This window comes from Leifsonia sp. NPDC056665 (assembly GCF_042791795.1).
In the GTDB taxonomy this organism is placed as follows: Bacteria; Actinomycetota; Actinomycetes; order Actinomycetales; family Microbacteriaceae; genus Leifsonia.
Window position 1 is genome coordinate 113861 of the sequence record NZ_JBHTXK010000004.1, and the last position, 54417, is coordinate 168277.

At 71.3% G+C, this 54417-nt stretch carries 53 protein-coding genes (2 of these 53 only partly in view); 31 read left to right on the plus strand and 22 right to left on the minus strand.

The genetic code is table 11. The annotated features are described in order from the left end of the window. Positions 1–193: the final stretch of a YbhB/YbcL family Raf kinase inhibitor-like protein gene (locus ACFQ9V_RS06120; protein WP_382458280.1), read on the plus strand. Its footprint begins 371 nt before the window's first position; 193 of the gene's 564 nt are visible here — the last part of the coding sequence; its start codon lies beyond the left edge, outside the window; the stop codon is at positions 191–193. A 57-nt stretch (positions 194–250) separates the two neighbouring features. On the opposite strand, the gene ACFQ9V_RS06125 is transcribed toward ACFQ9V_RS06120, so the two are convergent. Further along, positions 251–3130: an alkaline phosphatase family protein gene (locus ACFQ9V_RS06125; RefSeq protein ID WP_382458281.1), complete on the minus strand. Its 2880-nt coding sequence runs from the start codon at positions 3128–3130 to the stop codon at positions 251–253. 273 nt (positions 3131–3403) lie between these two features. Between ACFQ9V_RS06125 and ACFQ9V_RS06130 the strand changes: the two genes are divergently transcribed. Continuing rightward, a complete protein-coding gene (locus ACFQ9V_RS06130; protein ID WP_382458282.1) occupies positions 3404–3622 on the plus strand; it encodes a hypothetical protein in 219 nt (72 codons plus the stop codon). A 31-nt stretch (positions 3623–3653) separates the two neighbouring features. Here the strand turns inward: ACFQ9V_RS06130 and ACFQ9V_RS06135 are convergent, their stop codons facing one another. Beyond that, positions 3654–4214 (minus strand): hypothetical protein, encoded by a 561-nt coding sequence (locus tag ACFQ9V_RS06135; RefSeq protein ID WP_382458283.1) that lies wholly within the window; start codon positions 4212–4214, stop codon positions 3654–3656. Positions 4215–4417: 203 nt separating this feature from the next. Between ACFQ9V_RS06135 and ACFQ9V_RS06140 the strand changes: the two genes are divergently transcribed. From ACFQ9V_RS06140 to ACFQ9V_RS06150, 3 genes are all read left to right on the plus strand, one after another. Beyond that, positions 4418–7444, plus strand: coding sequence for an FAD-binding and (Fe-S)-binding domain-containing protein (locus tag ACFQ9V_RS06140; RefSeq protein ID WP_382458284.1), 3027 nt, complete (start codon positions 4418–4420; stop codon positions 7442–7444). A gap of 289 nt (positions 7445–7733) precedes the next feature. Beyond that, the gene (locus tag ACFQ9V_RS06145; protein ID WP_382458285.1) at positions 7734–8627 is read left to right on the plus strand and encodes an ABC transporter ATP-binding protein; all 894 of its coding nucleotides are present in this window, start codon (positions 7734–7736) and stop codon (positions 8625–8627) included. Next, positions 8624–9439 carry an ABC transporter permease gene (locus ACFQ9V_RS06150; protein WP_382458286.1) on the plus strand — a complete coding sequence of 272 codons (816 nt, stop codon included), beginning with the start codon at positions 8624–8626 and terminating at the stop codon, positions 9437–9439. Before ACFQ9V_RS06145 ends, ACFQ9V_RS06150 begins: the two co-directional genes overlap by 4 nt. A gap of 7 nt (positions 9440–9446) precedes the next feature. Here the strand turns inward: ACFQ9V_RS06150 and ACFQ9V_RS06155 are convergent, their stop codons facing one another. Continuing rightward, positions 9447–10304 carry a sulfurtransferase gene (locus ACFQ9V_RS06155; RefSeq protein WP_382458287.1) on the minus strand — a complete coding sequence of 286 codons (858 nt, stop codon included), beginning with the start codon at positions 10302–10304 and terminating at the stop codon, positions 9447–9449. A gap of 17 nt (positions 10305–10321) precedes the next feature. Beyond that, a complete protein-coding gene (locus ACFQ9V_RS06160; protein ID WP_382458288.1) occupies positions 10322–10480 on the minus strand; it encodes a DUF1059 domain-containing protein in 159 nt (52 codons plus the stop codon). A 49-nt stretch (positions 10481–10529) separates the two neighbouring features. Here ACFQ9V_RS06160 and ACFQ9V_RS06165 point away from each other — a divergent pair, with 49 nt between their 5' ends. Next, the gene (locus ACFQ9V_RS06165) at positions 10530–11294 is read left to right on the plus strand and encodes a BTAD domain-containing putative transcriptional regulator (RefSeq protein WP_382458289.1); all 765 of its coding nucleotides are present in this window, start codon (positions 10530–10532) and stop codon (positions 11292–11294) included. 46 nt (positions 11295–11340) lie between these two features. On the opposite strand, the gene ACFQ9V_RS06170 is transcribed toward ACFQ9V_RS06165, so the two are convergent. Next, positions 11341–12372 (minus strand): NAD-dependent epimerase/dehydratase family protein, encoded by a 1032-nt coding sequence (locus ACFQ9V_RS06170; protein WP_382458290.1) that lies wholly within the window; start codon positions 12370–12372, stop codon positions 11341–11343. 133 nt (positions 12373–12505) lie between these two features. On the opposite strand from ACFQ9V_RS06170, the gene ACFQ9V_RS06175 reads away from it, so the two are divergent. Next, positions 12506–13372, plus strand: a complete 867-nt coding sequence (locus tag ACFQ9V_RS06175) for a helix-turn-helix domain-containing protein (RefSeq protein ID WP_382458291.1) — start codon at positions 12506–12508, stop codon at positions 13370–13372. 151 nt (positions 13373–13523) lie between these two features. Further along, positions 13524–15392, plus strand: a complete 1869-nt coding sequence (gene nhaA, locus ACFQ9V_RS06180; protein ID WP_382458292.1) for a Na+/H+ antiporter NhaA — start codon at positions 13524–13526, stop codon at positions 15390–15392. 19 nt (positions 15393–15411) lie between these two features. On the opposite strand, the gene ACFQ9V_RS06185 is transcribed toward nhaA, so the two are convergent. After that, positions 15412–15825, minus strand: coding sequence for a tautomerase family protein (locus tag ACFQ9V_RS06185; protein ID WP_382458293.1), 414 nt, complete (start codon positions 15823–15825; stop codon positions 15412–15414). 117 nt (positions 15826–15942) lie between these two features. Between ACFQ9V_RS06185 and iolC the strand changes: the two genes are divergently transcribed. The 7 genes from iolC (at position 15943) to ACFQ9V_RS06220 (ending at position 24343) form a co-directional block, all read left to right on the plus strand. Further along, positions 15943–16911 carry a 5-dehydro-2-deoxygluconokinase gene (iolC, locus tag ACFQ9V_RS06190; protein ID WP_382458294.1) on the plus strand — a complete coding sequence of 323 codons (969 nt, stop codon included), beginning with the start codon at positions 15943–15945 and terminating at the stop codon, positions 16909–16911. After that, the gene (locus ACFQ9V_RS06195) at positions 16898–17818 is read left to right on the plus strand and encodes a class I fructose-bisphosphate aldolase (protein ID WP_382458295.1); all 921 of its coding nucleotides are present in this window, start codon (positions 16898–16900) and stop codon (positions 17816–17818) included. The genes iolC and ACFQ9V_RS06195 overlap by 14 nt, the downstream gene beginning before the upstream one ends. Before the next feature lie 43 nt (positions 17819–17861). Further along, entirely contained in the window at positions 17862–19412 is a 1551-nt protein-coding gene (locus tag ACFQ9V_RS06200; RefSeq protein ID WP_382458296.1) for a CoA-acylating methylmalonate-semialdehyde dehydrogenase, read from the plus strand. Positions 19413–19423: 11 nt separating this feature from the next. Further along, a complete protein-coding gene (gene iolB, locus ACFQ9V_RS06205; RefSeq protein WP_382458297.1) occupies positions 19424–20326 on the plus strand; it encodes a 5-deoxy-glucuronate isomerase in 903 nt (300 codons plus the stop codon). Continuing rightward, positions 20323–22260 carry a 3D-(3,5/4)-trihydroxycyclohexane-1,2-dione acylhydrolase (decyclizing) gene (iolD, locus tag ACFQ9V_RS06210; RefSeq protein WP_382458298.1) on the plus strand — a complete coding sequence of 646 codons (1938 nt, stop codon included), beginning with the start codon at positions 20323–20325 and terminating at the stop codon, positions 22258–22260. The genes iolB and iolD overlap by 4 nt, the downstream gene beginning before the upstream one ends. Before the next feature lie 49 nt (positions 22261–22309). After that, positions 22310–23254 carry a sugar phosphate isomerase/epimerase family protein gene (locus ACFQ9V_RS06215; RefSeq protein ID WP_382458299.1) on the plus strand — a complete coding sequence of 315 codons (945 nt, stop codon included), beginning with the start codon at positions 22310–22312 and terminating at the stop codon, positions 23252–23254. Between the two features lie 63 nt (positions 23255–23317). Then, the gene (locus ACFQ9V_RS06220; protein WP_382458300.1) at positions 23318–24343 is read left to right on the plus strand and encodes a Gfo/Idh/MocA family protein; all 1026 of its coding nucleotides are present in this window, start codon (positions 23318–23320) and stop codon (positions 24341–24343) included. Positions 24344–24428: 85 nt separating this feature from the next. Here the strand turns inward: ACFQ9V_RS06220 and ACFQ9V_RS06225 are convergent, their stop codons facing one another. Next, positions 24429–25187, minus strand: a complete 759-nt coding sequence (locus tag ACFQ9V_RS06225; protein WP_382458301.1) for a GntR family transcriptional regulator — start codon at positions 25185–25187, stop codon at positions 24429–24431. An 82-nt stretch (positions 25188–25269) separates the two neighbouring features. After that, positions 25270–25899 carry a LysE family translocator gene (locus ACFQ9V_RS06230; RefSeq protein ID WP_382458302.1) on the minus strand — a complete coding sequence of 210 codons (630 nt, stop codon included), beginning with the start codon at positions 25897–25899 and terminating at the stop codon, positions 25270–25272. Positions 25900–25931: 32 nt separating this feature from the next. Here ACFQ9V_RS06230 and ACFQ9V_RS06235 point away from each other — a divergent pair, with 32 nt between their 5' ends. From ACFQ9V_RS06235 to ACFQ9V_RS06245, 3 genes are all read left to right on the plus strand, one after another. Beyond that, the gene (locus ACFQ9V_RS06235) at positions 25932–26552 is read left to right on the plus strand and encodes a class I SAM-dependent methyltransferase (RefSeq protein ID WP_382458303.1); all 621 of its coding nucleotides are present in this window, start codon (positions 25932–25934) and stop codon (positions 26550–26552) included. 143 nt (positions 26553–26695) lie between these two features. Then, a complete protein-coding gene (locus ACFQ9V_RS06240; RefSeq protein ID WP_382458426.1) occupies positions 26696–28357 on the plus strand; it encodes an MDR family MFS transporter in 1662 nt (553 codons plus the stop codon). A 23-nt stretch (positions 28358–28380) separates the two neighbouring features. Continuing rightward, complete coding sequence (locus ACFQ9V_RS06245; protein ID WP_382458304.1) at positions 28381–28872, plus strand: MarR family winged helix-turn-helix transcriptional regulator; 492 nt, start codon at positions 28381–28383, stop codon at positions 28870–28872. Positions 28873–28937: 65 nt separating this feature from the next. Here ACFQ9V_RS06245 and ACFQ9V_RS06250 read toward each other — a convergent pair whose 3' ends face one another. From ACFQ9V_RS06250 to ACFQ9V_RS06260, 3 genes are read right to left on the minus strand one after another with little or no spacing between them, the layout of a single operon-like run. Next, the gene (locus ACFQ9V_RS06250) at positions 28938–29933 is read right to left on the minus strand and encodes a sensor histidine kinase (protein WP_382458305.1); all 996 of its coding nucleotides are present in this window, start codon (positions 29931–29933) and stop codon (positions 28938–28940) included. Between the two features lie 10 nt (positions 29934–29943). After that, positions 29944–30609 carry a response regulator transcription factor gene (locus ACFQ9V_RS06255; protein WP_382458306.1) on the minus strand — a complete coding sequence of 222 codons (666 nt, stop codon included), beginning with the start codon at positions 30607–30609 and terminating at the stop codon, positions 29944–29946. 10 nt (positions 30610–30619) lie between these two features. Further along, complete coding sequence (locus ACFQ9V_RS06260) at positions 30620–31402, minus strand: phosphatase PAP2 family protein (protein WP_382458307.1); 783 nt, start codon at positions 31400–31402, stop codon at positions 30620–30622. Positions 31403–31525: 123 nt separating this feature from the next. Between ACFQ9V_RS06260 and ACFQ9V_RS06265 the strand changes: the two genes are divergently transcribed. Further along, a complete protein-coding gene (locus tag ACFQ9V_RS06265) occupies positions 31526–32305 on the plus strand; it encodes a hypothetical protein (protein ID WP_382458308.1) in 780 nt (259 codons plus the stop codon). A gap of 51 nt (positions 32306–32356) precedes the next feature. After that, entirely contained in the window at positions 32357–33166 is an 810-nt protein-coding gene (locus ACFQ9V_RS06270) for a hypothetical protein (RefSeq protein WP_382458309.1), read from the plus strand. A 74-nt stretch (positions 33167–33240) separates the two neighbouring features. Here the strand turns inward: ACFQ9V_RS06270 and ACFQ9V_RS06275 are convergent, their stop codons facing one another. Both ACFQ9V_RS06275 and ACFQ9V_RS06280 read right to left on the minus strand, forming a co-directional pair. Continuing rightward, on the minus strand, positions 33241–34638 hold the full coding sequence (locus tag ACFQ9V_RS06275) for an APC family permease (RefSeq protein WP_382458310.1): 1398 nt from the start codon (positions 34636–34638) through the stop codon (positions 33241–33243). Between the two features lie 172 nt (positions 34639–34810). Further along, on the minus strand, positions 34811–35818 hold the full coding sequence (locus tag ACFQ9V_RS06280) for a PHP domain-containing protein (protein ID WP_382458311.1): 1008 nt from the start codon (positions 35816–35818) through the stop codon (positions 34811–34813). An 84-nt stretch (positions 35819–35902) separates the two neighbouring features. Between ACFQ9V_RS06280 and acs the strand changes: the two genes are divergently transcribed. Further along, positions 35903–37885 carry an acetate--CoA ligase gene (gene acs / locus ACFQ9V_RS06285; RefSeq protein ID WP_382458312.1) on the plus strand — a complete coding sequence of 661 codons (1983 nt, stop codon included), beginning with the start codon at positions 35903–35905 and terminating at the stop codon, positions 37883–37885. 16 nt (positions 37886–37901) lie between these two features. Here the strand turns inward: acs and ACFQ9V_RS06290 are convergent, their stop codons facing one another. Continuing rightward, positions 37902–38663 carry a FadR/GntR family transcriptional regulator gene (locus tag ACFQ9V_RS06290; RefSeq protein ID WP_382458313.1) on the minus strand — a complete coding sequence of 254 codons (762 nt, stop codon included), beginning with the start codon at positions 38661–38663 and terminating at the stop codon, positions 37902–37904. A 119-nt stretch (positions 38664–38782) separates the two neighbouring features. Between ACFQ9V_RS06290 and ACFQ9V_RS06295 the strand changes: the two genes are divergently transcribed. From ACFQ9V_RS06295 to ACFQ9V_RS06305, 3 genes are read left to right on the plus strand one after another with little or no spacing between them, the layout of a single operon-like run. Further along, positions 38783–39688, plus strand: coding sequence for a carbon-nitrogen hydrolase family protein (locus ACFQ9V_RS06295; RefSeq protein WP_382458314.1), 906 nt, complete (start codon positions 38783–38785; stop codon positions 39686–39688). Between the two features lie 11 nt (positions 39689–39699). Next, positions 39700–41148: an APC family permease gene (locus ACFQ9V_RS06300; RefSeq protein WP_382458315.1), complete on the plus strand. Its 1449-nt coding sequence runs from the start codon at positions 39700–39702 to the stop codon at positions 41146–41148. Between the two features lie 2 nt (positions 41149–41150). Beyond that, positions 41151–41936 carry a carbon-nitrogen hydrolase family protein gene (locus tag ACFQ9V_RS06305; protein ID WP_382458316.1) on the plus strand — a complete coding sequence of 262 codons (786 nt, stop codon included), beginning with the start codon at positions 41151–41153 and terminating at the stop codon, positions 41934–41936. A 23-nt stretch (positions 41937–41959) separates the two neighbouring features. Here ACFQ9V_RS06305 and glgX read toward each other — a convergent pair whose 3' ends face one another. The 5 genes from glgX to treY form a co-directional block, all read right to left on the minus strand. Continuing rightward, entirely contained in the window at positions 41960–44002 is a 2043-nt protein-coding gene (gene glgX / locus ACFQ9V_RS06310; protein WP_382458317.1) for a glycogen debranching protein GlgX, read from the minus strand. Between the two features lie 157 nt (positions 44003–44159). Then, complete coding sequence (locus tag ACFQ9V_RS06315; RefSeq protein ID WP_382458318.1) at positions 44160–44567, minus strand: PIN domain-containing protein; 408 nt, start codon at positions 44565–44567, stop codon at positions 44160–44162. Beyond that, positions 44564–44794: a type II toxin-antitoxin system VapB family antitoxin gene (locus ACFQ9V_RS06320; RefSeq protein ID WP_382458319.1), complete on the minus strand. Its 231-nt coding sequence runs from the start codon at positions 44792–44794 to the stop codon at positions 44564–44566. Before ACFQ9V_RS06320 ends, ACFQ9V_RS06315 begins: the two co-directional genes overlap by 4 nt. Before the next feature lie 65 nt (positions 44795–44859). Then, complete coding sequence (treZ, locus tag ACFQ9V_RS06325; RefSeq protein ID WP_382458320.1) at positions 44860–46593, minus strand: malto-oligosyltrehalose trehalohydrolase; 1734 nt, start codon at positions 46591–46593, stop codon at positions 44860–44862. Beyond that, positions 46590–48902, minus strand: coding sequence for a malto-oligosyltrehalose synthase (gene treY / locus ACFQ9V_RS06330; protein WP_382458321.1), 2313 nt, complete (start codon positions 48900–48902; stop codon positions 46590–46592). The genes treZ and treY overlap by 4 nt, the downstream gene beginning before the upstream one ends. 184 nt (positions 48903–49086) lie before the next feature. Here treY and ACFQ9V_RS06335 point away from each other — a divergent pair, with 184 nt between their 5' ends. Then, positions 49087–49260 carry a CsbD family protein gene (locus tag ACFQ9V_RS06335; protein WP_382458322.1) on the plus strand — a complete coding sequence of 58 codons (174 nt, stop codon included), beginning with the start codon at positions 49087–49089 and terminating at the stop codon, positions 49258–49260. A gap of 53 nt (positions 49261–49313) precedes the next feature. On the opposite strand, the gene ACFQ9V_RS06340 is transcribed toward ACFQ9V_RS06335, so the two are convergent. Beyond that, positions 49314–49709, minus strand: a complete 396-nt coding sequence (locus ACFQ9V_RS06340; protein ID WP_382458323.1) for a RidA family protein — start codon at positions 49707–49709, stop codon at positions 49314–49316. 163 nt (positions 49710–49872) lie between these two features. Here ACFQ9V_RS06340 and ACFQ9V_RS06345 point away from each other — a divergent pair, with 163 nt between their 5' ends. From ACFQ9V_RS06345 to ACFQ9V_RS06355, 3 genes are all read left to right on the plus strand, one after another. Beyond that, on the plus strand, positions 49873–50052 hold the full coding sequence (locus ACFQ9V_RS06345) for a hypothetical protein (RefSeq protein WP_382458324.1): 180 nt from the start codon (positions 49873–49875) through the stop codon (positions 50050–50052). Positions 50053–50160: 108 nt separating this feature from the next. Continuing rightward, entirely contained in the window at positions 50161–50697 is a 537-nt protein-coding gene (locus ACFQ9V_RS06350) for a DUF6611 family protein (protein ID WP_382458325.1), read from the plus strand. 10 nt (positions 50698–50707) lie between these two features. Continuing rightward, the gene (locus ACFQ9V_RS06355) at positions 50708–50980 is read left to right on the plus strand and encodes a hypothetical protein (RefSeq protein ID WP_382458326.1); all 273 of its coding nucleotides are present in this window, start codon (positions 50708–50710) and stop codon (positions 50978–50980) included. Positions 50981–51026: 46 nt separating this feature from the next. Here ACFQ9V_RS06355 and ACFQ9V_RS06360 read toward each other — a convergent pair whose 3' ends face one another. Then, complete coding sequence (locus tag ACFQ9V_RS06360; RefSeq protein WP_382458327.1) at positions 51027–51971, minus strand: NADP-dependent oxidoreductase; 945 nt, start codon at positions 51969–51971, stop codon at positions 51027–51029. Positions 51972–52043: 72 nt separating this feature from the next. After that, positions 52044–52994, minus strand: a complete 951-nt coding sequence (locus ACFQ9V_RS06365) for a helix-turn-helix domain-containing protein (RefSeq protein WP_382458328.1) — start codon at positions 52992–52994, stop codon at positions 52044–52046. An 86-nt stretch (positions 52995–53080) separates the two neighbouring features. On the opposite strand from ACFQ9V_RS06365, the gene ACFQ9V_RS06370 reads away from it, so the two are divergent. The 3 genes from ACFQ9V_RS06370 to ACFQ9V_RS06380 form a co-directional block, all read left to right on the plus strand. Then, the gene (locus ACFQ9V_RS06370; RefSeq protein ID WP_370055875.1) at positions 53081–53302 is read left to right on the plus strand and encodes a hypothetical protein; all 222 of its coding nucleotides are present in this window, start codon (positions 53081–53083) and stop codon (positions 53300–53302) included. 49 nt (positions 53303–53351) lie between these two features. Next, positions 53352–53996, plus strand: a complete 645-nt coding sequence (locus ACFQ9V_RS06375; RefSeq protein ID WP_382458329.1) for an HAD-IA family hydrolase — start codon at positions 53352–53354, stop codon at positions 53994–53996. Between the two features lie 82 nt (positions 53997–54078). Further along, positions 54079–54417 carry the 5' portion of an ArsR/SmtB family transcription factor gene (locus ACFQ9V_RS06380; protein WP_382458330.1) on the plus strand. It continues 27 nt past the right edge of the window, so 339 of the gene's 366 nt are visible here — the first part of the coding sequence; it begins with the start codon at positions 54079–54081; the stop codon falls past the right edge of the window.

Genomic DNA, 54417 nt, shown 5'->3' on the forward strand with positions numbered 1-54417 from the left:
GCTCGGCTCCCGCGGCTGGCACGGGCCGATGCCGGTGCCGTCGCACGGGCCGCACGCCTACGTCTTCCAGCTCTTCGCGGTGGATCGCCGGCTCGACCTCCCCGCCTCGTTCGGGCTGGAGGACGTCGTGCGCGCGATGAGCGGTCACGTCATCGCCCGCGCCCGGCTGGACGGCACGTACGAGAACCCGTAAACACGCGAACGCGAACGCCCCCGCCCGCGAGGGGCAGGGGCGTCCGCGCTTCGACGGCTACTGGTCGTCGTGGTTGGTCGAGCCTGGAGCGATTCCCGGCACGTCGTTCGGACCGTAGATCTTCGCATCACCCGGGTAGGGCGACGTCCAGTGCTTGGTCTGGTACCAGGTGTAGCGGTTCATCAGCAGCGGGTTGTCGTAGTCCGGGATGGCCGGGTGGCCCGCCGTTCCTGTGAAGTGCTGCTTCCCCGACCACTTCTGCCACTCGGCCGCGACCGACTTCTCGGACGCGGGCACGGCGGTGTCCTTCTCTGCTTGGGCGTTCACCGCGGCGGCCGCGGCTCCGGTCTGGCCGAGGGTGTCGTAGCCGCAGGCGGGCTTGGTCGCCACGCCCTCGGTCAGCGGGATCTGGTTGGGGACCGCGGTGTACGGCGTCAGGTCCGGCTTGTTGCTGAACGCGTCCACCATCGGGGTCGCCGCGGCGATCTTCTGGTTCAGCGGCTGGGCGCCGAGGATCTGCTCGATCGTGCGCACCATGCTGATCTGCGAGTAGTAGGTGCTCACCGTCTTGCCGTGCGCGGCATACGGGCTGATGACCTGGATGGGCGCACGGTGGCCGTCGACGTGGTCGGCCGAGTCCTGGCTGTCGTCCTCCGCCACGAAGATCGCGGAGTCCTTCCAGTACGGCGAGTGCGAGATCTCGTCGACGATCTTGCCCAGGGCGAGGTCGTTGTCGGCGACCATCGCCTTCGGGTCGGCGGTGCCTCCGGTGTGGTCGCTCGAGAGCCACACCATGTTGAAGTTGGACGGCCCGTTCTTCTCGAAGTCCTGCTTCCAGGTCTCGTACCGGTAGATGTCGGGCACCGCGAGGTCGAACGGCGCCGCGTTCGGGTCGGAGATCGCGTTCAGCGACGGGATGACAGAGCCCGCGTTCCACTTGATGGACGGGTCGAAGAGCTGCGCGGACGAACCGCCGCCCATGACGCTCGTGGCGGCGCAGTAGTACTGCTGCCAGGTCGCGCCGGCCGGCTTGCCCTCGCCGTACTCGAACTCGCCGAAGTTCTTCGCGCTCTTCCCGGCGGACTGCACCGAGTTCCAGAGGAAGCCGCTGCGCTGGTGGCCCAGCACATCCTCCTCCGTGTCGTAGGAGCGGGTGTACTCACCGGCACTGGTCTGGGTGTAGGCGGTGTTGTCGCCCTGCATGAGCCAGTTGTGGCCCTCGGCCGAGTTCGTCCCGATGTCGTACGTGTTGTCGTACAGGCCGAACTGGGAGGCGAGGGCGTGCTGGTTCGGCGTCACCGTCTGGCCGAACTGGGTCAGCGACGGGTCGCCGTTGCCCTGCTTCATGTCGCCGTAGAGCTGGTCGTAGCCGCGGTTCTCCTTGACGACGAGGAACACGTGCTTGATCGCCGACGGGTCTCCCAGGCGTTTCGGGATGGCCACCGACGCGTTGTCGCTCTGGTCGCCCTGCGCCTGCTTGAGGGAGTTCTCGGTCCAGCCGTTCTGGGCGAACACCTGAGCGGTCGCCTTGCGGATCGCCTGGTCGCTCGGCAGCGCGAACTTGGTGAGCGACGCCGTGGTCGAGTGCGTGCCGTGCCCGGTCACCACCGCGACGCCCGCACCCTTGTTGACGGTGATCCCCGGCCCCCGCGCGTCGATCCCGCGCGTGTTCGTGACGACGATCGAGCCGTTCACCGCCGCGACGTTCTCGGGGTAGTAGTCGGTCGGCAGGAGGCCGATGAGGCTCGCGGGGTCGCGCGGGTCGGCGGGGTTGACCTTGTAGACGGCGATCGCGTTGGCATTGCCGAGGGACACCAGCAGGTGGTCGCCCTGCAGGGTGACGGCGGTCGGCTGGTAGCCGGTCTTGGACGACGCCCACGGCTGGGTCGCGATCGTCTGGACGACGGCCCCGGAGCGCGTGTCAATCACCGAGACCGTGTCGCTGTTCGTGTTGGCGACGTACAGCGTCGTGCCGCTGAGGTGCATCGCGGTCGGGTGGAGCTGGACCGGGATGGAGGCGACCGCAGCCGACGGGTTCGCCGTGTCGATGACGCTGACCGTGCCGGTCGTCGACGTGCCGAGGGTGGTGTCGGCGGGCACCTGCGTGCCGTACGACCCCATCGTGGTCTCGCCGGGGAGGGCGTAGCGGCCGCCCTCGTTGGAGACGTAGAGCGTGCTCCCGGCGAACGTCAGCTGACGCGGGGCGATGCCGACCGCGACGGTCTGCTTGACGGTGCCGGTGGCGGGGTCGAGCGCGACGACCGTGTTCTGGCCGTTGACCGCGGCGTAGAGGGTCGAGCCGTCCGGCGAGAAGGTCATCCCGGCGGTCAGCGCCTCCTGGCCCGCGGCGGAGTTCGGGATGGGGATCGTGGTGCCGGCGCCGAGCGACCCGTCCGCGTTGAACGGGTACCGCACGATGCCCGTCGCGACCGGCGCGAACAGGAACTTCCCGTCCGGCGAGAACACCGGGCCCTCCTGGCCGACCGTGCCGTCCGAGATCTTGAGGTACTTCATCGAGCCGTAGCCGGCGTTCGTGGCCGCGGTCGCGAACGAGGTCGCCGAGAGCGTGCCCGCCGCCGCGACCGGCTTGTAGCCATTGAGGTCGAAGACCTGGAGGTCGACGGAGCGGTCGGCGCTGGTGCCGACGAGGAAGCGGCCGTCGGGGCTGACGGTCGACCCCATGAGCTTGCCGAACGGCGTCATCAGGCGCGTTCCGGCCGGCCGGAGCGTCTGGTCGGACGAGATCTGCTCGCCGCCGGCGTAGTTCACGCCGACCTGCTGGTTCCCGAAGGCGAGGGTGGAGGCGGTGGCGATGCCGCCGCCGAGGACGACGAGCGCGCAGGTCGCCGCTGTGACCGCGAGGACGCGCTGCCGCGGCGTGAGGGAGGAGAAACGGCGCCTGCCGGATTTCTGGCGCCGGGGGGTGTTGCGAGGCATGGGACGAGGCCTTTCCCGAGAGTGGATGAGGTGAGAAGGCGAGAGACCTCATAGCGAGGTCACAGACAAGACACTGGTGTGCCCCTCGTCGGGGGGTCAACCAAACGGTTCATGAATGCGGGGTGACGGCGGACGCGCGGGGTCGGGCGTGTCGGCGGCGGCATCCCAGGCGGCGGGCGCGAGGCGCAGGTGAACGCCGGGTGGGCGGTGGGCGCGTCGTCTGTCAGGACTCTCAGCTGCCCGCGCCGCCCCCGGCGGTGGGACGATGGCGGCATGGACAATCTGGAGACCGCCGAGGACGCCATCCGCCGAGCGCGCGCGAGTCTCGCGAAGGCCGCGACGGCGGGAGGCGCTGCCCCCGCCGCCTGGGCCGAGTCGCTGCGGCTCGCGCTCGACGCGATCGAGAGCGCCGTCGCCGAGCTCAGCGAGCTGCGCGATCCGCCGCTGGAGAGCTCAGGGGAGACCGGGCCGGACGCCTCTTATATCCGCTGACGCCTCCTGCATCCGCTGAGCGGACGCGGGTTCATCCGCCGAGCGCGGCGACGACCGTCTGCGCGTCGCCCCAGTACTGCGCGTAGTAGCCGGGGTCCGCATTGACCTGCACCGCGTGCGCGGCCTCCGTGGGCGTCATCGACTGCCAGCCGGGGAGGCGGGCCAGCTTGCGGAAGAAGTTCGTCGCCGCCGTGTACGGGTCCATCCGGTCGGCGAGGGTGCCCCACGCGCCGTTGTCCCGCTGCTGGAAGAGCCCGCGGCTGTCGGGGCCCGCCGCGTCGCCGTAGTCGAGGTTGCGGAGGCCGGACTCGCCGATCGCGGTCATGACCCCGATGGTCTCGCCGTACTGCCCGACGCCCTGGTCGCGCGCGGCCTGGAGGATCGTCGCGGCCATCGCGAGCTCCGGCGCGCAGTATCCGGCGACCGGTCCCTTCGGCACCGCGCGGCCGGCCACCGTGGTCGCTGTGGCGTCGGCGCACGGCGCGGGCAGGGCGGCGACGATCGCGGGCGCTGACACGAGCCGGGAGGCCGCGAACAGACCGCCGGCGACGATGAGGGTGGCCACGAGGAGGGCGACGACCGCCTTGCGCATCCCGCTCCTCCCGTCCGCTCGGCTCGCGCGGACGTCCCACGCGGACCACCACCCTAGGAGCGCGCGCTTTGCGCCCCCTGAGCGCCTCCTGACCAACCTCTGGACGCTTCGCGCGCCTGGCGAATCCGTTCTCCCTCTTGCGCTCGGCGGCCCCAAGGCATTCCATCCGAGGAGAGGCGTCGGACGACAGGAAGGGCACCATCATGTCGAGCACCATCACCTCCGGCGGTATCGACGTCCGCACGCTGGCCGGCGCGCTCGCCGACCGGGTCGACGGGGAGGTGCGCTTCGACGACGGCAGCCGCGCCGCCTACTCGACCGACGCCTCCAACTACCGGCAGGTGCCGATCGGCGTCGTCATCCCGCGCACCGTGGAGGCCGCGGTGGAGGCCATCGCCGTCTGCCGCGAGTTCGCCGCCCCCGTCTTCAGCCGCGGCGGCGGCACGAGCCTCGCGGGCGAGTGCACCAACCACGGCGTGGTCATCGACTGGAGCAAGTACTGCAACCGGGTGCTCTCCCTCGACGCAGACGCGCGCGTGGCCGTGGTCGAGCCCGGCATCGTGCTCGACGACCTCAACGCGCTGCTGGCCCCGCACGGCCTCCAGTTCGGCCCGAAGCCGGCGACGCACTCGCACTGCACGCTCGGCGGCATGATCGGCAACAACTCGTGCGGCTCCAGTGCGCAGGCCTACGGCAAGACGGACGACAACGTGCGCCGGCTGGAGGTGCTGACCTACGAGGGAGACCGGTTCTGGGCGGGGCCGACCCCCACGGCTGAATTCGAGCGCATCCAGCTCGAAGGCGGCCGGGTCGCCGAGCTCTACACAGCGATGCGCGACCTCGCCGAGGAGGACGGCGACCTGATCCGCGAGCGCTACCCGCGGATCCCGCGCCGGGTCTCCGGCTACAACCTCGACTCGTTGCTGCCGGAGGCGGGCTTCGACGTGGGCCGGGCGCTGGTCGGCTCGGAGTCCACCCTGGTCACGGTGCTGCACGCCGAGCTCGACCTGGTGCCGCTGCCGCCGGCGCGCACCTTCCTGGTGCTCGGCTTCCCGAGCATCGAGGACGCCGCCGACGCCGCCCCGACGATCGCCGGGCACGACCCGCTGACCATCGAGGGCATCGACAGCGTGCTGGTGAACGATCAGAAGACCAAACGGCAGAACGTGGAGGCGCTGCAGCTGCTCCCCGAGGGCGGCGGCTGGCTGGTGTGCGAGTTCGGCGGCGACAGCAAGGAGGAGTCCGACGCGAAGGCGCAGCGGACGGTCGCAGCGCTGCGCGAGCGGGACGTCGTGCCCGATGACCGGCTCTTCGACGATCCCGCGCACCAGAAGGAGATCCTGGAGGTGCGCGAGGCCGGCCTCGGCGCCACCGCGTGGATGCCCGGCCGGCCCGACACCTGGGAGGGCTGGGAGGACGCCGCCGTCCCGCCGGAGCGGCTGGGCGACTACCTGCGCGACTTCGGCGGCCTCCTCCACGAGTTCGGCTACGAGAACGTCTCCCGCTACGGCCACTTCGGGCAGGGCTGCGTGCACTGCCGCATCCCGTTCGACCTGGTCACCGAGGAAGGGATCGCGCACTACCGCGCGTTCATCGGTCGCGGCGCCGAGCTGGTCGCGCAGTACGGCGGGTCGCTCTCCGGCGAGCACGGCGACGGGCAGGCGCGCGGTGCACTGCTGCCGATCATGTTCGGCGAGGAGGTCGTCCGGCTATTCGAGCGGTTCAAGGCGCTCTTCGACCCGCACGACCGGATGAACCCGGGCAAGGTCGTGCACCCCTACCTGCCCACCGAGAACCTCCGGCTCGGCGCCGGCTACGGCCCGAAGGTCGACGTGGAGCTGCACTTCTCGTACCCGAAGGACCGCGGGCAGTTCGACCGCGCCGCGCTGCGCTGCGTGGGCGTCGGCAACTGCCGCAGCCACAGCGGCAACGTCATGTGCCCGTCGTTCCGCGCCACGAACGAGGAGGAGCACTCCACCCGCGGCCGGTCGCGGCTGCTCTTCGAGATGCTGGAGGGGCAGTACCGGGAGAGCCCGATCGCCGACGGCTGGCGCTCCACGGAGGTGAAGGACGCGCTCGACCTGTGCCTGTCGTGCAAGGGCTGCAAGACCGACTGCCCGGTGAACGTCGACATGGCGACCTACAAGGCCGAGTTCCTGTCGCACCACTACGCGGGGAGGCTGCGCCCGGCCGCCCACTACACGATGGGCTGGCTGCCGGTCTGGGCGCGGCTGGCGAGCGTCGCGCCGTCCCTCGTGAACCGGCTCGCCCGCCTCCCGGGCGTGGCGCGCGTCGCGAAGCGCCTCGGCGGCGTGGAGCCCGACCGTCCGGTGCCGCTGTTCGCGCCGCAGCGCTTCACCGACTGGTTCGCCGCGCGGCCGCCAGCGCCTCCCGCGCCGCTCGGCGACGTGCTGATCTGGCCGGACACCTTCACCGACAACTTCCACCCGTCGATCGGGCGCGCGGCGGTCGCCGTGCTGGAGGACGCCGGCTACCGCGTCGTCCTGCCGCCGGGGCACCTCTGCTGCGGGCTGACCTGGATCTCGACCGGTCAGCTCGCGACGGCCGGGAGGATGCTCGCGCACACGGCGGCGGCGCTCACCGGGGCGCTGGGCGACGACATCCCGCTGGTCGGGCTGGAGCCGAGCTGCCTGGCGGTGTTCCGCTCCGACGCGCCGGAGCTGCTCCCGGACGACCCGAACGTCGCCGTCGTCGCCGAGCGGGCGACCTCCTTCGCCGAGCTACTGCAGCGGACGCCCGAGTGGTCGCCCCCGCACGTCGGCGGCAGCGCGGTCGTGCAGCCGCACTGCCACCAGCACGCGGTCGGCGGCTTCGGGGCGGACCAGGCCATCCTCGACGCGGCCGGCATCGAGACCACCACCGTGGAGGGCTGCTGCGGCCTGGCGGGCAACTTCGGCTTCGAGGCGGGCCACCTCGACGTGTCGGCGGCGGCCGCGGAGCACGCGCTGCTGCCGGCCCTCCGGGAGGCGGACGCCGACACGCTCGTGATCGCCGACGGCTTCAGCTGCCGCACGCAGGTGGAGCAGCTCGCCGACACGCTCGGCCCGGGTCAGCGGCCGCTGCATCTCGCCGAGGTGCTCGCGCTGCAGCTCGGCGCGCGCCGGGGCGTTCCCGTGCGCGTCGACCGTCCGGGCCGCGCCGCCGAGCGCATCCGGCCAGCCGCGGTCGAGCGCGCGCTCTCCTCCGACCGGGTGCGGCAGCGCTCGTGAGCAGTGGCCGGCCGCCCCCACGCCGAGGCCGGAGCGGGGACGAGGTCCCGAAACGCTCGTCCCCGCCGCTTGGTCACCCCGGCACCGCCAGTGATATCGGGGAGGTCGGCGTTATGCGCAAGTGTGATCCGATACACGCAGAAAGTCGATGCCTGACCCGCGGGTTCGCTAACCCCTCTGCCGAAGGGCACGTAAATGCCCCTAAAAGTGCCGCGGGTTTTAGGGGCGTTTACGTGCCCCTCGACAGAGGACTGCTGCGGACGGCGGTACGGGGCGGCATGATGGGCGCATGAATGTGCGTCCTCCCGCCGTGGTCGTGTGCGGCCTCCGCAAGTCGTACGGCTCCTTCGAGGCCCTGCGCGGCGTCGACTTCGAGATCGCCGACGGGGAGACGTTCGCGCTGCTCGGGCCGAACGGCGCCGGCAAGAGCACGACCATCGAGATCCTGGAGGGCTACCGCGACCGGTCGGGCGGAGAGGCGAGTGTGCTCGGGGCCGATCCAGGCAAGGCCGGCACCGCGTGGAAGGCGCGGCTCGGGATCGTGTTGCAGTCCGGGGCCGAGGCCGCGAACGTGACCGTGCGCGAGCAGCTCACGCAATTCGCGCGCTACTACCCGCACAGCCGCGACGTCGAGGAGGTCATCGCCGCCGTCGGGCTGGAGGAGAAGGCGAAGGTCCGCATCCGCAACCTGTCCGGAGGTCAGCGCCGGCGGCTGGATGTCGCGCTCGGCGTCATCGGGCGCCCAGAACTGCTCTTCCTCGACGAGCCGACGACCGGGTTCGACCCGGAGGCCCGGCGGCAGTTCTGGGAGCTGGTGCGCACGCTGAAACGGGAGGGCACCACCATCCTGCTCACCACCCACTACCTGGATGAGGCCGCGCAGCTCAGCGACCGGGCCGCCGTGATCGCGCACGGCGCGCTGCTCGACATCGGCGCGGTGGATGCGATCGGCGGGTCGGCGGCGAAGATCCCGATCGTCCGCTGGCGGGACTCCACCGGTGCGCCGCACGAAGAGCGCACCGACGCACCGGGCGCGCTGGTCGCCCGCCTCGCAGCGGAGGCCGGCGGGGAGCCCCGCGACCTGGAGGTCATCCGCCCGAGCCTGGAGGACATCTACCTCGCTCTGGTGCGCGAGGCGGACGAGCGGGCCGGTACGACCACCGGCCAGGAGGTGGCCGCATGACCTCGGTCGCGCTGGGCTGGTCCCGGATCCGCTACGAGGTGGTCGTGTACTTCCGCCAGGCGGACACCATCTTCTTCACCTTCCTGTTCCCGGTGGTCATGCTCGGGATCTTCTCGGTCGCGTTCCAGGGCCTCGGCAAGGTCGGCGCCGCCCCCGACGGCAGCGGTGGCATCACGCAGGCCGCCTACTACCTGCCCGGGATGATCGCCGCCGGCATCCTCCTCAGCGGCGTGCAGAACCTCGCCGTCGACATCGCCGTGGAGAAGAGCGACGGGACGCTGAAGCGCCTGGGCGGCACCCCGCTGCCGGTCGTCTCGTATTTCCTGGGCAAGATGGGCCAGGTCATCGCGACGAGCATCCTGCAGATCGCGTTGCTGCTGCTCGTCGCCCGGGTGCTGTTCGGGGTGGCACTTCCGACGGACCCGCAAGCGTGGTTGCGGTTCGCGTGGATCTACGTGCTCGGGATCGTCACCTCGGCCGTGCTGGGGATCGCGCTCTCGGCGGTGCCGCGCACGGGCAAGAGCGCGACGGCGGTCATCATCCCGATCGTGCTGGTGCTGCAGTTCATCTCCGGCGTCTACCTGGCCTTCAACCTGCTGCCGACCTGGCTGCAGAACATCGCCAGCCTGTTCCCGCTCAAGTGGATCGCGCAGGGCATGCGGAGCGTGTTCCTCCCGGCGAGCTTCGAGGCCGCCGAGCCGAGCGGGAGCTGGCAGCTCGGCTGGATCGCGGTGGTGCTGCTGATCTGGCTGGTGGCGGGGCTGGTCGCGTGCCGGCTGTCCTTCCGGTGGATCCGGAAGGACGGTCAGTGACGCTGCCTCACGCGATCGGCGTGTCCGGGTCGTGCCCCCACTCCGCCCACGAGCCGTCGTACACCCGCGCGTTCGCGTGCCCGAGCAGGTAGCGCAGAGCGAACCACTCCGCAGAGCCGCGGTTGCCGATCGTGCAGTAGGTGATGACGTCCGCGCCGGGGTCGACCGCGGCGAACATGCCCGCCAGGGTGTCGCGGTCGCGGAACCGGCCGCGCTCGTCGAACACGCCGGACGCGTCCACGTTCACCGCCGACGGGATGCGGCCCGCGCGACCTCCGGGCTCCGGTGTCCCGGACGGCCAGAAGCGCTCGCCGGTGTACTCGGCGGCGCTCCGGGCGTCCACGATCGTGCTCCCTGCGCGGCGGATCGCCGCGCGCACGTCGGCGGCGGTGGCCCGGATCGCGCCGTCCGGTTCGGGCAGCGGATAGCGGGAGGGCGCCACGTCCGGCGTCCCGGTCGTCCAGGGCCGGCCGGCCTCCTGCCAGACCGCGCGGGAGGTGTCGAGGATGCGCACCTCCGCGTGCCGGTAGAGCTTCATCAGCCAGAACCCGAGCGACGGCGCGTACCCGTAGAAGACGACGGTCGTCTCCGGGGTGATGCCGGACCGCTCGAAGAGGGCGCGGATCGCATCATCGGCGACCGGCCGGTAGTCCGGGCCCTTGAGGTCGGCGTACGGGTTCCAGAGCACGGCGCCGGGGAGGTGGCCCGACATGTAGGCGGTGGCGTTCACGTCCACCTCGATGACGCGGACGCTGGGGTCCGCGAGGTGGGATTCGAGCCAGTCCGGCCGAACAAGAGGGACGGGGTCGAGAGGAGCGTCGGCGCGCACGTCGCGCTCGGCTCGGGTAGTGGTGGTGGAGCTCATGGTGGCCTCCTTGCGGCTCACTCCAACTGGATCCAGCCGAGCAGGTCCTCCCGCGCGACTGCCTGGAAGAGGGCAGGATGGTCGGACTGCATGTGGGCGCTGATGTCGTCGACGACCTCTGCGTCCGTCTCGCCGCGGGCGATGTAGCCGCATTCGCACCGGATGATCCTGGTCATCTCGTCCTCCCTCATAGTTCTACGCACGGCCCGTTGGCAGAATGTTGGCATGACGTTGGCGTCCGGTGGGGTCCGGGTTCAGCTCTGCGGGACATTGCACCTCGAAGTGGCCGCTGAGCGGCTGGAGGACGGCCTCCCCGGCCGCCAGGGACGGCTGCTGTTCGCGTACCTCGTGCTCAACCGGCACCGCCCGTGCACCCGCGACGAGCTGGCCGAGGCGGTCTGGCCCGGCGCGGTCGCCGTCCACGGCGCCGGACTGAACCCGCTGGTGTCCAAGCTGAGGCGGCTGCTCGGCGCCGACGCGCTGGAGGGGCGGTCGGCGCTGCGGCTGGAGCTGGGCGACGACGCCCACGTCGACGTGGAGTGGGCGGAGCAGGCCGTCCACCGCGCCGAGTCGCAGGTCGCCCTCGGGCACTGGGCGGCGGCCTGGGGTCCCGCGATCGGCGCGATGCTGGTGGCCCAGCGGGAGTTCCTGCCCGGCGAGGACGCCGGCTGGATCGAGGAGGAGCGTCGCGCGCTCGCCGACATCCTCGTGCGCGCGCTGGACGCCTACGCGGTCGCGACCCTGGAGATGGGCGGCACCGAGCTCCCCGCTGCCGTGCGCGCGGGGCGCCGGCTGGTGTCGGTCGCACCGCTGCGGGAGACCGGCTACCAGGTGCTCATGCGGGCGCTGCAGCTGCAGGGCGATGTCGGCGCAGCGGTCGCGGTGTACGGCGAGCTGCGCGCGCTGCTGCGCGACGAGCTCGGCGTCTCCCCGAGCCAAGCGACGCAACACCTCTACACCTCGCTGCTGGAACCGCCGAGGGGCACGTAAACGCCCTTAAAACTGCGTTTTAGGGGCGCTTACGTGCCCCTCGACGTCAGGCGACGCCCTTGGCGAGCATGCTTTCGGCGGCAGCGACCACTGCCTGCTGCCACGGGCGCGGCTCGAACCCGAGCACGCGCCGCGCCTTCTCGGTCGACACCTTCTTGCGGTAGCCGAGCTCTGCCGACATCGACCGCATCCCCGGGTTCGCCTCTGCCGCGGCGCGCACGGCGGCGTCGGGAAGCAGCGCCGTCGCCAGGGGCACCCGGATCGCGCGCTCGCCGAGCTCGTCCCGCAGCACAGCGCCGACCTTCGCGAGCGGCACCGCGTCCTCCTGTGACGCGAGCAGGAAGCGCTCGCCCGGCGCGCCCTCCGCGGTGATCGCGGCGATGTGGGCGGCGGCGACGTCCCGCACGTCCACGAACGGGACGGCGAAGTCCGGATACGCGGGCAGCTCGCCCGTGAGCACGCGCCGCACCAGGTGGTTCGCACCCGAGAGGCCCGTGCCGATCAGCGGCCCGACGACCGCGACCGGGAGCATCGTGACCAGCTCGGTGGAGCCGCCGTCGAGCAGCTCCCACGCCGCGCGCTCGGCGAGGACCTTGCTGCGCCCGTAAGCGTCCATCCCCGGGCCGTCGAGCGGCGACCAGTCGGCCTCCGTGAACGCGCGGTCGAGGGGCGGATGACCGAACCCGACCGCGTGGAAGGCCGAGGTGAGCACGACGCGCGGCACTCCGGCGTCCCTGGCGGCGCGCAGCACCCGCAGGGTGCCCTCCCGCGCCGGCACGATCACGTCGTCCTCGTCGTCGACCGGCCCGAGGTGGACGGGGGAGGCGACGTGCAGCACCGCGTCGACGCCGTCGACCGCCTCGGCCCAGCCGGCGTCGTCCAGGAGGTCGGCCGCGACGAAGCGCAGCGCGTCCCCGTTCGTCATCCCCGCCTCGGCCAGTGCGGCGCGCGCGGCGTCCTCGCGATCGAGCGAGCGGATGGTGGCGCGGACCTCGTGACCGCTGCCCAGGAGCTGGAGGATGATGTGCCCGGCGATGAAGCCGGAGCCGCCGGTGACGAGGATGCGTTGGTCTGCCATGCTCGGTCCTTTCGGTTGGTCGGGTGCTGACCGTTCGATGGTTCCCCCGCCGGCCCGAAGCATCCAGCCCCCTGTCCACACTGGTAGTGCGAGGGACACCCTGCCCGGCGCGTCTCCGCGTAGCGTTGACCGCATGAACGTCGAGGCGGAGGGGCAGGGCAACCTGTTGGGCGAGTTCCTGCGCGCCCGCCGCGAGCTGGTCTCGCCCGAGAGCCTCGGCATCCCCGTGCTCGGCACGCGCCGGGTCGCCGGCCTCCGCCGCGAGGAGGTCGCGATGCTCGCCGGCATCAGCGCCGAGTACTACCTGCGGCTGGAGCAGGGCCGCGACCGCAACCCGTCCGGGCAGGTGCTGCGCTCGATCGCGCGCGTGCTGCAACTGGACGAGGAGGCCACCGCGTACCTGCTCGGGTTGCCGGACAGCGACCGGGCGCCGCGCCGGCCGCGCCGCCCGCGGGCCGAGACGCTACCCGAGAGCCTGGCAGCACTCGTGCCGCAGCTTCCGTTCCCGGCGTTCGTGGAGGGCCGCTACCTCGACGTGTTGGCTGCCAACGCCCTCGCCTCCGCGCTCTCGCCTCGGCTGGTCCCTGGCCGCAACCGGATGCGCGACGTGTTCCTCGACCCGGCCGAGCAGGCGCTCTTCCCCGACTGGGAGGCCGCCTCGGCTGTGCTGATCGCGGGCTTCCGGCGCTCGGTCGGCGCGGACGCCGACGACGCGCGCGTGGTCGAGCTGGTCGGCGAGCTGTCGATCGCGAGTCCGGTGTTCCGGAGGCTGTGGAGCCGGCACGACGTGCGCGAGCGGCAGGGCGCGACCTTCGCATTCCAGCATCCCCAGGTCGGGTCGCTCACGGTGCACCGCGAGAAGCTGCAGGTCACCGGCACCGACGGGATCGTGCTCGTGCTGTACCACGCCGCCACGGACGCCGACGCCGAGAAGCTGCGCCTGCTCGGCGCTCTGGCCGACACGGCGGAGCTGACCGTGGCCGAGCACTCGAGCTTGTAAGGTGGAGTGATCCACGGGGGATTCGCCTATCGGGGCGACTTGTCTGGTTCGATTTCCAGAGTCCTCCACCACGCCGTCCACGCACGCACCCCCGTTGGTCTAGAGCCTCTCGGGGTCTGGCGCTCTCGCGCCGAAAGCGTTGAGATGGACCATGACGAACCTGACCCTGATCCAGCGCTCGCCGGATCCGGAGGACGTCGGCGCCTCCCGTGACCGGCGGCCCACCCTGGCCGAGCGGTTCCGGGCGATGGGACGCAGCCGCATCGGCGCGCTCCTCCTGCTGCTCGCGACGCTCATCGCCATCGTCTGGGCGAACATCTCCTTCACCGGCTACGAGCACTTCTGGGAGACGCACCTCACGCTCGGGCTGGGCGACCTCCACCTCGACTTCACCCTCCACGCCCTCGTCAACGACGCGCTCATGGCGATCTTCTTCTTCACCGTGGGGCTGGAGGTGCGGCGCGAGTTCGCGATCGGCGAGCTCACGAGCTGGTCGCGCGCCGTCGTCCCCGTGGTCGCGGCGATCTTCGGGCTCGCGGTGCCCGCGGGCATCTTCGTGCTGTTCGCGATGGGGACGGGGCACGCCAACGCGTGGGGCGTCGTGATCTCGACCGACACGGCGTTCCTGGTCGGCGGCCTCGCCCTGATCGGTCCTCGCGCGGTCGGCCGCCTGCGGGTGTTCCTGCTCGCGCTCGCCGTGGTGGACGACATCGGCGCGCTGAGCATCATCGCGCTGGTCTACACCAAGGACTTCAACCCCGTGCCGCTGATCGTCGCAGCGGTCGGGCTGGTCGGTGTGTACTTCACGCGGTACCTCCGCGGCGGCCGCGGACCGGTCTACGGGACGCTCGCCGTGATCGTCTGGCTGGCGTTCCTCGCCTCCGGCGTGCACCCGACGCTGGCCGGCGTCGCGATCGCGCTGCTGATCCCGGTGTACCGGCCGAACCGGCGGGACGTGGAGCACGCGCTCGACCTGGCGAGGACGTTCCGCCAGTCGCCGAACACCGAGTACGCGCGGGCTGCGGCGAACAGCCTCCGGGAGTCCATCTCCATCAACGAGCGGCTGCAGTCGGCGTGGTCGCCGTACGTGGCGTACGTGGTGCTCCCGCTGTTCGCGCTCGCCAACGCGGGCGTGCGGCTGAACGGCGACATCCTGGTCGGCGCCGCGGTCTCCCCGTTGGCGTGGGGCGTGGTGGCCGGGCTCGTGGTCGGCAAGTTCGTGGGCGTGTTCGGCTCGACCGTGCTGCTGCGGGCGCTGCGCATCGGAGAGTTCGGCCCGGGCCTCACCGTGGACCGGCTGGCCGGCGGCGCCGCCCTGTGCGGCATCGGCTTCACCATCTCGCTGTTCATCGTGGACCTCGCCATCCCGGAGGAGGCCGCCCAGAACGCCGCCAGGGTCGGGGTCCTGGCGGCGACGGTGATCGCATTCGCCGTCGCGACGATCGTGTTCCGCCTCTCCGACGCGCGCCGGCCCAAGGAGGAGATGGGGCTCACGCTCGTGCGCCCCGTCGACCCGAAGCGCGACCACATCTTCGGCGACCCGGACGCGCCGTTCACGATCGTGGAGTACGGCGACTTCCAGTGCGGCTTCTGCCTCAAGGCGACCGGGTCGGTGGAGGAGGTGCGGCGGGAGCTCGGCGACAACCTGCGCTACGTCTGGCGGCACGCCCCGCTGACGCGGTTCCATCCCAACGCGCTCGCCGCGGCCGAGGCGTCGGAAGCCGCCGCCAGGCAGGGAAAGTTCTTCCCGTTCGAGCGCAGCCTCTTCGCCGACCAGGAGCACCAGCTCCCATCGGACATCATGCGCCGCGCCGAGGAGCTCGGTCTGGACCTGGCGCGGTTCGAGGCCGACCTGGGTTCGCCCGAGGTCACGGCGCGGGTCAGGGACGACATGCTCGACGCGGAGGCGATGGACATCACCGCCGTGCCGACCTTCTTCATCAACGGTCGCCGCCACATGGGCCCGTACGACGCTCAGTCGCTCATCCGGGCCCTGCAGGCGAGCGTCGGAGCGCCCTGAGGCGCAGATGGACGACGGCTCAGGCGACCACCGCGCTCGGCACGGCGAGCTCCCCGGTCAGGTACTGCGACCTCCCGAAGCCGAACGACCAGTCCTCCGGACCGTTCTCGACGTAGCCGATGAAGACGTCCTCCCCGGCGATGCCGACCTCCGCGAGCCGCCGTGCGATCTCGGCGAACAGGCTCTGATTGGCCTCGGTCGCGCGGCCGCGCTGCGTGAAGATCTGGATGACGACCACGCCGTCGCTGCGCTCGAAGCCCAGCCCGGCGTCCTCCGCGATGATCGACCCGGCCGGGCGCTCGGTGACGATCTGGAACCGGTCGCGCCGGGGAATGCCGTACTCGCTCACGATGGCGTCGTGGACGGCGTCGGCGATGGCGCGGACGGCGGCAGCCGCGCGGCCTTCCTGGAGTTCGATGCGGACGAGGGGCATGGGGGCCTCCGATGGTCTCGAGAGAAGGGATCGTCTCGATTGTGCAGATTGATAGTTTGTCCTGTCAAATGATAGGCTTTCGACACGCACCACAGCACGACGAAGGAGTTCCACGACATGACCGAGCATGGGGAGCCGTTCGACCTGATCACCATCGGGCGCATCGGTGTCGACCTCTACCCCCTGCAAGACGGGGTGGGGCTGGAGGACGTCGAGACGTTCGGCAAGTTCCTCGGCGGCAGCGCGACCAACGTGTCGATCGCCGCCGCGCGGCACGGTCTCCGCTCGGCGGTGGTGACCGCCACAGGCGACGACCCGTTCGGGCGGTACGCCCACCGCGAGCTGCGCCGGCTGGGAGTCGACGACCGGTTCGTCGGCACGGTCGGCACTCTCAAGACGCCGGTGACCTTCTGCGAGATCTTCCCGCCGGATGACTTCCCGCTGTACTTCTACCGCGACCCGCTCGCGCCCGACCTCGCCCTCACGGCGAAGGACCTCGACCTCCACGCGATCAGCCGGGCGCGCATCTACTGGTCGACCGTGACCGGCCTGTCCCGCGACCCGAGCCGCACCGCGCACCATGTGGCGTGGGAGGCGCGGGGTCGTCGGCCGCTCACCGTCCTCGACCTGGACTACCGGCCGATGTTCTGGCCGAACGGGGCGGCGGCCACGGCCGAGGTCGAGCGCGCGCTCGGCCACGTCACGGTCGCCGTCGGCAACCGCGAGGAGTGCGAGATCGCGGTGGGCGAGACCGAGCCGCTGCGAGCGGCGGACGCCCTCCTCGAGCGCGGCGTCGAGCTGGCCGTGGTCAAGCAGGGCCCGCGGGGCGTCCTCGCCAAGACCCGCGAGGAGACCGTGGAGGTGCCTCCGTACCTCGTGGAGGTCGTCAACGGCCTCGGCGCGGGCGACGGCTTCGGCGGCGCGCTCTGCTACGGCCTGCTGCAGGACTGGTCGCTGGAGCGGGTCATCCGCTTCGCCAACATCGCAGGAGCCATCGTGGCCACGCGCCGCGAGTGCTCCACCGCCATGCCGACGACCGCCGAGGTCGAGTCGGTGCTGAAGGAGCTCCAGAATGTCCACAGCTGACCTGATCGCCGGCCCTGCTCCGATCATCGACACGGCCGCCTTCGAGCGCCTCCGCGCCCGCCGCCACGCCAGCCCCGACGACGTGGCGACCGTGCTCGCCACGCGCACCCGCCGCCCGCTGGTCCGCGACGACGGCCGCCTGTTCATCGTCGCGGCCGACCATCCGGCCCGGGGCGCCCTTGGCGTCGGCGACGACCCGATCGCGATGGCCGACCGCTACGACCTCCTCCAGCGGCTCGCGCTCGCGCTGTCCAGGCCAGGCGTGGACGGCGTGCTCGGCACCCCGGACATCATCGAAGACCTGGCGCTGCTCGGCGCCCTCGACGACAAGATCGCCGTCGGCTCGATGAACCGCGGCGGCCTCCGCGGCGCCGTCTTCGAGATGGACGACCGCTACACCGGCTACGACGTCGACGCGATGGTGCACGACGGCGTTGACGCGGCCAAACTGCTCGTCCGCATCAACCTGGAGGACGCCGGAACGGCGCGCACGCTGGAGGCGACGGCGCACGCTGTCACCGCGGCGGCCCGCGCGCGGCTCCCGATCCTCCTCGAGCCGTTCCTGAGCCGCTGGAACGACGGCCGGGTCGTCAACGACCTCACGACGGACGCGGTCATCCACTCGGTGGCCATCGCCTCCGGCCTGGGCGCCTCGTCGGCGTACACCTGGCTCAAGCTCCCGGTCGTGCCCGAGATGGAGCGCGTCATGGCGGCGACCACGCTGCCCGCGCTCCTGCTCGGCGGCGACACCGACGCCGCGCCCGAGGAGACCTTCGCGTCGTGGGAGGCCGCACTCGCGCTCCCGGGCGTGCACGGCCTCGTCGTCGGGCGTACGCTCCTCTACCCGAAGGACGGGGACGTCGGCCGCGCGGTCGACATCGCCGCCTCCCTCGTCCACGGCCGCTGATCCGGCCCGCTCACCCGCACCCAGTACCTCGAAGGAACACACCATGACCAGCACCGACACCACCACCGCCCCCGTCGCCGCGGGCGAGCTGCCGACCATCCCGCACTGGATCGACGGCGCCGCGCGGCCCTCCACGAGCGGGCGCACCGCTCCGGTCTTCAACCCGGCCCTCGGCGTCGCGACGGCGAACGTCGCCCTCGCCGATCAGGCCGAGATCGACGAGGCGATCGCCTCGGCGCAGCGTGGCTTCGAGGTGTGGGGCCAGTACTCGATCGCCAAGCGCCAGACGGTGCTCTTCGCGTTCCGCGAGCTGCTGAACGCGCGCAAGGGCGAGCTGGCCGCGATCATCACGGCCGAGCACGGCAAGGTGCTCTCCGATGCGATGGGCGAGATCCTGCGCGGTCAGGAGGTCGTGGAGCTGGCGACCGGGTTCCCGCACCTGATCAAGGGCGCCTACTCCGAGAACGCGTCGACCGGCATCGACGTGTACTCGCTGAAGCAGCCGCTCGGCGTGGTGGGCATCATCTCCCCGTTCAACTTCCCGGCGATGGTGCCGATGTGGTTCTTCCCGGTCGCGATCGCGGCCGGCAACGCCGTGGTGCTCAAGCCGAGCGAGAAGGACCCGTCGGCCGCACTGTGGATCGCCGCGCTCTGGAAGGAGGCCGGCCTCCCGGACGGCGTCTTCACCGTGCTCCAGGGCGACAAGCTCGCCGTCGACGGCCTCCTGAACAGCCCGGTCGTCCAGTCCATCTCGTTCGTCGGCTCGACCCCGATCGCGCAGTACATCTACGAGACGGCGTCCAAGAACGGCAAGCGCGTCCAGGCGCTCGGCGGCGCGAAGAACCACATGCTGGTGCTGCCCGACGCCGACCTCGACCTGGTGGCCGACCAGGCGGTCAACGCCGGGTACGGCGCGGCGGGCGAGCGCTGCATGGCTGTCTCGGTCGTGCTCGCCGTGGAGCCGGTCGCGGACGACCTCATCGCGAAGATCACCGAGCGCATCGGCAGGCTGCGCATCGGCAACGGCGCGGGCGACGGCCAGGGCGAGCCCGACATGGGGCCGTTGATCACCGGTGTGCACCGCGACAAGGTGTCCGGCTACGTCGACATCGCCGAGGCCGACGGCGCGGACATCGTGGTCGACGGCCGCGGCTTCACGGTGGAGGGCCACGAGGACGGCTTCTTCTTCGGCCCGACGCTCATCGACAACATCCCGCTCACCTCCGCCGCCTACCGCGAGGAGATCTTCGGGCCGGTGCTGTCCATCGTGCGCGTGCAGACCTTCCAAGAGGGTCTCGACCTCATCAACTCCGGGCAGTTCGGCAACGGCACCGCGATCTTCACCAACGACGGCGGCGCCGCCCGGCGGTTCCAGAACGAAGTGCAGGTCGGCATGATCGGCATCAACGTGCCCATCCCGGTCCCGGTCGCGTACCACTCGTTCGGCGGCTGGAAGGCCTCCCTGTTCGGCGACGCCAAGGCGTACGGCGTGCACGGCTTCGACTTCTTCACCCGCGAGAAGGCGATCACCAGCCGCTGGCTCGACCCGGCGACGCACGGCGGCATCAACCTCGGCTTCCCGCAGAACACCTGAGGATCGCAGACGTGGCAGAGCACAACGAATGGTTCTTCCCGCGCGGCGCGCTGAGCGACCGGTGGTGGGAGTCCGTGGTCGACGACTCCCTCGACGGCTGGCAGCACACCGGGCTCAGGGTCGCGGAGCTCGCCGGCAACGCAGTCGAGCTGGAGGCCGGTGACGTCGAGCGCATCGTCGTCCCGCTTGCCGGGTCGTTCGCGGTCGAGCACGAGGGGCAGACCACCCACCTCGCCGGCCGGTCCAGTGTCTTCGACGGGCCGACGGACGTGGTCTACATCGGAGCGGGCAACGGCCTGAAGGTCACCGGCTTCGGCCGGGTGGCCGTAACGGAGGCCCCGACGCGTGTGCGCAAGCCGTCGGTGTACATCGCGAAGGATGCGGTGCCCGTCGAGCTGCGCGGCGCTGGCCGGGACAGCCGTCAAGTGCACAACTTCGGCACTCCGGGAGCCGTGGATGCGGCCTCCCTGATCGTGTGCGAGGTCATCACTCCGTCCGGCAACTGGTCGTCGCATCCCGCCCACAAGCACGACGAGGACGTGCCCGGCCACGAGTCCCGGCTCGAGGAGATCTACTACTTCGAGTCGGCTCCCGTGCGCGGCGCGAACGCCCCGGCGATCGCCGACGCCTTCGGGAGCTTCGCCACCTATCGCTCGGCCGCCGGCGATATCGAGACCAACGCGCTCGTGCGCACCGGCGACATCGCCCTGGTGCCGTTCGGCTACCACGGCCCGGCGGTCGCGGCCCCGGAGTACGACCTCTACTACCTCAACGTCATGGCCGGGCCGGGGGAGGAGCGGGCGTGGCTGATCAGCGACGATCCGCGCCAGGCCTGGCTGCGCGACACCTGGACCGCCCAGGACACCGACCCTCGCCTTCCCTACGTCTCGACCACGCAAGGAGCCGCGCAATGATGACCAACACGGCGACGACCCGCAGGATGACGGTGGCCCAGGCGCTCGTCGAGTTCCTCGCCAACCAGTGGACCGTCGACGGCGACGTGCGCGAGCGCACCATCCCCGGGATGCTCGGCATCTTCGGGCACGGCAACGTCGCCGGCATCGGCCAGGCGCTCAAGCAGGCGAACGTGCAGGACCCGACCCTGATGCCGTACTACCAGGCGCGCAATGAGCAGGCGATGGTCCACCAGGCGGTCGGCTACGCCCGCATCCACCGCCGCCGGGCCACGCTCGCCTCGACCGCCTCGGTCGGACCGGGCGCCGCCAACATGATCACCGGCGCCGCCCTCGCGACGGCCAACCGCCTCCCGGCGCTGCTGCTGCCGTCCGACACGTTCGCGACGCGCGTCGCCGACCCGGTGCTGCAGCAGCTCGAGCACCCGCACGATCTCGGCATCCAGGTGACGGACGCCTTCCGTCCGGTGTCGCGGTTCTTCGACCGCGTGCAGCGGCCGGAGCAGCTCTTCTCGATCGCCCTCGCTGCGATGCGCGTGCTGACCGACCCGGCCGAGACCGGCGCAGTGACCATCGCGCTGCCGGAGGACGTGCAGGCCGAGGCGCTCGACGTCCCGGAGGAGTTCCTCGCCCCCCGCGACTGGCACGTCCGCCGCCCGGTCCCGGAGGGCTGGGCGCTGCAGGCGGCTGTCGACGCCATCCGCGGCGCGCAGCGTCCGGTGATCGTCGCGGGCGGCGGGATGCTGTACTCGGGCGCGGAGGACGTGCTGCGCGCGTTCGTGGAGGCCACCGGCATCCCGGTCGGCACCACGCAGGCCGGCGGGGGCTCGCTGAGCTGGGACCACCCGCAGTACCTCGGCGGCGTCGGCGCGACCGGCACGACCGCCGCCAACCGGGTCACCGCGCAGGCCGACCTCGTTATCGGTGTCGGGACCCGTTACAGCGACTTCACCACCGCCAGCCGCACGGTCTTCCAGAACCCGGACGTGCGGTTCGTGAACCTCAACGTCGCACCGTTCGACGCCTACAAGCACGGCTCGCAACTCCCGCTGATCGCCGACGCGCGGGAGGCGCTCACGGCCCTGACCGCGGCCCTCGCCGGGCACACGGTGCACCCCGGCTACGCGACGTGGATCGCTGAGGAGAAGACGGAGTGGGACGCCGTTGCCGACGAGGCCCTCGCTCCCACGACTCTCGACGGCGAATCCTCGCTCATCGGTCAGCCGCAGATCATCGGCGCGGTCCAGCGGGCCTCCGACCCGCGCGACGTGGTCGTGCAGGCGGCGGGCTCCCTCCCGGGCGACCTCCACAAGCTGTGGCGCGTCCGCGACCCACTCGGCTACCACGTCGAATATGCCTTCTCGTGCATGGGCTACGAGATCGCCGGCGGGATGGGCGTCAAACGCGGGCTCGAAGCGGCCGGCGACGACCGCGACGTCATCGTCCTCGTCGGCGACGGCTCCTATCTGATGCTGCACACCGAGCTCGCGACCGCCGTCGCCGAGGGCATCAAGATCGTCGTCGTGCTCATCCAGAACCACGGCTACGCCTCCATCGGCCACCTCTCCGAGACGGTCGGCTCGCAACGCTACGGCACCCGCTACCGGTACCGCGATGAGGCCGAGCTGAACTTCGAGCGCGGCGACTTCCTGCCCGTCGACCTCGCCGCCAACGCGCGCAGCTTCGGCATCGACGTGATCGAGCTCGCGCCGGGTCCCGATGCCGCCGCCCGGCTCGAGGAGGCGGTCAGAGCGGCCAAGGCGTCCACGACCTCCACGCTGATCCACCTCGACTCCGACCCGTTCGTGTACGGGCCGGACGGCGAGGGCTGGTGGGACGTCCCGGTCGCGGAGACCTCCGAGCTGGAGAGCACGCAGACCGCGCGCGCCGACTACGTCCGGCAGCGGAAGCAGCAGCGGCCCCTGCTCGGCTGAGCGCGCCGCACCGAACCACCCCGACCACCACCGCCACCGAAGGACGACGATGACCGACACCGCCACCGACCACCGCCCGGCCGAGGCGCACACCTCCGGCCTCCGCATCGGCACCGCGCCCGACTCGTGGGGCGTGTGGTTCCCGGAGGACCCGCGGCAGACACCGTGGGACCGCTTCCTCGACGAGGTCCAGGCCGCGGGGTACCACTGGATCGAGCTCGGGCCGTACGGCTACCTCCCGACCGACCCGGCGCAGCTCCTGGACGAGCTCGCCGAGCGCGACCTGCAGATCAGCGGCGGCACCGTCTTCACCGGGTTCCACAAGGGCGCCGACCAGTGGGACCGCGCCCTCGAGCAGGTCGAGAAGGTCGCCGCGCTCACCCGGGCGGTCGGCGGCGAGCACATCGTCGTCATCCCCGACCTCTGGCGGTCGGATGCCACCGGCGAGACCCTGGAGCCGCGCACGCTGACCGACGAGCAGTGGACGTCGCTGGCCGCCGGGCACGACCGCCTCGGTCGTATGCTGCTCGAGGAATACGGTCTCCGTCAGCAGTTCCACTCGCACGCCGACTCCCACGTCGGCACGCACCGCGAGGTCGAGCGCCTGCTCGCGCAGACCGATCCGCGCTACGTGAACCTCTGCCTCGACACCGGCCACTTCGCCTACTACGGCGGAGACAGCGTCACGCTGATCCAGGACCACCCGGAACGCATCGGGTATCTGCACCTCAAGCAGATAGACCCGGAGCTGCGCTTCGAGGTGCTCAAGAACGATGTCGCGTTCGCGGACGCCGCGATCGACGTGATGGTCGAGCCGCCGGCCGGCATCCCGGACTTCGCGCCGATCATCGAGGCGGTCGCCGCCATCGACCCGGAGATCTTCGCGATCGTCGAGCAGGACATGCCCGGCATCGACATCGACGTCCCGCTCGGGATCGCCACCCGCACCCGGCAGCACATCTTCGGATGCTCGCCGCTGACCCGCACGCGCTGACCTCCCACGCCGACTCCTCCCCGCCGACTCCCTCCGCCACGCACAGAATCGAGCCGTAACCGCATGACCACCAGCAACCAGGACCTCCGCGTCGGCGTCGTCGGCGCCGGGCAGATGGGCGCCGACCACATCCAGCGCATCACCCGCACGATCAGCGGGGCGACCGTCTCCGCGATCGTGGAGCCGGACGCCGGCCGGGCGGAGGCCGCGGCAGCCGCGGCGCCGGGAGCGCGGGCGTTCGCGAGCGTGGAGGACGCCCTCGACGCGTCCGCCCTTGACGCGGTGATCATCGCGACGCCCGGCCAGTTCCACGAGCCCGTGCTGGTGCCCGCGCTGGAGGCGACGCTCCCCATCCTGTGCGAGAAGCCGCTGACGCCGGACAGTGCGTCGTCGCTGCGCATCCTGGAGCTGGAGCAGAAGCTCGACCGCCCGCACATCCAGCTCGGCTTCATGCGCCGCTTCGACGACGAGTACCGCGCGCTGCGCGAGCTCATCGTCGGCGGCGACGCGGGGGAGCTGCTGATGCTGCGCGGCGTGCACCGCAACCCGTCGGTGCCCGACAGCTACACCCAGTCGATGCTCATCACCGACTCGGTCGTGCACGAGTTCGACGTCATGCCGTGGCTCGCCGGCTCGCCCGTGCGCAGCGTCGAGGTCAAGTACCCGCGGCGCAACGACCTCGCGCCCGAGCGGCTCCGCGAGCCCATCCTGGTGCTCATCGAGCTGGAGAACGGCGTGCTGGTCGACGTGGAGATGAACGTCAGCGCGCGGTTCGGCTACCAGGTCGGCACCGAGGCGGTCTTCCAGACCGGCACCGCGCGCATCGGCCAGCCGTCCGGCCTGCAGCGCTGGTCGGACGCCGCGTTCTCGATCGCCGAGCACACGACGTTCAAGACCCGGTTCGCCCGCGCGTACGACGCCCAGGTGCAGGCGTGGGTGGACGCCGTCCGCGACGGCTCGCTCATCGCCGGGCCGAACGCCTGGGACGGCTATCTGGTCGCCCTCGCGTGCGAGGCCGGCGTCCGCGCGCTGGACCAGTCCGGCCCCGTCCCCGTAGCGACGCCGGCCCGCCCGCTGTTCTACACGTAACCACCTGTCCCCGAAGGGCACGTAAACGCCCCTAAAACGCCGTTTTAGGGGCGTCTACGTGCCCCTCGACAGGTGGACGGCGGGGTCAGCGGTCGACGAGGGTGAGCTCGAACGAGTAGAGGTCGGGCCGGTACACATGCCGGCCGAACTCCACGGCCCGGCCGGAGTTGTCGAACGCGGTGCGCGACATGGTGAGCAGCGGCGACCCGCGGCGGATCTCCAGGAGGTCGGCCTCGTTCGCGTTCGCGGCGCGAGCGCCGATCCGCTGGTTGGCGACCCGGATGGCCACGCCGCGCGCCTTCAGGAGCTGGTAGAGGCCGCGCGTCTCCAGATCCTCGCGCGAGATGTCGATGAAGTCCTCCGGCAGCGTGTTCTCGAGGATCGCCAGCGGGACGCCGTCCGCCGACCGCAGCCGGGTGAGCTCCAGCACCGGGTTGCCGTACGGGACGCCGAGCTCCTTCGCCGCGGTGTCGTCCGCGATCCCGATCTCGTACGAGATGACGCGGGTCGTCGGCGTCTGCCCGGACTGGCCCAGGTCCTCGTAGAGGCTGGTCAGCTCGACGTTGCGGGTCACCCGGCCGTGGACGACCTGCGTCCCGATGCCGCGGCGGCGGACCAGGAGGCCCTTGTCGACCAGCTCCTGCAGCGCCCGGCGGATGGTGGGGCGCGACAGCCCGAGCCGGTTGCCGAGCGAGATCTCGTTCTCGAGGCGCGATCCCGGAGGCACCGTCTCGGAGCGGATCGCTGCCTCCAGCGCCGTCGCGAGCTGGTAATAGAGCGGCACCGGGCTGCCCTTGTCGAGGCTGTCGAAGAGGTCCACGGGCAGCGGGTACTCGGCTTGCATCCGTGTCCTCCACAGGTCGAGCTAAATGTCAGAACAACCGTACACCTTGTGGATGATGTCCACCCGGAGGAGGGCCGCAGGCTTATTCGGCGGCGCTGAGCGCGATGGTGCCGACGCCGAGGGCGGCGAGGATCGCGGCCGAGATGCGTTCGAGCGTCTTGGCCACCGCCGGCCGTTTGAGCCAGAGGATAGCGCGCGACGCGAGCAGCGCCACCACCGTGAGGTAGGCCGCGGCGACGACCGCGTCGATCGCGCCCAGCAGGAGCGTGTTGCCGATCGCGGCGCCGTCGTGGGGGACGAACTGCGGCGCGATAGCGAGGAAGAAGAGGCCGACCTTGGGGTTCATCACCGTGGACAGCACCCCGGCGAGGAAGCCGGAGTGGAGGCGGGTCGTCCGTACCTTTGCCTCCGGGCCATGGGCGGCATGCCGGCGGCTGGCGATCAGCGCTGAGATGCCGAGATAGATGAGGTAGAGGCCGCCCGCGATCTTGACGACGCGGTAGACCTCGGCGGACTGCTCCAGCAGCGCGGCCAGCCCGAGCGCGACGGCGAGCGCCCACAGCATCGAGCCGACGGCGGACCCCGCCGACGCCGCGAGGCCGGCGCCCGGGCGGGCCAGGCTGTAACGGAGGACGAGGAAGGTGTCGGGGCCGGGCGTCACCGCCAGGATCACGCAGAGGCCCGCGAACGCGAGGAGGGCGGGGGCTGTCATGCAGCAAGTGTAGGGGGGCGTAGGCTCCCGCCATGACGGACGACCTCCTCGCCGCTGTCCGCGCACGCTTCGACGGCCGGGCCGCGGAGTACGACACGAGCGAGATGCACCGCGAGCTCGCCGCCGCGGCCGCCGACTTCGCGGACCTGGACGGCGTGCGAGACGTGCTGGACGTCGCCACCGGGACCGGCCTGGTGCTGCGGGCCCTCCGTGAACGCGACCCCGCACTCCGGCTGAGCGGCATCGACCTCTCCGGCGGGATGGTGGAGGTCGCGCGCGGCGAACTCCCGGACGCTGTGCTGGTCGAGGGCGACGCGACCGTGCTCCCGTTCGGTGACGACACGTTCGACCTGGTCACCTGCGTGACGGGCTTGCACCTCTTCCCCGACCCGGACGCCGCGGTCGCCGAGTGGGTGCGCGTCCTCCGGCCGGGAGGCCGCGCCGTCACCGCGACCTTCGGCGACATCGACCTCTCCCAGCACGGCGGCCGCCACGGCGCGGAGCCGCCGCCTTACCCGACCCACCACGAGCGCTTCCGCACCCCGGAGCTGCTAGCCGCCGCCGTCGCCCCGGCCGGCCTCGCCCTCGCCCGCCACGCCTGGTGGTCGAACGGAGACGACCGAGTCCTCCTGGCCGATCTCCTCCCCGCCTGACCGGGCCTCCGCAGGCAACGGAGGACCGATGCCCTTCTATTAGTTGATATTGGTCCACTAATTAGATATGGTTGCTAATTGTCAACCAATCGCGAAGGAATCACATGTCCACAGTCACCACGACGGAGGCCCCCGCCTCGGCCATGTCGCACCGGCAGGTGCTCGAGTCCCTGTCCGGGCTGCTGCTCGGGATGTTCGTCTCGATCCTCGCGGGAACGGTCGTCTCGACCTCCCTCCCGCGCATCATCTCCGAGCTGGGCGGCAACCAGACGGCGTTCACCTGGGTCGTGACCAGCACCCTCCTCGCGACCACGGTCTCCACGCCGATCTGGGGCAAGCTCGCCGACCTGCTCAACCGCAAGATCCTCATCCAGCTCGCGCTCGTGCTGTTCGTCCTCGGCTCCGCGCTCGCCGGCTTCTCGCAGAACACCGAGATGCTGATCGGCTTCCGCGTGGTGCAGGGCCTCGGCGCCGGCGGTCTGACCGCGCTGAGCCAGATCATCATGGCCGACATCATCAGCCCCCGCGACCGCGGCCGCTACATGGGCCTCTTCGGCGGCATCATGGCCCTCGGCACGATCGGTGGCCCGCTGATCGGCGGCCTGCTCACCGACTCCGTCGGCTGGCGCTGGAACTTCTTCGTCGGCGTCCCGGTCGCCATCGTCGCGATCATCCTGCTGCAGCTCACGCTCAAGCTCCCGAAGCGCCCGGCGCGCACGGTGCGCATCGACTACCTCGGCGCGATCTTCCTGGCCGGCGGCATCTCGCTGCTGCTCGTCTGGGTCACAATGGCCGGTACGCAGTTCGACTGGTGGAGCGCGCAGACCTTCTGGATGGTCGGCGGATCGATCGCGCTGCTGGCGGCCACGGTGATCACCGAGCTCGTGGTGAAGGAGCCGATCATCCCGCTCGGGATGTTCAAGAACCGCACGTTCACGCTCGCGGTCATCGCCTCCATCTCGGTGGGCGTCGCGATGTTCGGCACGTCGGTCTTCCTCGGTCAGTACATGCAGCTCGCCCGCGGCGCCACCCCGACCGAGTCGGGCCTGCTGACCCTCCCGATGATCGTCGGCCTGCTGCTCTCGTCCACGATCGTGGGTAACCTGATCAGCCGGTTCGGCAAGTGGAAGGCGTTCATGGTCGCCGGCTCCGTGCTGCTGACCGTCGGTCTGTACCTCATGAGCACGATCGAGTACGACACCAATTACGTACTGGTCTCGCTCTACATGCTCATCCTGGGCGCGGGCGTCGGCATGGTCATGCAGAACCTGGTGCTCATCGTGCAGAACACGGTGCGCCCGGAGCAGCTCGGCGCGGCCAGCTCGAACGTCGCGTTCTTCCGCAGCCTCGGCGGCACCATCGGCGTCTCGGTGATGGGCAGCCTCCTCGGCACGAAGGTCACCGACCTGATGGCCGACCGTCAGCACGACCTCCAGCTCGCCATCGCCAAGCTCGGCCAGAAGGGCCTGGAGGTCGCCCAGTCGCTGCAGACCGGCACCCTGCCCGAGGTGGGGAAGCTGCCGGTCGGCATCCGGACCATCATCGAGGCGGTCTACGGCCAGGCGGTCGCCGACATCTTCCTGGTGGCGGTGCCGCTGGCGATCGTGACGATCGTCGCGATCCTGCTGCTGCCGAACGCCAAGCTCGGCTCGAAGACCGCCATCCAGCAGCTCGAGGAGAACGCCGATGCGTCCGCCGCCCCGGAGTCCGCTGCCGAGCAGGCCGAGGAGACGGTCGTGGAGGTCGCCGAGGCCCTGATCGGAGCGCCGGCGACCGGCTCGATCGGCACTCAGGAACGGCGCTGACCGGACGCGTTATGATCGCGGCCATGAACAACACGGAGCGGGCGGCGCTGCAGGACGGCACCGCCCGCTCCGGTTCGGCGCCGGCCGACCCGGCCGACGCGGCGATCGCGGCGGTCGAGGAGCAATTCACCATCCTCTTCAACCGCGTGAGCGCCGGGATGCGCGAGCGCTCCGCGCGCGTGCACCCCGACCTGCAGCCGGTCGGCTTCAAGCTCCTGAACACCCTGGTGCGGACCGGTCCCGTGCACGCGGGCGCGCTCGCCGGGGAGCTCGCGACGGACAAGAGCGTCGTCAGCCGCCAGGTCCGCATCCTGGAGGAGCTCGGTTTCGTCGAGCGCCGCACCGACCCGGCCGACCGCCGCGCCAGCTTCCTGGTCGCGACGCCCGCCGCGATCGAGCGCGTCAACGAGGCCCGCGCCGCCGACCAGGCGCAGCTCTACCGCAGCCTCCGCCAGTGGGGCCCCGACGACGTCTCCCACCTCGCGGCCCTCCTCGCCCGCCTCAACAACTTCTGACCCCGAGACGGCGCAAACTCGCCCGAAAACCGCCGAGTGGGCGGAGAATCCGCCGCCTCGGCGGGTCAGCGCGCGGGGAGGCGCAGCTCGAGCGCGGTGCCCGCGGGGCCGGTGGAGGCGACGCGGACCTCGCCGCCGTGGCGCACGGCGACCTCGCGCACGAGTGCGAGCCCGATTCCGAAGCCCGAGCGGGAGCGGCCGGCGGTCGCGGCGGCCGCGGGGGCGGCGCGGGCGAACCGGTCGAAGATCCGGGCCGGGTCGATGCCCTGGATGCCAGGCCCCTGGTCGGCCACGGTCAGGTACGCCGAGCGCCCCTCCCGCCGGATCGTCGCGGTCACCACGCCGCCGGCGGGGGAGTGGGCGACCGCATTGTCGAGCAGGGCCGTCGCGCAGCGCTGCAGCGTCGTCGCCGGGACCTCGCTCGTCACCTCGTCCCGCACCTCCAGCCGGACCGTCACCCCGGCCTGCTCCGCGAGCACCCCGAGCGACTCGACCGCCCGGCGCACCGGGTCGGCCAGCTGCACGGGACCGTCCGACGCCGCGGCACGCTCGCGTTCGGGGTCGGCGGCGAGCAGCAGGTCGTTGACGACCTCGATCAGCGTGCGGGTGTCGTCGCGCAGCTCCGCCACCGTCGCCGTCGACGGGTCGCCGTCCGGGAGGCCGCGCTGCAGCACCTGCAGGCGCGCGTCGAGCACCGCGAGCGGCGTGCGCAGCTCATGGCTGGCGTCCGCGACGAAGTCCCGCTGCCTGCGCAGCGCCTCCCCGAGCGGCCGCACGGCGCGCCGGGTGACCACCACGGCGAGCACGCCGGCGACGACCACCGCCAGCACGCCCACGACGATGAACGCGATCATCGCGTCCACGGTGTCGATGTAGATCTTGTGCTCGCCGGGGCGCGGGGCCTCCGAGAGCTCCTTCGGCTGGAGCTGGTCGAGCACGAAGAAGAACGCCACCCCGATCGCCGCGACGACCAGCGCACCCGACGCGATGGTGAGTTGGAGGCCGACCGTGCGGGAGGCGCGGCGGACCTCCCGGAAGTCCACGTCGTCGCGCCTGGTCACTGCCGCCTCCTCACAGCTGTCCCAGCCGGTAGCCCTCGCCGCGCACGGTCGCGATGATCTCCGGATCGGTCTTGCGCCGCAGGTAGTGGACGTAGGTGTCGACGGTGCCCGGCTGCTCGTCCGCTTCGAACACGGCCTCGAGGATGTGTGCGCGCGAGAACGTCCGCAGCGGGCTCTCCGCCAGCAGCCGCAGGAGGTCGGACTCCCGCTCGGTGAGCTGGATGCGGCCCTCGTAGGGCGAGTAGATGCTGCGGCTCTCCGGGTAGAACCGCCATCCGCCGACCGGCAGCTCGCGACCCTCGCCGGTGAAGGTGCGGGTCAGCGCCCGCAGCCGGGCGAGCAGCTCGTCGAACTCGAACGGCTTGACCAGGTAGTCGTTCGCCCCGGCGTCCAGGCCTTCGACGCGGTCCCGGAGGGCGCCGAGTGCGGTGAGCATGATGATCGGTGCGACGACGCGGCCGTCGCGCAGCTTGCCGACGAGGGTCACGCCGTCGATGCCGGGCAGCCGGCGGTCGACCACCATCGCGTCGAAACGCTCCCGGAGCCCGACCGCGAGCCCGGCCTCCCCGTCGACCACCCGCGTCACGTCGTAGGCCTCCGACAGCACTTGCTCGATCAGCGGGCCGAGGCGCGCGTCGTCCTCGACGAGCAGCACGCGCAGTCGGGTGGCCTCCATGTCGTTCAACTTATCGCGGCCTCCGCGGTTCGCGGCCGTGCACGGGGTCGAGCCCAGCGCCGATGAGCGGGATCCGCTCCAGCGGCGGCGCGATCAGTCGCAGCACGCCGAGCACGAGCAGGACCGCCGCCGTCGCGTAGACGAGCGACGCCAGCACGTCGCTGGGATTGTGCACACCGAGGTAGACGCGTGAGAACGCGGTGAGCACAGGCGCGACGACCGCGAACGCGATCAGCGTGCGCCGCAGCCGGCCCTGGCCGAACACGATCAGCAGTGCGAGGGCGAGCGCCACCGCGAAGCTGGTGTGCCCGCTCGGGAAGCTGAACCCGGTGTCGGTGAGGACGTGGTGCGGGAGCTGGGCGGACAGCGGCCGCGGACGCTGCACCACATCCTTGACGACGGTGCTGCCGAGCCAGGGGAGCAGGGCGAGCGCCGCGAACGCGAGCGCCGGCCCGAGCCTGCGCCGGGCGATCCAGGTCGCCGCGGAGATCAGCCCGACGATCGCGAGGGCCGCCATCGGCGAGAAAAGGACGTCGTCGGCCAGCGTCACCGCGTCGAGGAACGGCGTGCGGGCTCCCTCGACGACTTGGATGACGGCGAGGTCCCACGCGGTGATCGCAGGGGAGGCCACAATCGCGAGCCCGGCGAGCACCACGAGCAGGATGACGACGAGCGGGAGGACGATGCCGCGGGCGGTGGCGGACGGCGTGGCCGTCGGCCGCTGCGGCTCGACCGGGCGCTGCGGCTCCAGATCGTCTCCGCCGAGCGCGCGGCGGGGTGTGGTCGCGGTCATCGATTCCCCCTTCGACCATCCAGCCTGCGCGCCGCCTCCCCAGATGCCGCTAAGGATCCCCGGCCCGCGACCGGCACCAGGCCTCTCAGAGGATTCTGGGAGGCGATGCGGGATGCTGTCGGGATGCTCCGCAACAAAGTCCCCGCCGTCACGGCGCTGTTCTGGGTCACGAAGCTGCTGACGACGGCGATGGGGGAGACGACCTCCGACTACCTGGTCAAGAACTACGACCCGGTCATCGCGGTCATCGCCGCCTTCGTGGTGTTCGCCGCCGCGCTGGTGCTGCAGTTCGCCGTGCGTCGGTACATCCCGTGGGTGTACTGGCTGACGGTCTTGATGGTGGCGGTGTTCGGCACGATGGTCGCCGACGTCCTGCACATCGTCATCGGCATCCCGTACCTGGTGTCGACGGTCTTCTTCGCGGTCATCCTGGCTGTCGTGTTCGTGGTCTGGTACCGCACGCAGCGGACGCTCTCGGTGCACCACATCGACACGCGGACCCGGGAGTTCTTCTACTGGTGCGCGGTGCTGGCGACGTTCGCGCTCGGCACGGCGGTCGGCGACCTCACGGCCACGACCTTCGGGCTCGGCTACCTGGTGTCCGGGATCCTGTTCGGCGTGCTGTTCGCCATCCCGGGCGTCGCGTACCGCTGGTGGGGGCTCGGCGCGACCGCAGCCTTCTGGACCTCATATGTTCTGACCCGGCCATTCGGAGCCTCGATCTCGGACTACCTGGCCGTCTCCCACGCGCGCGGCGGACTCGACCTGGGCCCCGGACCCGTCAGCCTGGTGCTGTTCGCGGCGATCGTCGTGTGCGTCGTGGTGATGAGCGTCCGACGTCCCGCGGAGCCGGGGGCGACCGCCGCGGAGGGCCGCGCGAGCACCACGCTGGCCGCCGAATAGGCCGCACTCCCGGGTTCCCTTAAAGCGAGCCGCTGGTACCCTCGATCGGGTATGACGCCCGCGGACCCCCCTCGCACGCGCGGCCGCCGCTCGGCAGGCCGACGCGCCGCCGTACCCCCGGCGAGGCGGTCGGGCGCCCGGAAGGCGTCCCAGCCGTCGCCGGCGTCGCCCCGGAACGCGTCAGCACCCCGTCGTCGTGCCCGCCGCCCGCTGCAGCTCCCGCTCCACCACCGCCTCGGCGTCTCGCTGGCCGTGATCGCGCTGATCTGCGGCTTCTCGATCGTGCCGACGGACGCCGCGCTCGCCGCGACCGTGGTCGGCCCGGAGGCCACGACTATGGCTCCCGGCGCGCCCGCCTCGGGCGCCGTGCAGCACCTCCTGGTGGACGCCACGATCGGCGCCCCCATCGTGGACCGCGACACCCTCGGCGCGACGGACAGCATCCAGAGCCTCTCCCGCATCGGCACGAACGAGTCGTGGGCCGAGCTGGTGCTGATGTTCGGCGGCTGGCAGACGACCAAGCCCAACGTGGACTTCATGCTGCGCTGGATGCGTCAGGAGAACGGCCCGCCGGACTGGTGGAACCGCAACAACCCGCTGAACAACGGCTACGGCTCCGGAGGCGGCGCCGGCTTCGGCAGCTACCCCGACCTCGTGACGGCCGCGAAGTACTGCGCCGAGAACCTGCAGCGCGGTTACCCGGCCGTCGTCGCCGGACTCACCGACGGCACGAGCGCCGACGTGACGGCCGCCGCGATCTGGGCCTCCCCGTGGGCGAGCAGCCACTACGGCTACGGCTCGCATTGGAGCACGTCCCCCGTGCAGATCGTCACCGCCCCCGCCTCCGCCTGGGGCAACTGACCTACCGCCGAGGGGCACGTAAACGCCCCTAAAACGCGGTTTTTGGGGCGTTTACGTGCCCCTCGACGGACGCATCAGCGCACGACTTCGGAGGGAGCGCCCTCGCGGGTGATGATCGCGGCGTCGCCGTCCTCGTCCAGCTTCACGCCGAGGCGCTTGCGGAAGGCGCGGGTGAGCACCAGCAGCGTGATGATCCCGATGGTGAGCCAGATCAGGCCGTAGGTGAGCGCGTCGAAGTGGAGGTTGGCCCACAGCACGCCGGTCAGCACCATCCCGATCGCCGGCAGCACGATGTTGCGGATGATCTGCTTCGCGCCGTGCACCTGCCGCTTGCGGATCGCGAAGTGGATGATGACCGTCGCGTTCACCATCGTGAAGGCGATGAGCGCGCCGAAGTTGATCATCGACGACACGAACTCCAGGGTGAACGCCGCCGCCAGCAGCGACACCGCGCCGACCAGCAGCACCGCCACCGCGGGCGTGCGGAACTTCGGGTGCACGAACGACAGCGTCCGCGAGATGCGGCCGTCGCCGTTGCGGGCCATCACGTAGATCATGCGCGAGACGCTCGCGTGCGACGCCAGGCTGGAGGCCACCGCCGCCGCGACCGCGGCCGAGATGAAGAGGATCTGGAAAAGCAGCCCGCCGGTCTTGAGCGCGATCTCCGGCAGCGTGTCGTCTGTGAAGTGGAAGCCGGCGAGCGTCGGGAAGCGCGACTGCGCGAACCACGCCGCGACGAAGAAGATCACGCCGCCGATCATGAGCGCGAGCACGATCGCCTTGGGCACCGTGCGGGTGTCCTTGGCCTCCTCGGTGTACATCGTGATCGCGTCGAAGCCGATGAACGAGAAGCAGACCACGGTCGCGCCGCCGATCACCGCGCCCAGGTGCACGCCCTCGTGGAAGAGCGGCGCGAGGCTGAAGGCCGTCCCAGTGCCGGCGCCCGCGTTCAGCGACGCCCAGGTCAGCGCGACGAACACGGCGATCAGCACGATCTGGAACGCCACCAGGACGCCGTTGACCTTGGAGGTCGACGACATGCTGAACAGGTTCATCGCCGTGATCGCCGCTACGTAGCCGACCACCCAGATCCAGCCGGGCACCTGCGGGAAGAACGACTCCAGGTACAGCCGCACGATGAGCGCGTTGACCAGCGGCAGCAGCAGGTAGTCGAGCAGCGACGACCAGCCGACGAGGAAGCCGACGTTCGGGTGGATGGTCTCCGACGCGTACGTGTACGCCGACCCCGCCGAGGGGAAGACCCGCGTCATCCGGCCATAGCTCACCGCGGTGAACACCATCGCCACGAGTGCGAAGAGGTACGCGGAGGGGACGACGCCATTGGTCTCGCCTGTCACGATGCCGAACGTGTCGAACACGGTCATCGGGGTCATGTAGCCGAGTCCGAGGCCGACGATCGCCCAGAGGCCGAGGGACCGGCGGAGTGCGGTGGGGGCGGGGTTTGTGGACACGCGAGCTCCTTCGCTGCAGTCGGGGACGTGCCATAGTAAGCGCACTCCACAACGAAATCCGAATCGAGAACGACGGATCGCATACCACATCTAGCAATTTCGCCACGGAATACGTGGTGATTCGGCGTTTTGAGTGTCGATTCCATCCGTGGACGAAATCGGCCGGATAACGCTACTTCGTCAGCCACTCCCGCAGCCGCGGCAGCGGCCAGGTCGTCACGATGCGCTCCGCAGGCACGCCGTTGGCCGCAGCGCGCGCCGCCCCGTACGCGAGGAAGTCGAGCTGCCCCGGCGCGTGCGCGTCGGTGTCGATGGAGAACAGGCAGCCCGCGTCGAGCGCCCGCTGGATGAGGTCGTCCGGCGGGTCCTGCCGCTCCGGCCGCGAGTTGATCTCGACCGCGACGCCGTTCTCCGCGCAGGCCGCGAACACCGCGGAAGCGTCGAACTCGCTCGGCGGCCGGGTGCCGCGCGACCCCTGCACCAGTCGTCCTGTGCAGTGGCCCAGCACGTTCGTGTGCGGGGCGCGGATGCCGCCGAGCATCCGGGCGGTCATGGTGCGGCTGTCCGCGCGCAGCTTGGAGTGCACGCTCGCCACCACGACATCCAGCCGGTCGAGGAGGGCGGGCGTCTGGTCGAGCGTGCCGTCCTCCAGGATGTCGACCTCGATGCCGGTGAGGAGGGTCACGCTGCCCGTGTCGAGCCCGGCGATGATGTCGAGCTGCTCCTCCAGCCGCTCGGCGCTCAGGCCGCTGGCGACCGTGAGCGTGGGGGAGTGGTCGGTGATCGCCTGGTACTCGCGGCCCAGCGTGGCGGCCGCGGCGGCCATGACCTCGATGGGCACTGTGCCGTCCGACCACTCGGTGTGGCTGTGGAGGTCGCCGCGCAGCTGGGCGCGCAGCTCCGCCCCTCCGGCGTCGAGCGGCTCGGTGTTGCGTTCGCGGAGGTCGGCCAGGTAGCTCGGGACCTCCCCCTCGACGGCCTGCGAGATGACCTGGAAGGTGCGGTCGCCGATCCCCTTCGTGCGCTTGAGCCGGCCGTCCGCCACGCGTGCCGCGACCTCGTCCGTTCCGAGCGGAGCGATGATCGCGGCCGCCTTGCGGAACGCCTGGACCTTGAAGGACGGGGCGAGCTCGCGCTCGAGCCAGAAGGCGATCTCATTCAGTGCCGCGACCGGTTCCATGCCCTCATGCTCCCACCCCGTCGGCGGTTACGGGGCGTTACGGGTGAGGGCGGCGGCGCGGGAGGGCGCCGCTAGCGTCGGAGGGTGAGCAGCGCGATCGAGAACCTGGGCCGCGAGTCCCGCGTCTACGAGCCGAGCCGGGAGTTCGCGGCGCAGGCGAACGTCGGGCCGGAGGTGTTCGCGGAGGCCGCCGCCGACCCGATCGCCTTCTGGGAGCGCCAGGCCGCGCGTCTCGACTGGGCGGAGCCCTGGCACACCGCGCACACCTGGGAGCCCGCGACACCCGGACCGGACGGCGAGCTCAGCATCCCGCGCGCCGAGTGGTTCGCCGGCGGGAGGCTGAACGCGGCCGTCAACTGCGTCGACCGGCACGTCGCCGCCGGCAACGGCGACCGCGTCGCGCTGTACTTCGAGGGCGAGCCGGGCGATCGCGAGACCGTCACGTACGCCGACCTCCAGCGCCGCGTCGCCCGGGCGGCCAACGCGCTCACCGCGCTCGGCGTCGGGGAGGGCGACCGCGTCGTCGTCTACCTGCCGGTGCTCGTGGAGACGGTCGTCATCACGCTCGCGATCGCGCGGGTGGGCGCCATCCACTCGCTCGTGTTCGGCGGGTTCTCGGCGGAGGCGCTCCGGTTCCGGGTGGAGGACACCGGGGCGAAACTGCTGGTGACCTCCGACGGGCAGTTCCGCCGCGGCGTCGCGGTTCCGGTGAAGGCGCAGGCCGACGCCGCCGTCGCGGGCGTCGACACGATCGAGCACGTGCTGGTCGTCCGCCGCACCGGCGAGCTCACCCCGGACATCCCGTGGACCCCCGGCCGCGACGTCTGGTGGCACGACGTCGTCGACACCGCCCCGGACTTCCACGAGCCAGACGTCTTCGACGCCGAGACCCCGCTCTTCATCATCTACACCTCCGGCACCACCGGCCGGCCGAAGGGCGTCGTCCACACCACCGGCGGCTACCTCACCCAGGCGTCGTGGAGCCACTGGGCGCACTTCGACGCGAAGGACTCCGACGTCTACTGGTGCACCGCCGACCTCGCCTGGGTGACCGCGCACACCTACGTCCTGTACGGCCCGCTGTCGAACGGCGCGACCTCCGTCCTCTATGAGGGCACACCGAACACGCCCAGCGCCGGGCGGCACTTCGAGATCATCGAGCGCTACGGCGTGACGACGTACTACACGGCGCCCACGCTCATCCGCACCTTCATGAGCTGGTTCCCGGACGGGCTTGCCGCGGCGGGCTCATGGGACCTCTCCAGCATCCGGCTCCTCGGCACCGTGGGGGAGGCCATCAACCCGGAGGTCTGGGTCTGGTTCCGGGAGCAGCTCGGCGCCGGCCGCGCACCGGTGGTCGACACCTGGTGGCAGTCGGAGTCCGGCGCGGCCATCGTCGCCCCGCTGCCCGGCGTCACCGCGCTGAAGCCGGGCTCGGCGACGCTGGCGGTGCCCGGCGTCACGGTGCGGGTGGTGGATGAGCGCGGGGAGGACGTGCCGCGCGGGTCCGGCGGCTCCATCGTCATCGACGGCACCTGGCCCGCGATGTCTCGGACGGTCTGGGGCGACCCGGAGCGCTACCGCGACTCCTACTGGCGGACGTTCGCCGACCGCGGCTACTTCCTCGCCGGCGACGGCGCCGCGGTGGACGACGACGGCTACCTGTGGCTGCTCGGGAGGCTGGACGACGTCATCAACGTCTCCGGCCACCGGCTGTCCACCATCGAGATCGAGTCGGCGCTGGTCGCGCATCCGTCCGTCGCGGAGGCCGCCGTGGTCGGCGTCGGCGACGCGACCACCGGTCAGGCGGTGGCGGCGTTCGTCATCCCGGCCGGGGCGCTCGATCCCTCCGGCCTCCGCGACCAGGTGGCCCGCGCGATCGGCGCGATCGCGAAACCGCGCCACGTCGTGGTCGTCGACGACCTCCCGAAGACCCGCTCGGGCAAGATCATGCGGCGGCTGCTGGTCGACCTCTTCGATGGGCGGCCGCTCGGCGACACGACCTCCCTGCAGGACGAGACGGTGCCGGGGCGCATCGCGGAGGTGCTGGCGGCGCGGTCGCGCTGAACTCAGCGGGGGCGAGTCAGTCCTGCTCCAGCCCCACGAACATGGTCTCGTGCAGCACGGCGACGTGCCGTTCCGCGAGCGCGACAGCGGTCTCCGGGTCGTGGCCGCGGATCGCGGCGGCCAGCGCGGCGTGCTCGGCGTTGACCTCGTGGAGGTAGGCGATCGGGTAGGGGATGAAGTACGCGTAGAGGCGGCGCAGGGTCTCCTCGTACAGGCCCACGAGCGCCGGGCGGCCGGCGGCGCGGGCCACCGCCAGGTGGAAGCGCTCGTCCGCGGCGTGGTACTCGGACCAGTCCTGGGCGGTGGCGGCCGCGGCGACGGCGGCGTCCAGCTCCGCGAGGTCGTCGTCGCTGGCGGAGACCGCTGCCAGGTGGGTCAGGCTCGTCTCGGCGAGCAGGCGCTGGTCGATGAGGCGGTGCACCTGCTCCGCGTCTGCGCGGTAGGTCTCGACCGCGGAGCCGGCGCCGGCGGTGACGGCGGCCGCGGTCTCCGCGACGAACGTCCCGCCTGAGCGGCCTCTGACCCGCCGGAGCATGCCCTCCTCGGCGAGGCTCTTGATCGCCCGCCGCGCGGTGATCTCGCTGACGTCGAGGGCGGCGGCGACGTCCGCGTCGCTCGGGAGCTGCTCGCCGGGCGCCAGCAGCCGCAGCTCGACTGCGAGGGCGATCCGCGCGCGCACGGTGTCGACGGCCGAGAGCCGGGTGATCCCGGCCACGGCGGGGCCCGTCAGTGCGGGCACGGCCGTATGCGTGAGCGTGCCGGGAGCGTCTCCGGTCATGGCGTCCAGCATAAGGAGATCATCGGGGGTGGACAAATCCGATCATAATGATCTATTTTATTTCCCAGCAGTTCCGCAGCATCACCGTCCCCGCCCGTCCCGACCAATGGAGGTCCGCAATGCCGGGTCAGCTCACCGTCGCAGGCGTCCAGTCGGCGCCCCGTGCGATCGGCGCCGAACTCGAACCGTTCGCCGCCGACGTTGCCCGCCACGCGGCCGCGGGCGCCCGCCTGGTCGTCTACCCCGAGCTCCACCTGTTCGGGGCCGACCACCTGCCGGAGTCGGTGCGGAACACCGCGCTCGGCGCGTCTGCCGTCCCGCTGGACGGCGAGCTGGTGCGCACGCTCGGCGCGATCGCCGCCGACGCGGGCGTCTGGCTGGTGCCCGGCAGCGTCTGCGAGCGCGGACCGCAGGGCGAGCTCTTCAACACCGCGCTCGCGTTCGCCCCGGACGGCGCGCTCGCCGCGAGCTACCGCAAGATCTTCCCGTGGCGCCCGTTCGAGCCATACGTGCCGGGCGACCGCTTCGTCGTGTTCGACCTCGACGGCAGCACCGTCGGGCTCGACATCTGCTACGACGCCTGGTTCCCCGAGGTCAGCAGGCACCTGGCCTGGCTGGGCGCCGAGGTCATCGTGAACGTCGTGAAGACGACCACGCCCGACCGCGAGCAGGAGGTCGTGCTCGCACGGGCCAACTCCATCGCGAACCAGGTCTTCACCGTGAGCGTCAACACCGCCGGCCCGGTCGGTCGCGGGCGCTCGATCGTCGTCGACCCCGAGGGCGCCGTCCTCGCGGAGTCGGCGGGGGACGAGGAGACCGTCCTCGCCCTCACGCTCGACCTCGACCACGTCGCCCATGTCCGGGAGCACGGCACCGCCGGCGTCAACCGGATGTGGTCGCAGTTCCGCCCAGAGGACGCGGTGATCCCGCTGCCGCTGTACGCGGGGCGGATCGACCCGCGCGACTGGGCCGTCCAGTCCCGCGCTCTCCCGAGCACCACCCCCTCCCGTCAGCCTCTCCTCTGAAGGAACCCGGCATGTCCACTGCACCCGCACCCTCCTCCGCCCAGCCGTCGCTGGCCCGGACGCTGCGCCTCCCGTCCCTCGTGCTCTTCGGCCTCGCGTACATGACGCCGCTGATCGTCCTCGGCATCTTCGGCGTCGTGGCCGAGACCACCGGGGGCGGGAGCGCGTCCGCCTATCTCGTCGCGCTGGTCGCGATGCTGTTCACGGCCTCCAGCTACGGCAGGATGGCCGCCGCCTACCCCGTCGCCGGCTCGGCCTACACCTACGTGCGGCGAACCATCGACCCCCGGGTCGGCTTCCTGGTCGGCTGGGCGGTGCTGCTCGACTACCTGTTCCTCCCGATGGTGATCTGGCTGATCGGCGCCGCCTACCTGGAGGCGCAGTTCCCCGGCGTCCCCGGCTGGCTGTGGATCCTCGGCTTCATCATCGTGACGACCTTGCTGAACATCCTCGGCATCAAGGTCGCCGACCGGACGAACTACATCCTGATGGCGTTCCAGGTGCTCGTCATCGTCGTGTTCGTCGGGCTCTCGATCGGATCCGTCGTCGCCCACCAGGGAACGGGCGGCCTGATCTCGGCCGGACCGTTCGTGAACCCGACCGCGACCTTCCAGGGCGTCACCGCCGGCGCGGCCATCGCGGCCTACTCCTTCCTCGGCTTCGATGCCGTGACCACGTTCACGGAGGAGACGATCGAGCCGCGCAAGACCGTGCCGCGCGCCATCCTGCTCATCGCCCTGATCGGCGGCGTGATCTTCATCCTGGTGTCGTACACGACCCAGCTCGTGCACCCCGGCGGTCAGTTCCACGACTCGTCGTCGGCCGCGTTCGACATCGCGATCACCATCGGCGGCAACGTCTTCGGCTCGATCTTCATCGCGGGCCTGGTGGTCGCGCAGTTCGCCTCCGGCCTCGCCGCCCAGGCCTCCGCCGCCCGCCTGATGTTCGCGATGGGGCGCGACGGAGCGTTGCCCCGCAAGGTGTTCGGCGAGATCAGCCGCCGGTTCCGCTCGCCGGTCGTGAACCTGGTGATCATCGGCGTCGTCGGGTTGGTGGCGATGTTCCTGGATGTCGCGACCTCCACGTCGTTCATCAACTTCGGCGCCTTCGTCGCCTTCACGATGGTGAACGTGTCCGTGATCGTCTACTACTTCCGCCAGCGGCGCGAGGGCCACCGCCACAACGCGATCTTCTACGTGGTGCTGCCCGCGATCGGCGCGATCGTCACCGGCTACCTGCTGACGAGGCTGGACATCAACGCCATCGTGCTCGGACTGAGCTGGCTGGTGATCGGCGTCATCGTTCTCGCCTTCGTGACGAAGGGCTTCCGTCAGCTTCCTCCCGAGATCGCGTACGACGAAGCGGACGCGGAGACCGCGTCCGAGACGCGACCGGCAGCTCCGGCTCCTGCTGCGGCCCCGGCGGCGACGGAGGCCGCCCCGGCCCCGGCCAGGGAGTAGGCGTGCGGCTCGCGCTCGCGCAGCTCGCGTCGGACGACGACGTCGCAGGCAACCTCCGGGCTGTCAGCGACGCCGTCGCGCGCGCGGCGGACCGGGGAGCGGACCTGGTGCTGCTGCCGGAGTACGCGATGTACGAGAAGAAGATGGTGGACGCGACCTTCGCTGGCGTGGCCGAACCGCTCGACGGCCGCTTCGGCTCCGCTGTCGCCGAGCTGGCGGCCTCCCGGCGCGTGACGATCGTGGCGGGCCTCGTCGAACGCTCGTCCGACGGCGCCGATCCCCGCCCGTTCAACACGCTGGCGGCGTTCGGCCCGGACGGCGGCCTCGTGGCCCGTTACCGCAAGATCCACCTCTTCGACTCGTTCGGCTTCCGGGAGTCCGAGTGGATCGCACCGGCCCCTGAGCCGGAGCCCGTCGTCTTCGAGGCCGGAGGGCTGACCGTCGGCCTGATGACCTGTTACGACCTGCGCTTCCCCGAGCTCGGCCGCGCGCTCGCCGACGCCGGCGCCGACCTGTTGGCGGTGTGCTCGTCGTGGGTGCCCGGCCCGCACAAGGTCGACCAGTGGCGGACGCTCGCGCAGGCCCGCGCGATCGAGAACGGCTGCTTCGCCGCGGCGGTGTCGCAGGCGGAGCCCATCTCCGTCGGTCACAGCCTGATCGCGGACCCGCACGGCGAGGTGATCGTGGAGGCAGGGGACTCGCCGGAGGTGATGCTCGGCGACGTGGATCCGGCCGAGGTGATCGCCGCCCGCGAACGCGACCCGGCCCTGCGGCTGCGGCGGCTCTGAGTCAGGACCCGGTCGTCACCCGGTCATCCTGCCGCCGCGGATCGGAACAGGGCGAAGGAGGTCTCGCCGACGATGACGCTCTCCCCGTCGTGGAGGGCGAGCTCCTGGTCGCTGGACAGCTCCAGCTCCCACTGCGCGTCCGGCGGGTCCGGCAGCACGAACTCCACCCCGTTCTCGGCGGCGTTGAGCAGCAGGAGGAAGGAGTCGGCGCCCTCGTGCATGAGCACGAACGCGATCGTCCGGGCCTCCGGGTCGTTCCAGTCGTCGTCCGTGAACGACTCCCCGTCCGCGCGCACGATCCGAACCGTGTCGGAGCCGCCGACGTCGGGCGCGTGCCGGTACCACTCGGGGCGGAGGGCGGGCTCGGTGCGGCGCAGGCGGATGAGCGCCGCCGTGAACGCGTGCAGGTCCCAGTCGGCGTTCGCCCAGTCGTACCAGGAGAGCTCGTTGTCCTGGCAGTAGGCGTTGTTGTTGCCCTGCTGGGTGCGGCCGAGCTCGTCGCCGCCGAGGATCATCGGGACGCCGGCCGAGAGCAGCACCGTCGCGAGGAGGTTCTTCCGCTGCCGGACGCGGACGGCGACGATCTCCTCGTCATCCGTCGGGCCCTCCACGCCGTAGTTGCGCGAGCGGTTGTCGGACTCGCCGTCGCGGTTGTCCTCACCGTTCGCCTCGTTGTGCTTCTCGTCGTAGCTGGTGAGGTCGGCCAGCGTGAAGCCGTCGTGGGCGGTGACGAAGTTGACGCTCGAGAGCGGCGCGCGGCGGGAGTCCTCGTAGATGTCCGGGCTGCCGAGCACGCGCTGCGCGAGCGTGCCGAGCACGCCGGGGGTGCCGCGCCAGAAGTCGCGTACGTCGTCGCGGAACTGCCCGTTCCACTCCGACCAGTCGGCGGGGAACCCGCCGAGCTGGTACCCCGCGGTGTCCCACGGCTCGGCGATCAGCTTGACGCGCGCGAGGGTCGGGTCCTGCTGGATGAGCGTGAGGAAGGCGCTGTGCAGGCTGGCGTCGCCGCCCTGTCGGGTGAGCGTGGTGGCCAGATCGAACCGGAATCCGTCGATGTGGTAGTCGTCCACCCAGTAACGCAGCGAGTCCATGATGAGCTGGAGGGCGGCGGGATGGCTGACGTTGACGCTGTTCCCGGTTCCGGTGGTGTCGAAGTAGTGCGCGCGGTCGCCGTCGACGAGCCGGTAGTAGGAGGGGTTGTCGATGCCCTTGAAGCTGTAGGTCGGCCCGCGGTCGTTGCCCTCGGCGGTGTGGTTGTAGACGACGTCGAGGATGACCTCCAGGCCGGCCGCGTGCAGCGCCTTGACCATGCCCTTGAACTCGTCCACCTGGTGCCCGGTGTCGCCGGTGGCGGCGTACTCGTTGTGCGGCGCGAAGAAGCCGATGGAGTTGTAGCCCCAGTAGTTGCGGAGGCCCTTCTCCTGCAGGTGCGGGTCCTGCACGAACTGGTGCACCGGCATGAGCTCGACCGCGGTGACCCCGAGGTTCTTGAGGTACTCGACGGCGGCCGGGTGCGCGAGGCCGGCGTAGGTGCCGCGGAACTCCTCCGGCACCCACTCCATCAGCTTGGTGAAACCCTTGACGTGGGTCTCGTAGATGATGGTCTCGCCGAGCGGCGTGAACGGACGCTCGTGGTCGCCCCAGTCGAACTCCTGCGGGTCGACGACGACCCCGAGCGCGACGTGCCGCTTGCCGTTCGTGTCGCTGCGCCGCTTGGGCCGGCCGAGCTGGTGGCCGAACACGGCCTGCGAGTTGTCCCACGACCCGGTGACGGCGCGGGCGCGCGTCGGGAGGAGGACCTTCGCGGGCGAGAAGCGGAGCCCGTTGGCGGGATCCCAGGGCCCGGCGACCCGGAGGCCGTAGCGTGTGCCGGGGACGAGGCCCTGGACGTAGCCGTGGAAGACATGCCCGGTCCGGTTGGGGAGCTCGGTCCGGGTCTCCCGGCCGCGCGCGTCGAAGAGCGAGACGTAGACGTTGTCCGCGTTCTCGCTGTAGACGGCGACGTTGGCGCCGCCCTCGACGAGCGTGATGCCGAGCGGATACGGCGTGGAGCCGTCGCGGCTCACTGGACCGCCTCGGAAGAGCTGTGCGCGATGCTGCTGTGCGCGGGGTAGCTGAGCTGGGGGCAGAGCTGGGGCACGGTGCCTCCGATGATCGGTAGACCGATACCTTACCTGCGCCCGCACGAGCGGCGGAAGCGGTTGACACAGGTATCGGGGGCAGCTACGCGGCCGCGACGTACTCCTGCCGCACGACGCCACCCGTGGCGTATTCGATGAAGCCGAAGTCCCGATCGGAGTTCAGGATCACGGCGTCGTTCGCCACGGCGTATGCGGCGATGAGGCAGTCGAAAGCGCCCGCTGCGCGCGCAGCACCGCTGTCCCAGAGCGACTGCTGGATGCCCAGTGCCGCGCTCTCACTCGGGTGCTCCCACGCCGGAAGCAACTCGTCCATGTCTGCCTCCAGCTCCCGGTGCTCTTCGGGAGAGCGGGCGGAGTGGCAATACTCCAGGACCTGCGGTGGGCAGGTGATGAGCAGGTGGTGCGGGAGGATCTCCAGCAGTCGCCGCGCGATGGCCGGGCTGCTGGAAACCTTCTGCCAGATGCTGTTGTCAACGAGGTAGGTCGTCACGAGTCGGCGCTCGTGCCCGGGATGAACGTCGGAGTGATGGTCGGAGCGTCGATCTGGTCCGGCTCGAAGCGGCGGGCGATGATGCGCTCGACGGCCGCCTGCTGACGGTGCATCGCGACCAGCCTCCGGAGCGCGATGTCGACAGCCTCCCGGTTGGAGGATGCGCCCGTGGTCGCCTTCGCCTGCGCGAGCAGATCCGGATCGATGTCGATCGATGTGATGGCCATGATCTCCCCCTTCAATCTATATAGATCATTATATAGCGATGGGGGCGTTGCGTACAGCATGTCGTTCACCTTTCTACCCGCCTGACGCGGACCGCGCCGTCGAACACGGCCTCCGTGACCGTCTCATCCGCTGCGGCCGGGAGGCCGCTCCCGCTCAGCGCCGCCTTCACCCGCAGCCCGGCGCGGGTGAACCCGAACACGCCGTCCACGCAGCTGACCTCCGTGGCGCGCGCATCGGCCGGCAGCTCGCGGCGCAGCTCGATGAGGCGCCGGTACCAGGCGAGCAGTCGGGCGTGCGTCGGCCGGTCGGGTTCGGCCCAGTCGAGGCGGGCGCTTTCGAAGGTGGCCGGGTCCTGCGGGTCGGGGACCACGTCCGGGTCCCAGCCCATCCGGGCGAACTCGGCGATCCGGCCGGTGCGGGTGGCCTCCGCCAACTCGGGCTCGGGGTGCGAGCTGAAGAACGGCCACGGGGTGGTCGCGCCCCACTCCTCGCCCATGAACAGCATCGGCGTGAACGGGCCGAGCAGGATCAAGGCGGCCGCGACCGCGAGGCGACCGTCGTCGAGCGTCGCCGTGAGCCGGTCGCCGACGGCGCGGTTGCCGATCTGGTCGTGGTCCTGGCTGAAGGCGACCAGCCGGGTGAACGGGATGCCGGCGTCGAGCGGCCGGCCGTGGTTCCGTCCGCGGAAGCTCGACCAGCTGCCGTCGTGGAAGAAGCCGCGCTCGAAGACCTTGATCAGCGCCTGCGGCCCGGCGAAGTCGGCGTAGTACCCGCTCGTCTCGCCGGTCAGGTTGACGTGGACGGCGTGGTGCACGTCGTCGTCCCACTGGGCGTCGAGGCCGTAGCCGTGGCTGCGCCGCTCACGGATCAGCTTCGGGTCGTTGAGGTCGCTCTCGGCGATCAGGGTCGCGGGCCGGCCGGTCGTCTCTCGGATGCCGGCCGCCTCCCGCGCGAGCGCCTCCAGGATGTGCTCGGCGCTGCCGTCGTGCAGAGCGTGCACGGCGTCCAGCCGCAGGCCGTCGACGTGCATCTCGCGCAGCCAATAGCGGGCGTTGTCGAGGATGAGCCGCCGGACCTCGCCCGAGTCGGGCCCGTCGAGGTTGACGGACGAACCCCAGGTGGTGCGACCCTCGCTCAGGTAGGGGCCGAACATCGGGAGGTAGTTGCCGCTCGGCCCGAGGTGGTTGTAGACGACGTCCTGGATGACCGCGATCCCGCGGCCGTGACAGGCGTCCACGAACCGCTGGTAGGCGTCGGGACCGCCGTACGGCTCGTGCACCGCGAACCAGAGCACCCCGTCGTAGCCCCACCCGTGCGGCCCGTTGAACGCGTTGACCGGCAACAGTTCGACGGCCTCCACACCGAGGTCCACGAGGTGGTCGAGCCGACCGGACGCGGCGTCCAGGGTGCCTTCGGGCGTGAATGTTCCGAGGTGGAGCTCGTAGATCACGCGACCGGTGAGCGTGCCGGGACGCCAGTCGTGGTCGGTCCAGGCGAAGTCGCCCGGGTCCCAGGTACGGCTCAGCGCGTGCACGCCGCCGGGCTGGCGCCGCGAGCGCGGGTCGGGGAACGGGCCGGCTCCGTCGACCACGAAGCCGTAGTCGAGAGGGCTGTCGGCGCCGTCGAGCGGCGCGGGCAGACCCCACCAGCCGCGTTCGTCCTTCTGGAGTGGATGCCTCCCGGACCCTCCGACCTCGACCTCCACCGTATCCGCACCCGGCGCCCACACCGGGAAGGTGCGGTCCGGATAGCTGCGCTCGCGGACGCCGTCACCCGCTCCGCTGCCGCCCGCGCTCATCGGACCACCGCCAGCAGCGCGACCGGGTACCGGTCGAACACCTCGGCAAGACGTGTCCGGCCGCTCACCTCGCGTCCGGTCAGTTCGTCCCGGTAGGCCGCCGCTCCGAGGTCGACCGCGGTGTCGCCCCAGCCTCCCGACTGAGCGAGCCCGACCGGGAGCCGGGTCGCCAGCGTGACGGCACCGCCGCGGTCGAACGCCACGAGGTGCTCAGCGCGCTCGCCGTCCGCCGTCACAGGCCGGTACTCCGCGAACAGCTCCGGCCGTTCGCGGCGCAGCCGCAGCGCGCGGGAGGTCACCAGCAGTTTCGCCGCGCCCGACGAGTCGATGGGCGGCAGCCAGCCCTCGTCGAGGTGCGCGAGCAGCCCGGCGGCCGCGTCGAACTCCACCGGGCGGCGGTTGTCCGGGTCGACCAGCGACCGCTCCCAGCGCTCCGAGCCCTGGTAGACGTCGGGGACGCCCGGCATGGTGAGCTGGACGAGCTTCGCGCCGAGGCCGTTGCTCGCACCCGGTGCGTCGATGATCGCGGCGACAGCCGCGACCTCCGCCGCCACGCGCGGGTCGTGGAACGCCGCATCCACCAGTTCGCCCATCGCGTCCTCGAAGGCCGCATCGGGGTCGGCCCAGCTCGTGCTCGCGCCGGCCTCTCGCGCTGCCTTGAGCGCGTAGGCCTGGAGGCGCTCCCGCGAGGCGGGCCACGCTCCGACGATCGACTGCCAGAGCAGGTTCTCGAGCGACCCGTCGCCGATCGACACGCGCTGCCGGACCGCAGCGAGGAACCGGCCCCAGCGCTCCGGCAGCTCCGCGAGCACGGCGATGCGCGCCCGGGTGTCCTCGCTGCGCTTGGTGTCGTGCGTGCTCAGGGTCGTCAGCGAGTGCGGCAGGTCGGCCAGGCGCCGCTGCTGCAGGCGATGGAAGTCCGCCACGGCCACGGCGAACTCCGACGGGTCCCCGCCGACCTCCGTCAGCGACACCAGCCGGGTGTACCGGTAGAAGGCGTTGTCCTCCACGCCCTTGGCCATGATCGCGCCGCTGGTCTGCTGGAAGCGCGCGGAGGCCGGCGCCAGGACGCCGTCGGAGTCCGGTGCGAACGCGGTGCCGAGTGCCCGCAGTGCGTCGGCGAGGTCCGGTCGCGTGGCGGACGCGGCGTCGAGCGCTGCGTGCAACTGGTCGGCGCCGAACGGGAGGTAGCTCCGGTAGACCGGGAAGCCAGCGGCCAGCTCGGCCACGGCGTCGGCGAGGGAGTCGGAGTCGGCAATCTCCACGCCCAGGTCGCGCACGACCCGCAGCACCTCCGACCGCAGGATCCCGTCGGCTGCCGCCCGCTTGCGGCGGTGCACCAGCCCCGGCCAGTCCCTGCTCTCCTCACGCGCATCGTGCTCCTCCGCGAGCGCCGTCAGCGGCTCGTCGCCCGCCGGGTTGACGAACACGCGATCCACGAGGCCGAGCGCGTCGTACCCGGTCGTGCCGGCGATCGGCCAGCTCGGGATGCGCTCGTCGCCCTCCAGGATCTTCTCCACCCAGACCGGGCGTCCATCGGCCAGGTCGGCCAGCCGCCGCAGATAGTCGCCGGGGTCGCGGAGGCCGTCCGGGTGATCGACGCGGAGGCCGTCCACGAGCCCTTCGCGCACCCAGCGACCGATCTCGGCGTGCGTGTCGTCGAAGACCTGCGGATCCTCCACCCGCACGCCGGCCAGCGAGTTGACCGCGAAGAACCGGCGGTAGTTCAGCTCGGCATCGGCCCGGCGCCACGAGACCAGCTCGTAGTGCTGGCGGGCGTGCACCTCGCGGGGCGAGGCGAACTCGGTGCCGGGAGCCACGGGGAACCGGTGATCGTAGTAGCGCAGTTCGCCGTTCACGACGCGCAGCGCGTCCTCCTCGTCCGGTCCGTCGCCGAGCACCGGGAGGCGCAGCCGGCCGCCGCCGAACGCCCAGTCGATGTCGAAGTGCCCGGCATACGCGGACTCCTGGCCGAAGCGGAGCACATCCCACCACCACGGGTTCTCCTGCGGGACCGCGACGCCGAGATGGTTGGGCACGATGTCCACGATCACCTGAAGGCCGCGGCGGTGCGCGGCGTCCGCGAATTCGCGCAGCGCCTCCGGGCCGCCGCGCGCCTCGTCCACCCGTGTGGGGTCGACCACGTCGTAACCGTGCGCGGACCCCGCGGACGACTGGAGCAGCGGAGACAGGTAGACGGCGCCGACGCCCAGACGGCGCAGGTAGTCCAGGACCTGCGCGGCGTCCCTCAGCGTGAAGTCGGGCGTGATCTGGAGGCGGTAGGTGCTTTTCGGGACGTCGTGGCTCACACCAAGGATTCTTTCGCGCGGCGCACCCTGCAGGAAGGGGGTGGACATTCCCGTGGACAACTCGCACCTGCCCCCGCCCTGTGGAGGACAGGGGGGGATTGAAAAACCCGTTCGGGTGTGCACCCTCGACCGGCCCCCGACACCGTGGGAACGTCAGGAAGACCTGATCGAAAGGGGACAACGAATGGGACTCGACGACAAGATGCAGAACGCCGCGGAGAACGCAGGCGGCAAGGCCAAGGAGGCCACCGGCAAGGCGACCGGCAACGAGCGCCTGGAGGCCGAAGGCAAGGGGGACCAGGCCAAGGCCGACCTCAAGAACGCCGGCGAGAAGGTGAAGGACGCCTTCAAGCACTGACGTCCTCCGCGAGTAGCCCCCGCCCCTGTGGCGGGGGCTCTCTCGTTGACTCCCTAGGACAGCGCCGCGATCGCGCTGATCTCGATCAGCGCCCCCGGCACCCCGAGCCCCGCGACGCGCGACCCGGTCACGAGCGGCGGCGCGCCGTCCCGGCCGAGCTGGGGCGCGATGGCCCCGTACGCCGCGCCGAGGTCGGCGGAGGCATCGATGAGGACGAACCACTGCACCACGTCGTCGAGCGTCGCTCCCGCCGCTGCGAGGGCGATCTTCGCGTTGTCGAGGGCGCGCGCGGCCTGCGGGCCGACCTCCGGCGACACGAGCGCGCCGGTCTCGTCGACGCCGTTCTGCCCGCCGAGGTAGACGGTCGCCGATCCGGCGGGGACGACGGCGACGTGGCTGAAGGCGGGCGTGCGGACGAGCCCGTCCGGCTGAAGGAAGGTGACGGCCATGACCTCATCCTGCCAGCGACCACCGACCTCCGAACAGGAGGCGCCGCTCACCGACCCATAAGTGCGGACGCGCGATAGCGGAGGTGAAATCCTGCATGTTTGCTCACGTGTGACCGTGGAGCTGACCGCAGGAGGGCGGCATGGGCACCGGATACTCGCATCCATGAAACCGCAGTCTCCTGGCGCCCCGTCCGATGCCGGACCGACCGTGCCGCACGTCGAGCGGGCGACCAGCGTGGTGACCGGTCAGCCGATCCTCATCCGCTGCGAGTGCCCACTGGGACGCGACCACACCTACGCGGAATGGCAGGAGCGGTTCGGCAGCGGCGCCACCACCGAATGACGGCGGAAGGACGGGCGCCGTGTGCGGATCGTCTGGTTCCGCCCGCTGCGCGCATGGATTCCGTCAGGATCCGCGCCACCGAATCCGAAGCGGCGTAGACCGATATCCGTGACGACGATCGAGCGACCTCCCGCACGCGGAAGGGCGAAGCGGTTCTTCGAAGGCGCCCACCGCTGGGGGTGGTTCGAGGAGACCTCCGCCCTGTACACCGCGCGCACCGGCGTCTGTGCGCGCCGGCTGTTCGTCTACCCGCCGGGGACGACCTCCGCCGATCGTCGTGCCATCGTCTTCCGGCGGCGTTGGCCGACCGTCGGCGGCCTGCTCGCCCTCATACCCGCGCTCGTGCTCGCACCCGCTCCGGCGGTGACGGCGATCGGCGCGCTGGTGGGGGTCTACGTCGCGGGCTTCGTCGTGGCCGCGGTCGCGACGCGCCGGGTGTGGAGGGAGTGCCGCGTGATCCGCTGCTCCACCGTCGCGGTCGGCGATCAGTACGAGACGTACGGCGACGAGCGGCTGGTCACGGCCTCCCTCGCGTCGCTGCTCGCGCTTGAGCGCGCGCGGGACGAGGGCCGGATCGACGAGGTCGGCTTCGAGCTCGGCTGGAGGCGCATCTACGACCTGGCGCAGGCCCGTCGCGCGGAGTAGCTTGCGCTGCATGGGCGACCGAGTCGAGCGCGCCCGGGCGCTGCGTCGCGTCGGGCTGGGAGTGCTGTTCGCCGTCCTGGCGCTGGTCTGCACGGTCGCGGTCACCGTGCTCATCCCGACCGAGGGCGAGAACCCGCGGGCGTGGGGGATCGTCGTGTGCGGGGTCGTGACGGTGGCGGTCTTCACCCAGCTCGCACTGCGCAACTGGAGGCTGCTCAAGCACTACCGCGGCGACGACCTCCCGGTCGCGCACGCCGTCCACCGGCGGTTGCTGCACCACTGATCGAGACGCGTGATGTGATTGCGGCGCGCAAGGTGATCGAAGCCACTCAGGGCAGCAGGATCACCTTGCCGCCGGGATGCCCCGACTCCACCAGCCGCGCGGCGTCGGCGGCCTGCGTCAGCGGGAAGGTCCGCGCGATGTCCACCTCGAACTCGCCCTCGACGATGAGGTCGAGCGCGAGCGCGTAGCCGTCGTCGCGCAGCCGCAGCTCGTCGGCCGTCAGCGGGATGGGGTTCCCGCCTCCCCACGCGCGGATGCCCAGCTCCGCCGCGCGCGGCCCGACCACGATCGTGCCGATCCGCGAGCGGTCGTCGACGAGCTCGAAGGAGGCCTGCAACGCCTCGTCGGAGCCGATCGCGTCGAGGATCAGGTCGTACCCGTCCGGCGCGGCGGCGCGCAGCCGCTCCACCAGCCCGTCGCCGTACGCCACGGGAGTCGCCCCGAGCGCGCGCAACCGCGCATGGTTCGCCGGCGAACCGGTCGCGACCACCGTGGCGCCCATCCGGCGGGCGAGCTGGATCGCCGCCCTCCCGACGCTGCCGGAGCCGCCGTGGATGAGCAGCGTCGTCCCCGGCCCGACGCCCAGCGAGACCAGCACCTGGTGCGCCGTTGCGGCGGGGACGCCGATCGCCGCCGCCTGCTCCCAGCTCACCGCGGCGGGCTTGCGCACGAGCTGGGAGGCCGCTGCGACCAGGTGCGTGGTGTAGGCGCCGCGCGGGTTGCGGACGACCACCTCGTCGCCGGGCGCCCAGCCGTCCACGTCGGCCCCGACCGAGAGCACGACCCCTGCCGCGTCGCTTCCCGGCACGCGGGGCGCGGCGATCGGAGGGCTCGGACGGTCCCCGCTGCGCAGCTTGCCGTCGATCGGGTTCACGCCGACGGCGCGCACCGCCACCACCACGCCGTCATCGGGCGCGACCGGATCCGGCACCGTCGCCACCTCGAGCACGTCGGGGTCGCCGAGTCGGTCGTACTGGATCTGCGTGGCCATGCGGAAGTCCTTCCGTCGAGGGTGGTCGTCCTCCGAGTCAACCAGTGTGGCGGCGGATTGTCTCCCCGCAGGTCACCGGCTCGCGAACGCCGCCCGGTATCGCGTGGGCGGCACGCCGACCTCGGAGTCGAAGTGGTGGCGCAGCAGCGTGGCGCTCGCGAACCCGCTGCGCCGGGCGACCTCCTCGACGGGGATCTCCGTGGTCTCCAGCAGCAGCCGCGCGTGGAGGACGCGCTGCGTCGTGAGCCACTGCATCGGCGGCACCCCGGTCTCGGCGACGAAGCGGCGCGAGAAGCTCCTGGTCGACATGTGGGTCCTGGCCGCGAGGCCGGACACGGTGTGGTTCTCGTCCAGCGTGGTGCTCAGGTGCTCCAGCAGCTCGCTGAAGGTGTCGTCCTCGCAGTCGGACACCGGCCGCTCGATGTACTGCCGCTGGCCGCCGTCGCGCTGCGGCGGCACGACCATGTTGCGGGCGATCGTGTTGGCGACCGCGCTGCCGAGCTCGCGCCGCACCAGGTGGAGGCACGCGTCGATGCCGGCGGAGGTGCCGGCGCTGGTGATGATCGTGCCGTCGTCGATGAAGAGCACGTCCGGGTTGACCCGCGCGAGCGGGAAGCGGCGTTGGAGGGCGTCGGCGTGGCGCCAGTGCGTCGTGCTCTCGCGGCCGTCGAGGAGGCCGGCGGCGCCGAGCACGAACGCGCCGGAACAGACGCTGAGCAGGATGGCGCCGCGGGCGTGCGCACGCCGGAGCCCGTCGAGCAGCTCCTCCGGGTACTCGTCGCGGATGGTGGCGGCGGGCACCGCGATGAGGTCGGCGTCCTCCATCGCCTCCAGCCCGTACGGCGCGATGAGCTGCACGCCGGTCTCGTTCCGGATCGGCTCGCCCGGGGTCGCGGAGCAGACCCGGAAGTCGAACGGCTCGATCCCCGCATAGCTGCGGTCGAGCCCGAACACCTCGCAGATGACGCCGAACTCGAACATCGCGAACTCGTCGATGATGGGCACGGCCACGCGCTTCAACATGGTCTCGAGTGTACTGGCCGTATCTTTGCGAAGATAGACCTGAAGCCATATGGTGGCCGAATCTTTTCGCTCGTAACGTTGGGGACATGGCAAACGGAACCTGGGCACAGGGAATCGAACACAGCTGGGTGGCCCGCCCGGCAAGGACCAACGGCGGCGTGCCGATCGCGCCGCGCCGTCGCCGCTTCGTGCTGAGCGACTGGCTCCCCGCGGCGGTCGCCGCACGTGGCGGCCGCGTCACCCGCGAGACCGAGCGCGGACTGGCCGACCTGCGCGCAGCGCAGGACGCGCGCACGACCGGACGCTGATCGTCGGCGCCCGCGGCCTACCGCCGTGGGCGCCGCCTAGGCTGGTCCGATGGAGATCAGCGCATCCGGATTTCTCTTCGACATGGACGGCACGCTCGTCGACTCGCACGCCGTGGTCGAAGCCGTCTGGAGCGAGTTCGGCCGGCGTCAGGGCCTCGACCCCGCGGAGATCCTCGCGTTCGCGCACGGCAGGCAGGCCGTCGACACGGTCGCGCACTTCCTGCCGGAGCTCTCTGCTGAGCAGCGGACCGAACTGGTCGCCGGGCTCGTCGCCGAAGAGCTGGCGCGCACCGACGGCATCGTGGAGGTGCCGGGAGCGGCCGCGCTGCTGGCGGCGCTCGCCGAGGCGGGCGTGCCGGTCGCGATCGTCACGAGCGCGCCACGCGAGCTCGCCGTCGTGCGACTGGAGGCGGCGGGCGTCCCCATCCCCGCCGTGCTGGTGGCCGCCGAGGATGTGTCGCGCTGCAAGCCCGACCCGCAGGGCTTCCTGCTCGCCGCCGAGCGTCTCGGTGTGCCGATTGGGCGGTGCGTCGCGTTCGAGGACGCCGAGGCCGGCCTGGTCGCCGCCGTCGCGTCGGGCGGCCGGGTCGTCGTGGTCGGCGGCCACTCGTCGGCGACGACCGACGCACTGGAGCGCCTCCGGGATTACACGGGCGACGTGCCCGGTGTCGAGAGCGTCTCGCTGCCGTCCTGAGCCGGGGCAGAAGGCTTGACGTCTCTCGCCATTCGCCTTATCCTTTTATCAATCGATCGATTGATAAAAGGAAAGGTTGATAATGACGGATGACCAGCTCGACCGGGCCTTCGCGGCCCTGTCCGACCCGGTGCGGCGCGCGATGGTCGCGCGGCTCAGCCGCGGGCCGGCGACGGTCAACGAGCTGGCCGAGCCGTTCGAGATCACCCTGCAGGCGGTGTCCAAGCACATCAGCGTGCTCGAGGCCGCCGGGCTCGTGTGGCGCACCCGCGAGGCGCAGCGCCGCCCCGTGCACCTCGACGCCGCCGCGCTGGAGCGCCTGACCTCATGGATCGATCGGTACCGCCTGGAGGCCGAGCAGCAGTACCGCAGGCTCGACGCCCTGCTCGCCGCGCCTCCGGCATCCTCACCAGAACAGAGC

Bases quoted from the DNA above. Each gene is read 5' to 3' on its own strand.
- ACFQ9V_RS06265 (WP_382458308.1), top strand. From the start codon at position 31,526: ATGCTCCGCAACAAAGTCCCCGCCGTCACGGCGCTGTTCTGGGTCACG.
- ACFQ9V_RS06355 (WP_382458326.1), top strand. From the start codon at position 50,708: ATGGGCGACCGAGTCGAGCGCGCCCGGGCGCTGCGTCGCGTCGGGCTG.
- ACFQ9V_RS06220 (WP_382458300.1), top strand. From the start codon at position 23,318: ATGACCACCAGCAACCAGGACCTCCGCGTCGGCGTCGTCGGCGCCGGG.
- ACFQ9V_RS06295 (WP_382458314.1), top strand. From the start codon at position 38,783: ATGCCGGGTCAGCTCACCGTCGCAGGCGTCCAGTCGGCGCCCCGTGCG.
- treZ (WP_382458320.1), bottom strand. From the start codon at position 46,593: ATGAGCGCGGGCGGCAGCGGAGCGGGTGACGGCGTCCGCGAGCGCAGC.
- ACFQ9V_RS06260 (WP_382458307.1), bottom strand. From the start codon at position 31,402: ATGACCGCGACCACACCCCGCCGCGCGCTCGGCGGAGACGATCTGGAG.
- ACFQ9V_RS06360 (WP_382458327.1), bottom strand. From the start codon at position 51,971: ATGGCCACGCAGATCCAGTACGACCGACTCGGCGACCCCGACGTGCTC.
- ACFQ9V_RS06245 (WP_382458304.1), top strand. From the start codon at position 28,381: ATGAACAACACGGAGCGGGCGGCGCTGCAGGACGGCACCGCCCGCTCC.
- ACFQ9V_RS06230 (WP_382458302.1), bottom strand. From the start codon at position 25,899: ATGACAGCCCCCGCCCTCCTCGCGTTCGCGGGCCTCTGCGTGATCCTG.
- ACFQ9V_RS06335 (WP_382458322.1), top strand. From the start codon at position 49,087: ATGGGACTCGACGACAAGATGCAGAACGCCGCGGAGAACGCAGGCGGC.
- iolC (WP_382458294.1), top strand. From the start codon at position 15,943: ATGACCGAGCATGGGGAGCCGTTCGACCTGATCACCATCGGGCGCATC.
- ACFQ9V_RS06130 (WP_382458282.1), top strand. From the start codon at position 3,404: ATGGACAATCTGGAGACCGCCGAGGACGCCATCCGCCGAGCGCGCGCG.
- ACFQ9V_RS06135 (WP_382458283.1), bottom strand. From the start codon at position 4,214: ATGCGCAAGGCGGTCGTCGCCCTCCTCGTGGCCACCCTCATCGTCGCC.
- ACFQ9V_RS06145 (WP_382458285.1), top strand. From the start codon at position 7,734: ATGAATGTGCGTCCTCCCGCCGTGGTCGTGTGCGGCCTCCGCAAGTCG.
- ACFQ9V_RS06170 (WP_382458290.1), bottom strand. From the start codon at position 12,372: ATGGCAGACCAACGCATCCTCGTCACCGGCGGCTCCGGCTTCATCGCC.
- ACFQ9V_RS06345 (WP_382458324.1), top strand. From the start codon at position 49,873: ATGAAACCGCAGTCTCCTGGCGCCCCGTCCGATGCCGGACCGACCGTG.
- ACFQ9V_RS06140 (WP_382458284.1), top strand. From the start codon at position 4,418: ATGTCGAGCACCATCACCTCCGGCGGTATCGACGTCCGCACGCTGGCC.
- ACFQ9V_RS06125 (WP_382458281.1), bottom strand. From the start codon at position 3,130: ATGCCTCGCAACACCCCCCGGCGCCAGAAATCCGGCAGGCGCCGTTTC.
- ACFQ9V_RS06300 (WP_382458315.1), top strand. From the start codon at position 39,700: ATGTCCACTGCACCCGCACCCTCCTCCGCCCAGCCGTCGCTGGCCCGG.
- ACFQ9V_RS06240 (WP_382458426.1), top strand. From the start codon at position 26,696: ATGTCGCACCGGCAGGTGCTCGAGTCCCTGTCCGGGCTGCTGCTCGGG.
- ACFQ9V_RS06340 (WP_382458323.1), bottom strand. From the start codon at position 49,709: ATGGCCGTCACCTTCCTTCAGCCGGACGGGCTCGTCCGCACGCCCGCC.
- ACFQ9V_RS06200 (WP_382458296.1), top strand. From the start codon at position 17,862: ATGACCAGCACCGACACCACCACCGCCCCCGTCGCCGCGGGCGAGCTG.
- ACFQ9V_RS06185 (WP_382458293.1), bottom strand. From the start codon at position 15,825: ATGCCCCTCGTCCGCATCGAACTCCAGGAAGGCCGCGCGGCTGCCGCC.
- ACFQ9V_RS06150 (WP_382458286.1), top strand. From the start codon at position 8,624: ATGACCTCGGTCGCGCTGGGCTGGTCCCGGATCCGCTACGAGGTGGTC.
- ACFQ9V_RS06365 (WP_382458328.1), bottom strand. From the start codon at position 52,994: ATGTTGAAGCGCGTGGCCGTGCCCATCATCGACGAGTTCGCGATGTTC.
- ACFQ9V_RS06290 (WP_382458313.1), bottom strand. From the start codon at position 38,663: ATGACCGGAGACGCTCCCGGCACGCTCACGCATACGGCCGTGCCCGCA.
- ACFQ9V_RS06175 (WP_382458291.1), top strand. From the start codon at position 12,506: ATGAACGTCGAGGCGGAGGGGCAGGGCAACCTGTTGGGCGAGTTCCTG.
- ACFQ9V_RS06370 (WP_370055875.1), top strand. From the start codon at position 53,081: ATGGCAAACGGAACCTGGGCACAGGGAATCGAACACAGCTGGGTGGCC.
- ACFQ9V_RS06270 (WP_382458309.1), top strand. From the start codon at position 32,357: ATGACGCCCGCGGACCCCCCTCGCACGCGCGGCCGCCGCTCGGCAGGC.
- ACFQ9V_RS06255 (WP_382458306.1), bottom strand. From the start codon at position 30,609: ATGGAGGCCACCCGACTGCGCGTGCTGCTCGTCGAGGACGACGCGCGC.
- ACFQ9V_RS06195 (WP_382458295.1), top strand. From the start codon at position 16,898: ATGTCCACAGCTGACCTGATCGCCGGCCCTGCTCCGATCATCGACACG.
- ACFQ9V_RS06280 (WP_382458311.1), bottom strand. From the start codon at position 35,818: ATGGAACCGGTCGCGGCACTGAATGAGATCGCCTTCTGGCTCGAGCGC.
- ACFQ9V_RS06215 (WP_382458299.1), top strand. From the start codon at position 22,310: ATGACCGACACCGCCACCGACCACCGCCCGGCCGAGGCGCACACCTCC.
- ACFQ9V_RS06375 (WP_382458329.1), top strand. From the start codon at position 53,352: ATGGAGATCAGCGCATCCGGATTTCTCTTCGACATGGACGGCACGCTC.
- ACFQ9V_RS06320 (WP_382458319.1), bottom strand. From the start codon at position 44,794: ATGGCCATCACATCGATCGACATCGATCCGGATCTGCTCGCGCAGGCG.
- ACFQ9V_RS06235 (WP_382458303.1), top strand. From the start codon at position 25,932: ATGACGGACGACCTCCTCGCCGCTGTCCGCGCACGCTTCGACGGCCGG.
- nhaA (WP_382458292.1), top strand. From the start codon at position 13,524: ATGACGAACCTGACCCTGATCCAGCGCTCGCCGGATCCGGAGGACGTC.
- ACFQ9V_RS06165 (WP_382458289.1), top strand. From the start codon at position 10,530: ATGACGTTGGCGTCCGGTGGGGTCCGGGTTCAGCTCTGCGGGACATTG.
- ACFQ9V_RS06155 (WP_382458287.1), bottom strand. From the start codon at position 10,304: ATGAGCTCCACCACCACTACCCGAGCCGAGCGCGACGTGCGCGCCGAC.
- ACFQ9V_RS06160 (WP_382458288.1), bottom strand. From the start codon at position 10,480: ATGACCAGGATCATCCGGTGCGAATGCGGCTACATCGCCCGCGGCGAG.
- iolD (WP_382458298.1), top strand. From the start codon at position 20,323: ATGATGACCAACACGGCGACGACCCGCAGGATGACGGTGGCCCAGGCG.
- ACFQ9V_RS06225 (WP_382458301.1), bottom strand. From the start codon at position 25,187: ATGCAAGCCGAGTACCCGCTGCCCGTGGACCTCTTCGACAGCCTCGAC.